This is a genomic window from Allofustis seminis DSM 15817 (assembly GCF_000374325.1).
GTDB classification, from domain to species: Bacteria; Bacillota; Bacilli; order Lactobacillales; family Carnobacteriaceae_A; genus Allofustis; species Allofustis seminis.
Genome location: NZ_KB894079.1, coordinates 342,493 through 400,163, shown reverse-complemented (window position 1 = coordinate 400,163; position 57,671 = coordinate 342,493). Strand labels below are relative to the sequence as shown.

Below are 57,671 nucleotides of genomic sequence, written 5' to 3'. Positions count from 1 at the left end.
TATAGCTTTAAAATATAGCATCAACTTGCTATAATACCCTGTAGAATAATTTGCGAAAAGAAAGTTAAAGGGGGATATTTATGACAAATAAAAAAGTACCACGTGCAACTGCTAGACGTCTGCCCATTTACCATCGTTACCTAACTTTTTTGCATGATGAGGGAGTTCATCGTATTTCAAGTGCTGAATTTAGTGAGTTAGTAAAGATTGATAGCGCTACAATTCGCCGCGATTTTTCATTTTTTGGAACGCTTGGGCGACGTGGCTACGGCTATGATGTTGAAAAATTAATGAATTTTTTTGCAAAACAATTACGTCAAGATCGCTTAACACGTGTTATTTTAATTGGTGTAGGTTCACTTGGTAGTGCATTGTTAAATTATAATTTTCAAGGGAAAAATAATATCAGCATTAGCGAAGCATTTGATGTAAATGAGGACATTATCGGAACTAAGCATAATGGTGTAATGATTTATTCCGTTGATGCACTTGAAGATCGACTTGCTGTGGGGAATTATGAAATTGCTATTTTGGCAGTTCCTGGCAACCAAGCACAAAAATTAGCCGACCGTCTTGTTAAGCAAGGAATTAAAGGGATCATGAATTTCACGTCAAATCGTCTCAATGTACCGCATGATGTACTTGTTCAAACCGTTGATTTATCCAATGAATTACAGTCGCTGGTCTATTTTATTGAGTTTCATGATGACTTACAATAAAAACAAAAAAAGCAACACTTTAAGCTGCGATTTAAAAAGGATACGGCCTTTTTAAATTTCACTAAAAGGGTTACTTTTTTTAATGCTTATTATTTTTTAGTCGTTGTATGTCATAATAAAGTTTTCCCATTTGTATAGTACTGACAAAATTGCGTGTAGCAAAAGCTGCAAGAAGTATTGTATAAAATGTCCAACCGCTTATTGCCAGCGATTGTACGAGAAAATAAAACATTAATAAAAACATAATGAAGCTCATAATTGCAGAGTATAAAATTGCTTTATCTGTCATTTATTCCACAAGCCTTTCTTTAATAGACTATAGATTATCATAAAATTATCATTCCTGCCAATTAATAAAAATTTAATATTTAAAAACTTGCAACTCTCACTCAGATCTCTTATACTAATCATGTGAGTTAGCACTCGACACATCAGAGTGCTAATGGCTAAATTATTTATATGGAGGGAAAAATAAATATGTTAAAACCTTTAGGAAATCGCGTTATTCTTGAAATGATAGAAGAAGAAAGTAAAACAGCTAGCGGCATTGTATTGCCAAATGCAGCTAAAGAAAAAACGTACTTTGGAAAAGTCATTGCGGTAGGACAAGGCCAACGACTTGATGATGGCACACTTTTAAGTCCTGAAGTTAAAGTGGGGGATACTGTCGTATATGAAAAATTTGCAGGTAATCCAGTCACTTATGATGGTGCAGATTATTTAGTCATTGCAGCAGATGATTTGGTTGCTGTTGTGGAATAATATGATCATTGTGATGATGGATCATTTAAAATTTATTTGAGGTGATAAAAAGATGACAAAAGATATTAAATTCTCTGAAGATGCAAGACATGCAATGGTTGAAGGCGTTAATAAATTAGCAGATAGTGTAAAAGTAACCCTAGGACCTAAAGGCCGTAATGTAATTTTAGATAAATCATTCGGTGGACCACAAATTACAAATGATGGGGTAACTATTGCTCAAGAAATCGAATTAGAAGATGCTTTTGAGAATATGGGTGCACAATTAGTCGCAGAAGTTGCTAGCAAGACAAATGATATTGCAGGAGATGGTACAACAACTGCTACCGTATTAACTCAAGCAATTGTCAATGAAGGAATGCGTAACGTTGCAGCAGGAGCAAGTCCTGTAAGTTTACGTCGCGGAATTGAAAAAGCAACACAAAAAGCAGTAGCCAAACTTCAAGAAATTTCAACTGAAGTTCAATCACGCGATGCTATCAAACAGATTGCTGCTATTTCTAGTGGAGATGAAGAAGTTGGCAAATTCATTGCCGATGCAATGGAAAAAGTCGGCAGTGATGGGGTGATAACCATCGAAGAATCGCAAGGTATCGAAACCAGCTTAGATGTTGTAGAAGGTATGCAATTCGATCGCGGCTATCTCTCTCAATATATGGTCACAGATACAGAAAAAATGATTGCAGAATTGAAAGATCCATATATTTTAATTACTGACCAAAAAATTTCTAATGTTCAAGATATTTTGCCTGTTCTTGAAGGTGTTATGCAATCTGGTCGTCCAATGTTAATTATTGCTGACGATGTGGATGGCGAAGCGCTTCCTACACTAGTCTTGAACAAAATTCGTGGTACCTTAGATGTGACAGCAGTTAAAGCACCTGGCTTTGGTGACCGTCGTCAAGGTATGTTAGAAGACATCGCGATTTTAACAGGCGGAACACTTATTACAGAAAATCTCGGACTTGAATTAAAAGATGTAACGCTTGATCAATTAGGAACAGCAGGTCGTGTAGAAGTCTCCAAAGATGAAACGACAATTGTAGAAGGTGCTGGCCAAAAAGAAGCGATCGAAAAACGTGTTGAAATGTTACGTGCCCAAGCCAATGAAACAGATAGTTCATTTGAACGTAGCAAATTGCAAGAACGTGTTGCTAAGTTAGCAGGTGGTGTAGCTGTTATTCGTGTGGGTGCACCTACCGAAACAGAAATAAAAGAAAGAAAATTACGTATAGAAGATGCTTTGAATGCTTCACGTGCAGCAGTAGAAGAAGGTGTTGTTGCGGGTGGAGGAACAGCTTATCTTAATGTGAAAGCCGCGCTTGAAGATTTACATGAAGAGGGTGATGTTCAAACAGGTGTCGATATTGTAAAACGTGCATTGGAAGCACCAATCCGCCAAATTGCAGCAAATGCTGGTCTAGATGGTAGTGTAATTGTTGAACGTTTGCACAATGCTGAGATGGGTATCGGATTTAATGCTGAAAATGGTGAACTTGACAATATGGTTGATGCAGGAATTATCGACCCAACGAAAGTGTCGCGTTCAGCTTTACAAAATGCTGCAAGTGTTGCCTCTTTACTTCTTACGACAGAAGTAGCGATCGCAAACAAAAAAGAAGCAGAAGATGCGGCAGCAGGTATGCCAGGAATGGGCGGCGGAATGCCAGGCATGATGTAAGCAATTTAAAAAGAGACATGTATATAAAACAAAAAAAGCTTTGAAGCAAGTGCTTCAAAGCTTTTTTTAATGATTTAATGCTTTTCAACCCATACATGTTTAACACGCTGTCCTAAATGACATAAAAATTCATAATGGAAAGTGCCTGCTTGAGCTGCAAGTGTATGAACATTATTAACTGTAGGAAAAGTAGTATAATCGCCATAATAAATGAGAAAATCACCAACATTTAGATTTTCTTGATCACCTTGTAATTTTACCATGGTCTGATCCATGCATACGCGACCAACTGCTGGAAATTGTTGCTGATGTGTGGTGAAGTTGAAGTGATTTGAGAGTCTTCGTTCTACGCCATCTGCATAGCCGAGAGCAACCGTTGCAATGGTCTCATCTTTTGGTGTTTGATAGGTGCAGCCATAGCCAATGAATTGATGAGCGGGTGTAGTTTTTATATGTGTAATAGGTGCAGCCACTTCCATAACAGGATGCAGTGGAAATGGGGCATAAGCAGCCATTGACTCATCTGGTAAATAACCATGAAGTCCAATTCCTACACGAACCATATCTAAATGGTATTCAGGGAAATTCAGCGTTGCACTTGTATTACAGCAGTGTCTGATAGCAAAAGTGTGTCCATCTTGTTCGATAGCTTGAACACATTTCATATAAAAAGCAAATTGTTCTTTTGTGAATGCATTTGCAGGTTTTTCATCTGCATCGGTAAAATGTGTAAATATCCCTTCGAGATCCACCCATTTTGAATGATTTAAAATGCGAGCAATTTCCACAGCATCTGTGACACTTTTTACTCCGATGCGATTCATGCCGCTATCTACTTTCAAATGAACTTTTACTATTTTTTGCAACATTTCAGCTGTTTCTACGACAGCATGTGCTGCTTCTTTAGTAAAAATTGGGAGTGTAATATTTTCTTCTATGGCATATGCGATATGTTTTGGAGGTGCTGGATTAAAAATTAAAATGGGCAACGTAATATGTGCATCACGTAATTCCTTTGCCTCTTCCAGTTGGGCAACGCCTAGATAATCTGCGTAGCCTTCTTCTTGAATGAATGTCGCATACATGACGGCATCATGGCCATAAGCATTGGCTTTTAATACACATAAGAGTTTTGTTTCTGGTCCAATCCATTGCTTAAATTGTTGAATATTATAGCGCAAGTTTGCTTTTGATAATCGCGCTGTGCTCATATACATGGATGAGTTCACGTTCTTCGCTCTCCTTTTATAGCTTGAATTTCATCAGTAACTTTTCAAAAAAATAGGCTTTTCATTCGTTTTTTTGAAGAGTTTGTTATAATAATTGTAGCAAATGTTGCTTATTGAAAAAAGGGATTATCCCTTTTTTCTTTGCCAATTGTACTAGGGTGTCGGTGGCCAGGATATATTTTATAATCATCAGGAAGTGACAGTATTTTTTGGCGAAGCGCGGGAATTTGTTTGTCAGGTTCGCTTCCTGGAAAGTCCGTCCGCCCTACGCTCATTGCAAAGAGAGCATCACCTGTTATAACAAAACGCCCTTCTTCAAAAATAAAGCAGACGCCACCTGGCGAATGCCCTGGGGTGTGTACCACTTGAAATGTAAAAGGTCCAATATGATAGATTTCTTGATAGTTAAAAGTGTGCGCTTTTGCACAGATAGTGACAGGTGTGAGTGTTCGTGCTGATAAATTCTTCTGTGCATCAGTTAACCAATCACGCTCATCAGGAGCAACATAGACAGGAATCTGATATTCTTCAACCAGCGCATCGACGGCACCAATATGATCATAGTGTGTATGTGTGAGTAAGATTGCGAGCGGGGTAACGTTTTGCGCCTTGATTTTTTTTATGATAATTTCGGGTGAGAAACCAGGATCGACAATTAATGCATGTTGTTCTTTTGATAAGATATAGCAATTTGATTCAATATCACCAAGTACAATTTGCTGAATGTCTATCATAAAAAATAGCCTCCTTACCATTATGTTAGGATAAGTATAACGAAAAAATTCAAGAGAAAAAACTTTTACGACTAGAAAGAAGGTAGCGATATGCCAACTATTCATATTGAATCCTTAGATGAAACTGCGACACTTGCCCAAACACTTGCCCAGCTTTTAACTCCTTATTCAGTGATTTGTTTAGAAGGCACATTAGGTGCAGGAAAGACAACCTTCACTCAGAGTTTGGCAGCGGGGCTTGGTATTCGGCGTGCCGTAAAAAGCCCGTCCTATACATTAGTGCGGGAATATGAAGAGGGACGACTTCCACTCTATCATATCGATTTATATCGTTTGGAAGAAGCGGCCGTTGAAGATTTGTATTTGGAAGATTATTATGAAAGTCCAGGGGTAACAGTTATCGAATGGGGATCGAATGCTCCCGAAGAGCTACCTAAAGAGCATTTGCTAATTGAAATTAAGACATTTGCCGAGCAACCGACCGTACGTGAATTTATTTTTCAAGCAAAAGGCAATAAATATGAGAGGTTAATTCAACAATTAATAGATGAATATCTTAAGCATAAAAAAGGAGAATAATGATGGAAATTAAGATTGTACTGACAACATTTGGGCTCGATAAAAAAGGAATTATTGCAGAAGTATCGCGCGTATTACTAGCATATGATGCGAATATATTGGATATCTCCCAAACGATCGTGGACGGTTATTTTAATATGATGATGATCGCTCAAGTGGCTGTCGATCAATTTGAAAAGTTAAGCGATGAATTAGAGGTTGCAAGTCATGCTATGGGCGTGACGACTGTTACACAACGGGCCGATACATTTAAAGCAATGCATCATTTATAAGGAGAAATAGCATGAGACTACACATTGATGAAATTTCAGAAACAGTCCGCATGGTACAGGCCGAGAACTTAGATGTTCGTACAGTAACTTTAGGTATTGATTTACATAGTTGTGTGGATGCACAGATTGAGACGCTTTGCCAGAATATCACGGGAAAAATACGCTATTATGCAAAAGACTTAAAAAAAATTGCTGACCAAGTAGCTAAAGAATATGGGATACCAATCATTAATAAACGAATTGCAATTACACCAATTGCAGAAATTATTGGGAAAGCATCGCCAGAAGGCATTGTCAAAGTTGCCCGTGCAATTGATGCAGTAGCTAAGGAAGTGGATGTAGATTTTATTGGGGGCTTTTCGGCACTGATTCATAAAAATCTTACCCATGCCGATTACAACTGGCTGAAGGCGTTGCCGCAAGTATTATGTCAGACGGAGCGGATCTGTGCAAGTGCCTCAATCGGCTCTACACGTTCTGGAATATATATGGATGCAATTTATGATTTAAGTGAAGCAATTTTGCAGATGGCAGAGATGAGTAAAGACCAAGATAGTCTAGCCTGTGCAAAATTTGTCGTATTTTGTAATCCTGTTGAAGATAATCCATTCATGGCAGGTGCTTTTCATGGTGCAGGTGAAGGCGAAGTTTCTTTAAGTGTTGGTGTGAGTGGCCCTGGAGTTGTCTATAATGCGCTCAAGCGTCATCCTCATGCCGATCTAAATGAAATATATGACATTATAAAGAAAACTTCCTTCAAAATTACACGTGCTGGAGAAATGATAGGACGTGAAGTAGCTGCGCGGTTAGATGTTCCCTTTAACATTATCGATTTATCACTTGCACCGACCAATGCTCAAAATGATAGTGTCGCTGATATTTTAGAAGAAATTGGTCTGGAAAGTGTGGGCACACATGGTACAATTGCAGCTTTAGCGATGATGAATGATGCTGTCAAAAAAGGTGGTGCCATGGCAAGCAATGCTATTGGGGGTTTAAGTGGTGCCTTCATTCCTGTGAGCGAAGACAATGGGATGATTGCGGGAATTGAAGCAGGAGCTTTAACACTTGATAAATTAGAAGGAATGACGGCCGTTTGTTCTGTTGGTTTGGATATGATTGCAATTGAAGGGACAGCCACTGCTGATCAAATTGCTGGAATTATTGCAGATGAAGCAGCGATTGGCATGATTAATCGAAAAACAACAGCAGTGCGTGTTATTCCAGTTATCGGCAAAAAAGTAGGTGAGATGGCTGAATTTGGTGGATTATTAGGACGTGCACCAATTATTTCGGTGAAGCCTTTTTCAAGCAAGCGTTTATTTGAGCGTGGGGGAAGAATTCCAGCACCTTTTCAAGGCATGACGAATTAAAAAAGTCAAAAGATGACTAATTTTTGGAAATCTATTTTATTTTGCGTTATAATATTCAGTATATACTATATACATAGGGGAGTAACTAAAGGATCACCTTCAGGCAAGGAGTCCTTGTTTAATATCAACAACGATAAGCTGTTTTTTTAAGAAATAGCTGGTATTAAACTTAAATAGTGAGACTTATGCCACCATTAATAGGGAGTTGCATAAGTCTTTTTTTATGTGATAGTCCCAAATAAAAAAGAAAGAGGAGACATTTTTGAAATTTGAAGCAAAAAATGCATACTTAAAAACAAGTGAAGAGGTTCTAAATGCCTTAAATGTTGATAAAAACAAAGGACTTTCTTCGGCAGAAGCAAAAGCACGCTTAGAACAATATGGCGCAAATGAATTGCAAACGGAAGAAAAAATTTCTACTTTGCAAAAGTTCATCAATCAATTTAAAGATTTTATGATTATTGTACTCTTAGTTGCAGCCATTATTTCATGGACAATTAGCGGAGAATTTGCAGACGCCGTTGTGATTTTGATTGTTGTCATTTTAAATGCAGTGATGGGAGTATTTCAAGAGAATAAAGCTGAGGAAGCTATTAATGCATTGCGACAAATGGCCTCTCCTGAAGCACAAGTTGTTCGCGATGGTCAAATAAAAATCATCAAAAGCGGTGAGATTGTACCAGGCGATATTGTTCACTTCGAAGCTGGAGATGTGGTGTCTGCTGATATTCGTCTAGTTGAAGCGAATTCTTTAAAGATAGAAGAGGCAGCACTCACTGGTGAATCTGTTCCAGTTGAGAAAGATGTAGCAGTCATCAAAGAAGAGGTAGGAATTGGCGATCGGCGCAATATGGCTTATTCAAGTACAAATGTTACATATGGCCGAGCAGTGGGTGTTGTAACAGCTACGGCAATGGCTACTGAAGTTGGGCACATTGCACGTATGCTAGCGACTACGGAAGCACAAAAGACTCCATTGCAACGCGATCAAGATGAATTAGGCAAGAAATTAACATATGCGATTATTATAATTGCGATTGCTACCTTTTTAGTTGGTACTTTTGTTCAAGGTATCGCATGGACGAAGATGTTGTTGGTTGCTGTTTCATTAGCAGTAGCTGCTATTCCAGAAGGCTTACCAGCAATTTCAACGATTATTTTATCTATTGGAACCCAGAATATGTCGAAACGTAATGCACTAATTCGTTCACTTCCTGCAGTAGAAACTTTGGGAAGTACACAAGTTATTTGCTCTGACAAGACGGGAACACTCACTTTAAATCAAATGACTGTAGAGCAAAGCTATTATGATGGTCAGGTGCATTCTGCTGCTGATGGTGTGGCACAGGACAGTCATTTAATGCGTACGCTAACCTTTGCCAATGATACAAAAATAGATAAAGACGATGGTCTCGTGGGAGATCCTACTGAAACATCTCTCATTCAATTTGCACTTGATCATCACTATGACTTGCAGCAAGCACTTGACGAAATGCCACGAGTAGGCGAACTCCCTTTTGATTCTGAGCGAAAATTAATGTCAACCATCCATAAGATGGCAGACGGCCGCTATTTTGTGGCGGTAAAAGGTGCACCCGATCAACTGATTAATCGAGTAAGTCAAAAAGAAGAAAATGGACAGATCAGTGAGTTCACTGCGCAAGACCGTCAGCATGTGTCGCAAGTGAATACCGATTTTGCAAAACAAGCCTTGCGTGTGCTCGCAGCAGCTTATAAAATTATCGATCATCTCCCTGAATCACTGACAACTGAAACGATTGAGAATGATTTAGTCTTTGCTGGACTGGTGGCAATGATTGATCCAGAAAGACCAGAAGCGCGCGATTCCATTAATGAGGCACGTAAAGCAGGAATCCGTACGATTATGATTACAGGAGACCATGCCGTAACAGCTCAAGCAATTGCGGAACGTTTGACAATTCTTAATCCAACAGATGAACACAATGAAATGCATGTGATGACAGGAGCACAGCTTGACGAAATGAGCGATGAAGACTTGGCTCAAAATATTGCACAGTACTCCGTCTATGCTCGCGTATCACCTGAGCATAAAGTTAGAATTATTAAAGCATGGCAAGCCAATGGTAAAGTTGTCTCCATGACCGGTGATGGGGTCAATGATGCACCAAGCCTGAAACAAGCAGATATTGGTGTTGGAATGGGCATTACTGGAACAGAAGTATCAAAAGGTGCAAGTGATATGATTCTTGCTGATGATAATTTTGCAACGATTGTTCATGCTGTTGAAGAAGGACGTAAAGTATTCTCTAACATTCAAAAAGTAGTTCAATACTTATTATCTGCCAACTTAGGTGAGGTGCTTGTCTTATTTATTGCGACACTTTTAGGCTGGCAAATATTAGAACCTATTCATATTCTTTGGATTAACTTAGTAACAGATGTTTTCCCTGCGATTGCCTTAGGAATGGAAAATGGCGATAAAGATGCTATGGAATATGCGCCGCGCGATGTGGACGAATCATTCTTATCGAATGGGATTTTGCCAAGTATCATTTACCAAGGAATTTTTGAAGCTGCCTTGACATTATTTGTTTATTGGTTTGCACGTTATCAATTTGCACCGCAATATTATGCTGATCAAGCACACATTATCAACTTGGCAGAAACTATGGCCTTTATGACACTTGGTTTGATTCAACTTTTCCATGCCTTCAATATGAAGAGCGTCTTCCAATCATTATTTTCAATCAATCCATTTGCCAATCGACACTTAAATCTTGCCGCTGTTGGAAGTGGTGCATTACTTCTTGGCGTTGTTTTAACGCCGGGGGTCAACCAATTCTTTGATATTACCATGCCAGATATTAAAGGCTGGGCGATTATAGTTGTTTCAGCATTTAGTATTACTATTTTCACAGAAGTGGTAAAATGGTTACTAAGAGCGCTCAATATTGACAAAAAATATCAAAAACGTGCGGTGATTAAAAACTAATCAATTTATAAAAAGAGGAGAGAGTATTTCCATGGATCCCTCGGGGAATTCGTTATTTATACCATTGATCATCATTATCATATTAACGGCCATCAATGCCTTTTTTTCAGCAGCAGAGATTGCCTTTGTTTCGATTAATCCATTGAAGATGGAATGTTCAGCAGAAGAAGGTAACAAAAAAGCTAAGAGAGTTTTAGAACTTTTGAAAGATTCGGATAGCTTTTTAGCAACCCTTCAAGTGGCGATTACGCTAGCGAGCCTTTTATCGAGTGCATTAGCAGCACTTACTTTCAGTCATTATGTGGTAGAAATGTTGCCAGACTTTTCAGGAGTCAAGATAGTTGCTACAGTTATTGTGACTATTATATTGGCAAATATTTCGCTTGTTCTAGGAGAATGGTTTCCGAAGAAGATAGCACTACAAATGCCTGAAAAAGTAGCAATGGCTACTAGTGGAATTATTTATCTTTCACGTAAGTTTTTCCGCCCATTTGTGTGGTTACTTTCTGTAGCGACCGCCTTTTTGCAAAAAATCACACCTATTAATTTTTCTGAAACGAAAGAAAAATTTACGCGTGATGAGATGCAAGCTATTTTATCGGAAAGTCGCGAGACGGGCGGGATGGATGTAGAAGAGCTTTCCATGATGGAAGGCGTGCTCTCATTGGATTCAAAGATTGCACGTGAAGTCATGGTGCCACGTACAGATACTGAAATGTTAAATATTGAAGACCCATTTGAAGAGAATTTGCAAGAGATGATTGACAGTCCTTTTTCACGCTTACCACTTTATCAAGAAGAAAAAGATAATGTAATTGGCGTGATCCATGTAAAAAATCTTTTTAAAGCGATTAGTCAAAATGGCATAAATGATGTGAATTTGGAAGACATTGCCAATGAGCCACTATTTGTGCCCGCAACGATTTATATTGATGATTTGTTGATTGAATTCAAACGTCAGCAGCAACATATGGCCATCTTAATTGATGAATATGGTGGCGTGGAAGGTATAGTCACTATGGAGGACTTGCTAGAAGAAATTGTCGGCGAAATTGATGATGAAACAGACTTGCACGATATCTCAGAGATTCGCCATCTGGGAGGAGGCGTCTATTACTTAAATGGGACGCTTTCAATCGAAAAATATAATGAATTTTTTGGTCAACATTTATCTTCAGATGAATTCGATACCATTGCGGGATTAATCATTGAGAAGTTGGGCTATGTGCCACGAAGTACGGATAATGTCAAAATTCGTATCAATGATGCAGTGATTGAAATGGATCATATTGAAAATGGTCGCATTTATGGTTTGATTTCGCGCCCTGATCCTGAGCACCAAATCGAAGTGACTGCAGAACTTTGTGATGCGATTGAACCAGAAGAAGAAATAGAAGATTAATGAATAAGGAGCAACCACTGACCTGTGGTTGCTTTTTTAAAAGTTCATGCTAAAATTATCGTATACTTATTCATGAATAGAATGAGGGAGATGGAGAGATTTGCACTATATTAGAGAGAAATTTCCAAACTTACGAATTAAAAAGGACGAACATTTATCCCAATATACTTATACGCAAACGGGCGGACCAGCAGATTATGTCGTCTTCCCTGAAACAGTAGCTCAAGTTAAAGAAATTATCAACTGGGTGAATGAAAAGCAGCTACCGCTCACTATTTTAGGAAATGCAAGTAATTTAATCGTACGCGATGGCGGGATTCGTGGTGTCGTAATGATGCTAACGGCTTTGGATCAGATTGCAGTTGCCGATAACAAAGTGGTTGCACAAGCAGGAGCAGCTTTAATTGATGCAAGTGAACAAGCTTGTCAACATCATTTAACAGGGCTGGAATTTGCTTGTGGTATTCCTGGAAGTGTTGGTGGCGCACTTTATATGAACGCAGGAGCTTATGGTGGCGAAGTCAAAGATTGCATTGAAAAGGCAACCGTTATCACACGTGCGGGCGAAATAAAAACATATACTCATGCTGACTTAGATTTTTCCTACCGTCATAGTCTAGTTCAAAAAACTGGCGATATAGTGCTTGAAGTGACTTTCGCCTTAAGTCCAGGAAATGTTCAAGACATTCGCAGTAAGATGGACGAGCTAACAGAACTACGCACTTCTAAACAACCATTAGAATATCCTTCATGTGGGTCAGTGTTTAAGCGCCCAGAAGGACATTTTACTGGAAAATTAATTCAAGATGCAGGGCTTCAAGGACTTCAATGGGGTGGAGCACAAATCTCCACTAAACATGCAGGTTTTATTGTGAATATTGATCATGCTACCGCTACGGATTATGTGAAATTAATTGCACACATTCAAGCCGTCATAAAAGAAAAATATGATGTGATATTAGAAACAGAAGTTCACATTATTGGTGAAGAAGTTAGTGAATAACCAAACAAAGACACTTAGATGCTAATATTTTTGATAGCACTAAGTGTTTTTTTTTTTTTTTTTAAAATAAGCAGTTTCTTGTGAAAAAATAAGGAAAGACCTAAAAAAATAAAAAGATTGTGATATAATGAATTAATGATAGCGTTTTATTTTTGTGAAAGGGTGATTTTATTGAATCCAAAAAAGCGTGCAGGAATTGCTGCAGCACAATATATTACATCAGGAATGACGATCGGATTAGGAACAGGTTCGACTGTGTATTATATGGTGGAAGAAGTCGGGCGCCGTATTCGCGAAGAGAATCTAAACATCGAGTGTGTCACAACCTCTGAACGTACAAGCGAGCAAGCAAAACAATTAGGAATTGTCATTAAAGATCTAGATGATGTGGACCATATTGATTTGACAATTGACGGTGCCGATGAAATCTCAAAAGATTATCAAGGAATAAAAGGCGGCGGGGCAGCGTTACTATTTGAAAAAATTGTTGCTACTTATTCTAATAAAAATATTTGGATTATTGATGAAAGTAAACAAGTACAAGAATTGGGAGCTTTTCCACTTCCTATTGAAGTCGTCCCTTATGGTAGCGAGCATTTGTTCAAATATTTTCAAGAAAAGAATTATAAACCCACTTTTCGCTTAAATGACACAGGTGAGAAGCTAAAAACAGATGGCGGCCATTATATTATTGATTTGCATCTAGAAAAGATTGCCCATCCTAAAGAGCTAGCACATGAATTATCGACATTGGTCGGAGTCGTAGAGCATGGATTATTTATTGATATCGTAAATCAAATTATTATAGGCACAGATCAAGACATAAAAGTAATAGAAGTAAGACATTAAGCAACAAATGGAGGAACAAAACATGAGAATGATCGATTTAATTGCTAAAAAAAGAGACAACCACGTCTTAACTCCGGAAGAAATCAAATTTATGATTGAAGGATATACAGCAGGAGATATCCCAGACTATCAAATGAGCGCAATGTTAATGGCCATTTATTTTAATGGGATGGAGACTGAGGAGTTAAAAGAGCTAACGATGGCAATGGTCGAGTCTGGAGATCAAATTGACCTTTCAGCTATTGAGGGAGTAAAAGTTGACAAACACTCGACAGGTGGGGTTGGCGATACAACGACACTTGTTTTAGCACCACTCGTTGCTGCATTAGGAATACCTGTTGCTAAAATGAGCGGACGCGGCTTAGGTCATACAGGTGGCACCCTTGATAAATTGGAATCCATTGAAGGATTTCATATTGAAATTGAAGAAGATGAATTCGCTGAAATGGTTAATAAGAATAAAATCGCAGTAATTGGCCAGACGGGTAACTTAACGCCAGCCGATAAAGCAATTTATGCTTTACGTGATGTAACGGGAACTGTTCAATCAATTCCACTTATTGCAAGTTCTATCATGAGCAAGAAAATTGCTTCTGGAAGTGATGCTATCGTTCTTGATGTAAAAGTCGGCTCAGGAGCCTTTATGAAAGATATCAAACATGCAGAGACACTTGCCCAGACAATGGTAAATATTGGCAAATCAGTCGGTCGTCAAACAATGGCAGTCATCAGCGATATGAATCAACCACTAGGACGAATGATAGGAAATGCCCTCGAAGTAAAAGAAGCCATTGATACATTAAAAGGAGAAGGGCCAGAAGATCTAACAGAACTTTGCCTAACACTTGGTAGTCAAATGGTTTATTTAGGAAAAGGTGCAAATTCTTTAGAAGAAGCGCACGAAAAATTAATTGATGCCATTCAGTCAGGCGCTGCCCTTGAAAAGATGAAAGTATTTGTTGAAGCTCAAGGTGGCAATCCAGATGTCATTGACCATCCAGAACTACTTCCACAAGCACGCTATCAATTTGAAGTAAAAGCTGATCGTGAAGGTTACATTGAATCAATGAATGCTAACGAAATTGGAATTGCCGCAATGATTTTAGGTGCAGGTCGTGCAACAAAAGAATCTGAACTTGATTTGGCCGTTGGTCTAGAACTTCATAAAAAAATTGGAAATCCTGTAGCAAAAGGAGATGTTCTTGTTACTATCTATGCTGATCAAGAAGATGTAAGTGAGACAATTAATAAATTAATAGAAAATATTGTCATTGGCGACCATCCACAAGATATCACACTAATCCATGAAATTATTCAATAATTAAAAAAAGAAAGCTACTGCTGCCTTGTGCTTCTTAAAAGATTTAAGAAGAAATAGTAACAGCAGTAGCTTCTTTTTATATTTAGTCATTATAATTTGAACGAAAGCTATAATTTTTTGTTTGGATTGCACGATGATTGCACCAATTGAGTAAGTCTCCTTCAAAGATAAGATCTGTCTGGTGTAATGCTTTGGGTGCCTGAGCATTTAATAGTACCATCCATTTGATGAGTTCTTCATTCCATTCATGCAAAATATCAATTGCATGTTGTGGATCTTTAATGGCTAAGTGCAATATTTTACCAGAGATTCCAACAGCATCTGCTCCTAGTGCTAATGCTTTGATAATATCTAGCGGTGATTTAATGCCACCAGAAGCGATAATTTGAGCATGAGGCTGTACTTCATTTGCTTCTAATAACGCTTCAGGTGTTGTAAGACCCCATGTTTCAAAAGAAGAGAGATCTGCAAGCTGTTGTTTTTTTCGGCGATAATTTTCAATCTGTGCAAAATTCGTACCGCCACGCCCACTGATATCAATTGCAGCGACACCTGCCTTGTCCAACCATTCAATTGTTTGGCGACTCATACCAAAGCCGACCTCTTTTACAATAATTGGTCGATCAATGGCATCAATAATTTCTAAAATATTTTGTTTCCATTTTTTGAAATGACGATCCCCCTCAGGCATCACGAGTTCTTGTGCAACATTTAGATGAATTTGTAAAGCATCTGCTTGAATTAAATCGATCGCTTTTTGAGCAGACTCAGCTGTACATCCTGCACCAAGGTTGGCGAGTATCACTCCATCAGGGTATATTTGGCGAACAATGGTATAAGAATCAGCAACGCTTTCATCTTTCAAGGCTGCACTCAATGAACCAAGTGCCATAGGAATTTGAAGTGCCTTAGCGACTTGTGCAAGTTTTTGATTAACATGTTTTGTCCACTCACTTCCGCCTGTCATTGCATTAATAAAATAAGGAAGTGGCTGCTTCATTCCTAAAAAAGAAGTAGTTAAAGAGATGTCTAAAACATCGAAAGCAGGCAGCGATTGTGGCACGAAACGAATATTTGAAAAGGAAGATGTTTCAGCGTGCATCGGATAGAAATGTTCCGCAAGTGAAACATGTTCATTTTTACGATTATCTTTCATTGAAATCCTCCTTTTGTAAAGGTGGGGTAATAGTTAAATTGAGTGGCGTAATATTATTTTTACGCCATTCTTTGGTGATCGTTGCTTTTGTTGTAGTTTGACGTGCAAATCCAATACCACAGTCGCCACCACCAGCGCCTGATATTTTTGCGGGCACATGATAGCGAGTACAGATTGCAACAAGTTCTTTTAAAGCGGTTGTTTCAATTGTTTTTTTCGTGAAAGGTTCTAATTTCAACATTAATTGCTGATTACAACAAATAGCCTGCGAGAAAATATCAAATTGCTGATGTTCAATAGCTGAAGTTGCTAATTTAACCATTTCTTGAATATTATGCAATAGGATTTTGTATTCTTTTGATGACTTATCTTTAGGGTGTGCACGCCGAATTAAATGATGTGTAGAAGCAGGATGACCGGTCCACCCGATTAGCATTTGCCAATCATTTGTCAGATGCAACGGTTTAACATTAAATGAATTCCAATCATTATAAATTATTTGTTGAATTGTTGAATGGCGCAACAATTTTGTTATTTTTTCGCGATCAAAATTCGTATACTCAATTAAGCCACCATAAGCGGATGCTGCTAAGTCACCATAAGAACCAGTAGCATTGATGGATAGATGTGTAATGACTCCCAATTTAAAGAGTAACTCTGCATCATAAGGAACTTTGAATATCTCTAACACTATGCGAATTGTACCAATGGTAATAGCGGCACTTGATCCCAGACCGAATTTTTGTCCCGCTTCATTTTTTAATTGAGTGGTAGTATGCAATGAATAGTAAGGGAGACTTTTTATATTTTTGACTTCTTTTACGTAACGCTCCGCTATTTCGATTGCTTTGACAACATATTTAAAATGAAATTTACTCTTTAGAATAATCTCCCCTGAAGCTAGACGGCCCCAGCGAATAGGGCGCTTCATAAAGCCTTCCGAATAGATTGTTGCAGATTTGGCAGAAGTCAGCTGTGCTTCAAATGTTATATAACGATCAATGGCTGCAACAATTGCACAATGCCCTGGACTTAATATAGAATATTCTCCTGCAATATAAATTTTTCCGGGAACTTGAATAGGTTTAATCTTCAATGATCATCACCTGATCTTCATTTACTTTTTGGACACCAGGTCCTGGAAGGGCTTTTACGAGTTGGTCTGGGGAATAATTCGACAATAATTTGTCATATATGATATCCATTTCACTTGCTTTGCAAATAATTTTAACATTAGGTCCAGCATCCATTGTGAAATAGGCCACATATCCAGCTTTTCGTAAATCTTTGACGCAATTCATGACCTGAATACTTTCAGGCGACCAATAATTAAAAGGGGGTTGTGCACTAAAATTAAGTGAATGCATCTTCAGCGCACTATGCTCAGCAATTTGGCCGACACGTTCAAGGTTGCGTTGCTTAATTGCTTTTTTTATTTCATGTAAATCTTTTTCACAAGATGATTTCCATGCATTATAAAAAGGAGATGTCTCAACGGCTCTACGCATACCTTCAGTACTTGAGATATCTTTTTTACCATCATGAACAATGACAAAAATCATGCCAATATCCCAATTTGCTTCATCAATGGGAATAGCATATGAATCGCTATCATCTGTTCCTTGTTGCCACTCGACAAATCCGCCAAAAATACTGCGACAAGCAGAACCTGATCCGCGGCGTGCTAGACATGAAAGTTCTTGTTTTGATAAATGAAGGCCTAAGGCATCATCTACTGCAGCAGTAAGTGCAGCAAGCCCTGATGCCGAACTTGCCAAGCCGGCAGCAGTTGGTACAGCATTATAAGAAGAAACTTTAGCATATTCCGTAACTTGTCCTAACTCTCTTGCAATATCTAAAATTTGCTGAACTTTTTTTAAAGCATGTGCTTCTTGTTTTTGCCCATTAATCCATAGCTCGTCCGCCATTAAATCTTTTGAAAATTCGACTTTTGTATCAGTATAAAAAGCATCCAATGTTAAGGATAATGAATTGTTTTGCGGAAGGAGGAGTGCTTCATCTTTTTTCCCCCAATATTTGATGAAAGCAATATTAGCATAAGCTCGCATCCAATCTGAACTTTTTGTATTCATTTTGTCCTCCCTTTAACGATTTAATGAATGAATCCATGTGCTGACAGCGCCACTTTGTTCTAGCGTATGGGCAATTTCTTCGGCTTTTTCAAAGTTTGAAGCTAAAGCAATCATACAGCCACCACGACCGCTTCCAGTAAGTTTTGCTCCAATGGCTCCTGCTTTTAGAGCAGCAGATGTTAATTCATCTAACTTTTCATTGCTGACGGTCCAATTTCTTAAAATATCTTGGGTTTCATTCATCGCCATTCCTAATGCTTCTAAATCTTTCTCATTGATTGCGCTTAATGTATGTTCAATAAGTGCTAAAATTTCTTCAAATTCTTTTTCAAATTTCTGTATATTTTCTTTGCGATATTCTGCCACACCTGCTACAGCACCTCTTGTCTGACCAACTTGTCCTGTATCAGCAATAACCAAATAACCGGGCATATGTAATGTAATTTTTTTTGCATAAGTATTTTTTTTAAATAAAAAAGGCATGTCATTTTTTACGATAAGCGCATCGACCCCACTTGGATTGCCATGTGCAATTTTTTCAGCAATGTCAACATATTCATCCAATTCTTCTTCAGAAAGTGGTAGTGCAAAATAATCAAAAAGTGCACGCACCAACGCTGTCGCAACAGCAGCACTACTTCCCATTCCACGCTCTGATGGTAGCGTATTATCAATCGTTATACAAAGTGGCTTTGAAAATTCAGGATGATCATTCATGAAATGGTGCAGAATAGCTTTTAAATTATCCAAATCACTCGGTGCTTCATGTAATTTTCCATTAAAATATTTTGAATGAAGGGTTGTAAAATCCTTATCTGGCGTAATCTCAACCCGAATGGTTAAATCTTGTAAAGGTAACGCGAGAGCTGGAGCACCGTATACAACGGCATGCTCTCCAATGAGAATAATTTTCCCATGCGCAGTACCTATTCCATGCTGTATGTTCATGTTGCGTGTCCTTTCTTTTGTCATAATAGTCATAGCATAGCACAAGTTATTTAAAAAAACTTAAAACTCTTAACATTCTCCAAAAAATAAATGACCTTTGTGGTACTATAAAGGCAAATAAAAAATTGGAGAAAATTTATGCAACAATCAAATGCTTACTATATTATGGATCGCCAAGAATGGAAAAAATTGAATAAAACGCAAATGATTTCGATGACGAATGAAGAATTAGAGTCCGTTCGCGCTTTAAATGATAAAGTATCTTTGAAAGATGTTAAAGAAGTCTATCTGCCCATTTTATCAGTTTTGAATATTCGATATGAGAATTATTTAAAACGTCAGCGTGCCATGCGTAAATTGCTCAATCAATCACCACAGCATGAAACTTATGTCATAGGAATTGCTGGAAGTGTGGCCGTAGGAAAAAGTACGCTCGCTCGCGTATTGCAGATAATTTTGAATGAATATTATAAAGCACTCAAAATAGATTTGATTACAACGGACGGCTTTTTATTCCCGAATGAGATTTTAAAAGAGCGACATATCATGCACCGTAAAGGCTTTCCAGAAAGTTATGATATGGATCGCCTGATTAACTTTATGGGGCAAGTAAAAGCAGGCACGCCGAATATTAGAGTCCCTAAATATTCTCATGAATTTTATAATATTATTCCAGATGAATATCAAATCGTTAATCAACCTGACATTTTAATTGTGGAAGGCATTAATACATTGCAGCTTCCATCAAATGAGAAAATTTATGCCAGTGATTTTTTTGATTTTAATTTGTATGTTGATGCAAAACCCGAATATATCGAAAAATGGTACTTGGACCGTTTCCGCCTCTTAGTGAATACCTCTTTCAAAAATCCAGACAACTATTATACACGCTTTGCAGATGTTCCACTAACCGAGGCAATTGCATATGCTCAAGGGATATGGCAAGACGTGAATGAGGTGAATCTGGTAGAATATATCTTGCCGACGAGGTTTCGTGCAGATCTTATTTTGCACAAGACAGTCGACCATTATATTGACAAAATCTTACTTCGAAAACATTAACTTTTCGAAATTATAAAAATGGGGGATCGATAAAAGATGAAAATCAAAGGAATGAAGAATTTGGACAAAATTGCAGTCATTGACTTTGGTAGCCAAATGAATCAACGCATTACCCGTTTAGTTCGTGAAGCAGGCGTTTATGCGGAGCTTGTTTCGCGAAAAACGACAGTTCAAGAATTAAAACAAGCTAACGTAAAAGGACTGATTTTTACTAGTAGCCCATGTCACGTGGATGCGCCAGATGCATTTACCATTGATCCAGAAATTTATGAAGCAGGCCTGCCAATTTTAGCAATTGGGTATGGACTCGAGCTAATGATAAGCCAACTCGGCGGAGAAATGAAGAAATTAACAACGCATCATGACTCACTACCGACTAATTGGACAAAAGAAACACCCCTCCTATCCAATATGGACTCCTTTGAAGCAGATCTTGCAGCAAAAGAAATTATTACAAAAATACCAGAAGGCTTTGAAGTTATTGCCACAAGTGAAGATAGCGAATTGCTTTCCATTGCAAATGTCGGAAAAAATTTATATGGCTTGCATTTCCATCCTGAAAGTCCACGAACCGAAAATGGACTAGACATGCTCCATCATTTCTTATTTGATATTTGCCATCTAGATGCAGAATGGACAATGGAACAATTTATTGAACAAGAAGTCCAAAAAATTCGCGAAACAGTTGGCGATCAAAAAGTACTTTTAGGTTTGTCAGGTGGAGTAGATTCCTCTGTTACAGGCGTCCTAATTCAAAAAGCAATCGGCAACCAACTGACATGTATTTTTGTCGATCATGGACTTTTGAGAAAAAATGAAGTCCAAGAAGTAATGGACAGCCTCAGTGGCAAATTCGGTCTAAATATTATTCAAGTAGATGCAGCAGATCGCTTCTTGGACAAATTACAAGGCATAACTAACCCTGAAGAGAAACGAAAAATTATCGGAAAAGAATTTATTGAAGTTTTTGATGATGAAGCAAGAAAATTGGCAGGAACTAAATTCCTTGCACAAGGAACCATTTATACCGACATTATCGAAAGCGGAACAGACACTGCCGAGACCATTAAGAGCCACCATAACGTTGGCGGCCTCCCAGAAGACTTAGAATTCCAACTGATTGAACCGCTGAATACATTATTCAAAGATGAAGTGCGCGCCTTAGGAACAGAACTTGGCATGCCTGAACATCAAGTATGGCGCCAACCATTCCCAGGACCAGGACTAGGCGTTCGCGTTGTCGGAGAAGTTACACGCGAGAAATTAGCCATTGTACGTGAAAGTGATGCTATCTTACGTGAAGAAATCAAAAATGCCGGACTTGAACGCGATATTTGGCAATATTTCACAATCTTGCCAGGCTTCAAGAGTGTCGGAGTACGCGATGACAAGAGAACCTATGACTATACAGTAGCCATTCGCGCCATTCACTCCGTTGATGGCGTAACAGCTGAATGGGCACGTATCCCCCTTGACCTACTTGCAAAAATCTCAACACGTATCACCGATGAAGTACCACATGTTAACCGCGTCGTGTATGACATCACTGGAAAACCACCTGCCACGATCGAGTGGGAGTAGTCGCAAAAAACTAAAAAAACTTGTAAAATCAACTGTTACAGAAGATGAAAAACTGTAACTGGGATTAAAATGGGAACATTTATAAAAAAGAATAAACTAAATAATAGTTCCAAGTGGTTTACATTTGGACAAAAAATTAGACCGTAGTTTCATGCTGCGGTCTTTTTGAGTAAATATTACGAAAATTAATTTATATGGAAATCCAACTTTCTAATATATAATCAACAAGATATTTTAATTTAGTAAAATCATATTCTTTTTTATAGAATTGATGAAATGATTTGATAAGTAAATTTTTTGGCTCAATATTTCCTTGATATTGCATTAACTTGTCGTTAAATCCAGTCCATCTAACATAAATTTCATCGTCTATTGAACTATGATCTAAAAAACATTCTATAGAAACTGCTTTTCCATTTATATTTTCTGTAGAATCTCCCTGGGGCCCTTGCATTTAAAATTATCAAAATCTTTATAATTAGGCAGAGTTATAACCTTTAGGTTATTTGGCAAATCAATTCCTTTAATATCATTATAAACAGATTTACCAACTGTATCATTATCTAAAATAACTAAAATGTTATTTAAAATATTTATTTTGGATAATCCTTTAACAAAATTCTTTAAATTACCTGTTCCGGTAAAAGGATAATTTTTCTCCATATCTATAAAATCAAAGAAATCTGCGATATCACTATAAAGTAGTTTAATACATTTTTTTATAATATCTGTGTCAGAACTACCCTCTGTTACAATAAGTATTTTTTCTTGTATAGTTAGTTTTGGAATAATATCTTCTTCTAAAATCCATCCGTTTTCAACAACATCTGCATATTCCCAAATTATATCTAGGTTATGATTTTTTTTATTTTCACTTAGAATTCTTAATGTAATATATGGATGTAAATTTTGAAGGAATTCTCTAATGTCGTAATATTCATACTAAATGAAGGCACTATAGAAGCTGAAGGCACACATGAAGAACTTATCAAAAAAGAAGGCACTTACAAAAACTTTATTATGAACAGAGAAAAAGCAATGAATTGGAAGTTGTAATCTTTTACGATTCTATTGTTTTGGATTAAGTAGAAGGAATAATTCGCCAAGGTGCAATTATAAATAAATAGCGCTAAAACAATCATAGAAATATAGCGTTCGCTATATTTCTATGATTTTATTTATGATATAGTAGTGTCATAGAATTATGAGAGGTGTAATATGAGTGTTTCATATCAAAAACTTTGGCACTTGCTACGGGGTAGAGATATAAAAAAGAAAGACTTAGCTAAACTTTCTGGACTTAGTATCTATACTATCAATAAGCTAAATAGTGGGGGCAATGTTACTGTAGAAGTTATTGAAAAAATATGTCATGCTCTAGATTGTAAAGTCGATGATATTTTAGAGTTTGCGAAAGAATAGGAGAAAATTATGTTAAAAGATCATATGTTGGCTAATGAGAATATAAAGCCAAATAGTAATGAAATTGAGAAGTTAAAACAAAATTTCCCACAGTTTTTTGATAAGGACGGAGAATTTCTAATAGATAGATTTATGGAGATGCTAAAGACAAGTGATATCAATCTTAGCAAAGAAGGATATGAACTAAAGTTTTTAGGAAAATCTTATGCAAGATACCTTTCCTCTACAAAAACAGAAACTTTTGTATCCCCACATATAGAAGAAAATGCAAAAGATGAAAACAAAAATAGTGAAAATCTATATATCGTTGGAGATAATATTGATGCGCTAAAACATTTACTAGGTTCTTATGCAGGAAAGATTAAGTGCATTTACATTGATCCACCCTACAACACAGGTTCTGATGGATTTGTCTATCCAGACGACTTTTCTTTTGATGCCAAAAAACTATCAGAAATGATAGGAATTGAGGAAGAAGAAGCTGAAAGGATTATCAACCTAAAAGGTAAAAGCTCCCATTCTGCATGGCTTACCTTTATGTACCCAAGATTAATACTGGCAAGGGAACTTTTAAGCGATGATGGGGTAATATTTATATCGATTGATGATAATGAACAAGCTAATTTGAAGCTTATGTGTGATGAGATATTTGGGGAAGAGAATTTTATATCAATGTTTCTATGGAATAAGACCTCTACACCTCCTAGTTTGTCAAAAGATGTAAGAAAAAAATATGAATATATTATATGTTATAAGATTTCTAATAATCGAGAAAATGGATTATCAGCCGGTATTATTGATGGAGGTGATATGCCTTTATTAAATGAGTCAAATGCAGAAAGAAAATTAAATTTTAGAAAAAATTCTATAATTTTTAAGATAAACGGCTTTTATCCAAAAGGTAAATATGATAGGGTTGAGCTTTTAGAAGATATTGAAATTGTAAATGGAAAGTCTACATCTGATTTGAAATTAAAAGGTAAATTTAAATGGACACAAGAAACTTTAGATAATGAAATTGAAAAAGGTACGGTATTCTGGGTAAAGACTGAAAAATTTGCTATACGTTATGAAAGAAAAGAAAGCAGAATAAAAGTACCATCAAATATTATCAATAAACTAGAGTGTAATGTTGGAACAAATGAAGAGGCTAGCAAAATGATAGGAACTTTATTTAATAATAAAACAATATTTGATTTTCCTAAACCTGTAACCCTTGTAAAATATATTGCTAATATGATAAACGATAATAACTCCATCATACTAAACTTCTTTTCAGGCAGTGCTACAACAGCCCATGCAGTAATGCAATTAAATGCTGAAAACGCCCAAAATTCGGGGGGGGGGCTGGAGCTAATAGAAAATATATATTAGTTCAACTTCCTGAAGTAATTGATGAAAAGAAACCCGCTTATAAAGCAGGTTACAGAACCATTGATGAAATTGGTCGCGAAAGAATAAGACGTGCTGCCAAAAAGATAAAAGAAGAAACAGGTGCTGATATTGACTATGGCTTTAAGACTTACTTCTTAGAAACTGTTGATGAAAAAGTGCTTACTGACCTTGATTATTTCGATGATAATCCAAAATTAATTTCTAATGATATGATCTCTATTTTTGATACAAAAAATTCTAAGGGTCGTGACGCTATTCTTTCTACCTATCTTCTACTAGATGGATATGGATTAAGTGAAGGGGCAGAAAAATATAAGTTAGATAAGTATGTTGCTGATAAAAAAGATAATAGCCTTTATATCATTGATGAAGGGCTTGAATCAAGCGATGTAATGGAACTTATCAAAAGAATAGAAAGCTTAGAACTAGATATAAATAGGATTGTCATTTTTGCAAGTTCTATAAATTTCAATGTAATGCATGAACTTAAGAAAAATCTTTTTAATCTAAGAAATAATAAAAATGTAGAATTGATTGAGAGGTATTAATATGGGAATTCAGTTGAGCATTTTACCTCATCAAACAGAATGTTTAGATAGAGTAAGTAAAGTATTTGAAGGTGTAACAATAACCCACACAGATGATATATTTGCAAATCCTGTGTTTGATAAGAATGATATAAAGATAAAAGATAATATAAGAGAGATTCAGGAAAGTTTTGACGGTAAGGAAATACCAAGGGAATTTAGAGGAAGTCATGAAGAAAACTTTGGTATAGATATTCGAATGGAAACAGGCACTGGTAAGACTTATTGCTATACGAGGCTGATGTATGAGTTAAATAAAAGATATGGATTTCATAAATTTATTCTTTTAGTGCCTACAACTCCTATAAAAGAGGGGACAAGGTCTTTTATTGAATCAGAGTATGCCAAAAAACACTTTGCAGATCTTTATCCAGAAAAGAAATTGTCTTTGTCTATTCTCAATGCTCAAAAGAATAAAAGAGGTAAAAAGATGTTTCCTCAAGCAATTTCTGATTATGCAAGAGGTACAGCACTAGAAAAGAATAGGATAAGTGCACTTTTAATGTCGAGTGGTATGCTCATATCAAAAGCTACTATGGATAATGAATATGATCAAACATTATTTGGGACTTTTTCAAACCCATATGATACTTTAAAAGCGACTAGACCAATTGTAATCATTGATGAACCGCATAAGTTTAAAAGAGAAAATGTTGCATATAAAAGATTAATAGAAAGAATCAACCCTTTATGTGTGATTAGATTTGGAGCTACCTTTCCAAATTTAGCTAAGTCTGATAAAAAAGATTATAACAATCTCATCTTTAACTTAGGATCATTCGATGCTTTTAATAGAAATTTAGTTAAAGGTGTCGCAACTCAAATGATTGAACAAGAAAGTCTAAATGAAACTAGAGTAAAACTTATGGAAATTACATATCGTCCTAAGTCTTGTGTTATTAGAAATGAAAAGACAAATAAAAGCTATACATTGAGAGTAGGAGATAGCTTATCTGTAATTGATAGTGATTTTGGCGGAATTGCTATAAGTGCTATTGGAAAAACTGAAGATGACGATATTAAAAAAGGTATCACTTTATCCAATGGTCGAATTCTAGTAAAAGGTGATCAAATTTATGCTGGAATATATGGCGCTACTTATCAAGACTTAATGATGAAACAAGCGATAAAAAACCATATAGAACAAGAGAGGGAGAACTTTTTTAGAGAAAGAAAGATTAAAACTTTATCTTTATTTTTTATAGATTCTATTTATTCATATAGAGGAGAAGATAAAGATGGAAGTTTAAGGATTAGATTTGAGGAATTACTAAAGAAAGAATTAGAGATAGAAAAAGATAAATATGTAAATTCTAATTTGGATATTCACAAAGAATATGCTTCTTTTCTTGACTCATCTATAAAAGATATTTCATCTACAAATGGAGGTTATTTTGCAGAAGATAATTCAAATAAAGATGAAGACATACAAAAAGAAGTTGACCAAATTTTAAGAGACAAAGAGCGTCTACTTTCTTTTAAAGATGAAAAAGGTAATTGGAATACTAGAAGATTTATATTTTCGAAATGGACACTGAGAGAAGGTTGGGATAATCCCAATGTATTTCAAATATGTAAACTTAGATCAAGTGGATCAGAAATAAGCAAATTACAAGAAGTAGGACGAGGGCTTAGACTTCCTGTTGATGAATATGGAAATAGAATATCAGATGAACAATTTTACCTAACTTATCTTTATGATTATTCTGAAAAAAACTTTGCTGAAAGCTTGATAAGTGAAATTAATAAGGACAACCAAAATATATCGCTTAATATCAATCTAATGTTAAGTAAAGTTGCAGAAAATCGAGGAATGGAAGAAAATAAACTTTTTGCTTTTCTTCTATTGAATGATTATATAGATCGTGAAGGAAATATTATCCTTGATAAAAAAGATGAACTTATTGCAGCTTATCCAGAATTTAATGTAGGATTAGAACAAAATAAAATCATTGATAAGAACAAAAAAGAGCAAGGTGTAGTTCATATTAGAAAAGATAAGTTTAAAGAGATAAAAGAGCTATGGTCTAAAATTAATAAAAAATATTATTTAACTTTAGATGATATTTCAGAAGATGAATTATATAAAAGTGCCTTAGATATCCTAAATAAGGGGATAGAGGGAGATACCATTGCAAGAGCTATAGAAAAAAGAACAGCTACAGAAGAAAATAAATTTGTACTTAAAGAAGGTACTGCGAATTGTTATATCTTAGAAGAGATTTTGCCTTATGGAGAATTTTTGAGAAAAGTTCAAAGTGCAACGGGAATACAGGCTAAGATAATGCATAAAGCACTTCTCGAATATAATAAGTCCAATAAAATAGATAAAGGATTCTTTAATAAAAATACGCTAAATAACTTTATAAAAGAATTTCAAACTTGGTTTGAAGGTGCTTTTATAAAAAGATTTTCTTACAAGGCACTTGATGTTAATTCATTAGAAACTGCACTTACGGATATAGATGGAAATCCAAGAGAGAAGATAGTGCAAGGAGTTGTTGGTATTATTAAAGATGATAATATGAACGTTCCAGATAATTTCTTGTATGATAAATTTATTTTTGATAGTCCTAAAGAAAAAGATAGTATCAAAGATAGTAATATTGAAGAAGTAGTAGTATTTGGCAAAATACCAAGAAGAAGTGTGCAGGTACCACTATACTTTGGAGGAACAACAAGTCCTGATTTTATGTATGTCATAAGAAAAGATGGAAAAGAAGAGATAAACTTTATTATTGAAACTAAGGATGTAGATAAAGACTCCACTTTAAGAGGTGTAGAAAGTTTAAAAATAGAATCTGCTAAGAAGTTTTTTGAAGAATTAAAGAGAGATGGGTTAAATGTAAATTTTGAAAAACAACTTAAAGATGATGATATAGTTTCAATGATAAAAAAATTAATTAAATAGTTTGTGACATCTGTAATTTTCCCTGTACCTTCTACAGTTTCTACATACGCCTCAATGTTTATTCTAGGAATGAGTAGAAATGGTAGAATTGATTGGAAAAATAAAAATGGTCTATCATTAAAGGAATTAGAGGAAAAAGAAACATTAGAATAGGCACTTTCTAAAAGACGATATAAAATCGTCTTTTTTTATTTATGGAATGAGTATTTCAAGGTATACTAAAAGTAGATCAATTTGAATGTGAGAGGTTAATCATTTATGAAGTCATATCAAGATATAAATAAAGCAATCATTGATAGATGGGCTGAGCAAGGCTGGGCATGGGGAGAGTCTATTTCACATGAAGAATATATCAAGGCACGAAGTGGTGTATGGGATGTCTTACTTACGCCTACTGTACCTGTTCCACATGATTGGGTTGGGAATATAAAAGGGAAGAAGGTGTTGGGATTGGCATCAGGTGGTGGACAGCAAATGCCAATATTCAATGCTCTTGGTGCAACATGTAGTGTGATTGACTATTCTTCAAAACAGATTATGTCTGAGCTGAAGATTGCTGAAAGAGAAGGTTATAAGATAGATGCTATTGAGGGGGATATCACCCAGAGGCTCCCTTTTGCTGATGAAACATTTGATTTAATCTTCCATCCTGTGTCCAACTGCTATATTGAAGATGTCTATCCTGTGTTTCAAGAGGCATATCGCGTTTTGAAAAAGGGAGGAATTTTTCTAGCGGGATTAAATAACGAGATCAATTATTTTGTGGATAGTGAAGAAAAAGAAATCATTTGGAATATGCCCTTCAATCCTTTAAAAGATGAAAGAGCAAGAGCATTTTTAATGAAAGAGGATGCAGGAATGCAATTTTCACATAATATGACGGAACAAATCGGCGGGCAATTAAAGGCAGGTTTTACTTTGATTGATTTATATGAAGATACAAATGGAATAGGCAGACTTCATGATTTGAATATTAAAACATATATAGCCACTAAGTCAGTAAAATGATCGCACAGATAAATTTCAATTTTATATGACTATGATGGCGAGATTTGTGGACAATATTTCTCAGAAGAAATGATTAGGACTGCCAAGAAAAATGCTAAAAGTCATTTTGCCTTTGGTTTTAGAATGCATTTTATGAAATATTAACACTTAAATTTACTAATCTGAAATTTAATTTTGAATCATTATAGGCTGGAGATGCTTGTAATGAAAATTCTCCATAATATAGACAATGCTGTCTGATGAATAAAAGACCATAAGTTTAAAACTTGTGGTCTTTTTATAATGGGAACATTTACTTTAATAGAAATGTTGCTACTAAGCCTAAGCTCCTTCTTCATTGCAAAATTATGCAAAAACAATTTCTGTTATGATATAATTTCCATATAGAAATTATATCATAAAAAAAGAGGAGATAAGGATGGATTTAAAAGCTGCACTTATAAATTTGCAATGTGAAATGGTTGCGGAAAGAAACTTAGTTAATCCTAAGGCAATCAGTTGGCTACAATATGACATTTTATATCAACTGAAAAAAGAGGGTGAAATATTACCATCGCATTTAAGTGTGACCTTGGGAGTGTCACGAACTAAAATATCAAAAGCATTAAAAGGATTAAAAGTTAAGGGGTATATTCAGCAATCGCCAAATAAATTTGACGGAAGGGAACTTTATACATCGATTACGGAGCAAGGACGTACGTTGCTTGATAATATTTCATTCAAGCATGCAGTACTTTACCAAACGGCTTTACGAGTTTTTACTAAAGAAGAGCAAGAAACCTTTGCATATTTATCTAATAAATTGTCCAATCAGTTGCGCGAGTCGAGGAGAGAATAAGATGAATAATTTTATAATGATAAAAAATGCGAGAACAAATAACTTAAAAAATGTTTCTCTTAATATTCCCAAACATAAAATAATTGCGGTTACGGGTGTTTCGGGTTCGGGAAAATCATCACTTGTCTTTGATACTATCGCAAGTGAATCTCAAAGACTCTTAAATGAAACGTACTCTAGTTATATCCAAAATTTACTTCCTAAATATAAGAAACCCCTCGTTGATGCGATTGCTAATCTTCCAATTTCTTTAGTAATTAATCAAAAACGATTACAAAAAAATCAAAGGTCAACTGTAGGAACTGTCACAGGTATTTATTCTGATTTAAGATTGTTATATTCCCGAATGGCCAAACCTTTTATTGGTTATTCAATGAAATATTCCTTTAATAATCCGCAAGGGATGTGTAAGATGTGTCAAGGTTTAGAAACTGTTAAGACGTTAAATATAAAAAAATTAATTGATTTTGACAAATCACTGAATGAAAGTGCCATTCAATTTCCGATATTTCAAAAGGGAGGATGGCGGCTAACGCAATACACGGAATCTGGATTTTTTGACAATGATAAGAAAATATCGGATTATACGGCAGATGAACTTGAACTCCTATTATATTCACCGAAGATTGTGCCACAAAATCCGAGTAAAAATTGGCATAAGACGGCAAAATATTTTGGGGTTGTTCCGCGAATTATGGAAAGCTTTGTTAATATGGAGACGACCTCATATAAAAAAGATGTAGATCGAATTGTACTCACGAGTATATGCCCTGCATGTTACGGTATGCGACTCAATAAAGAAGTTCTAAGCGCAAAAATAAAGGGAAAGTCTATAGCAGATTGCACTCATATGATGTTAAGCGACTTGCTTGAGTTTGTTGAAAGCATTGATGATCAGAGCGTTACCATTATTATTGCTGAATTAAAAAGTAAATTAAAAGGTCTAGCAATGGTAGGTTTAGATTATCTGACATTGAATCAACCAACAGGTGCACTTTCTGGTGGTGAATCGCAAAGGATTAAGATGGTTAAGTATTTAAATAGTTCACTTTCTGACGTACTTTATATTTTTGATGAGCCAAGTGTTGGACTACATCCTCAAGATATTAAAGGAATTACTAATATTTTTGAAAAAATTAAAAATAAAGGAAATACTATTTTATTTGTAGACCATGACCCAGATATGATCAAAATTTGTGATGAAGTAATAAATTTTGGCGAAGGCGCAGGAATTCATGGAGGTAATGTGACCTTTCAAGGGACATTTGCCGATTTATTAAAGTCTGACACAGTGACAGCTAAAGCCTTTTTAAAACAACATGTGATTAATCCAGAAAAGGAAAAATTTGCGAGCTATTATCCATTGGAAAATGTCTCGAAATATAATTTGAAAAATATCAGTGTAAAAATTCCTAAAAATGCAATAACTGTGGTAACAGGTGTAGCAGGTTCGGGTAAAAGCACATTGATCCGCGATGTGTTTACAGATAAATATCCAAATGCAACCATTTTAGATCAAAGCTTACCGCATGCCTCCAGTCGTTCTAATATTGCGACCTATTTACAAATTTATGATGAAATTAAAAAAGTTTTTAGCAAAGCCAATCATGTTGCACCATCATGGTTTTCTGTAACAGGTAAAGGGGCATGTCCAATATGCAAAGGAAAGGGAATGGTAAAATATGACCTGGCATATCTTGGAGATGCAGAAGAAATTTGTGAAAGATGTCAGGGAAAAAGATTTAATGAACGAACGCTTTCATATTTATACAAAGGAAAAGATATCAGTGAAATCTTTGAAATGACCGCTGAAGAAGCAAAAGCTATATTTTGTGACAATGATCGAGTACGTCGCAATTTAGATTCTATTATAAAAGCGGGTCTTTCATATATACAAATCGGACAATCTCTTGATTCCTATTCTGGGGGAGAATTGCAGCGATTAAAAATCGCTCAACTGCTAGCGAAAAAAACATCAGACATTATCATCTTAGATGAACCGACAACAGGACTTCATGAATCGGATATTACTCATTTATTGCAACGCATACGAGAATTAGTGGCTAATGGCAGTACTGTAATTATCATTGAGCATAATTTATCGATAATCAGTCAAGCGGATTGGGTGATTGATCTTGGACTCGAAGGTGGAAGCAAAGGTGGACATCTGCTATTTCAAGGTTATCCTATTGATTTTATTAAATGCAGGAACTCGTATACTGCAAGTCATTTGAGACGATTTTTAGCGATAGATGATGAATAAGTATCGCTTTTATCTTGGAATGTTATTAGAGAAGGATTCAAAGTAATTCAAAAATGGAGAAGCCCGAAGTATAAGAATTTTTATGAATAATTTCAATGGAATTGAAGTATTTATAGATTAAATATTATAAAATAATGTGTAGAAAACTCTTGAAGTGGATATTGCTTCAAGAGTTTTTGAATGTGTATGATTAAAATGACAAAGTTAATAATTATCGGGTAGATAGCTCACTATTAAAAATAGATGACTATTTACTAAAATTTCTTCTATTTCTAAAGTGGGGAGCAAAATAAGCAAGGGACCTTTTGCTATTTTTAATATGGTTTTCTTCTTTAATCTATCTTATGGACATTTCGGATTCGTATGAGCCTCTCTTTTTTGATATACTAAACTAATAACTTTCAGCTTTAAAAGGAGAATGATTGAATGAGTAATAAAGTTGAACTGGAGATTTTAGATTTAATTAACGATTATTATGATAAATATTATAGACAAAACAGACTGTATGATAATTGGTGTGATAAATTTGGCATTACTGATCATGAATTATTTATACTAGAGAGAATATATTACAATGATGGCAAGTGTACTCAAAAAGATCTCGTTGAGTATTTAGATTTTACTAAACAAACTGTATCTTCTATATTAACTAGATTAGAAAAGCAAAAGTATATCTTAAGAAAGAGATCGTTAATTGATTGTCGTGAAAAGTTAATATTTTTAACTGATAAAGGTCGCAAATATGCTGGAAATATTGTGGGTGAAATGAGAGATCTTGAAGTAAAAGCTTTTAAAAATATGTCCGAAAACGAGAGAATAACTGTAAAAAAAGGTCTAAAAATATTAATTGAGAATTTAGAAAATAGCTTTAAAAACTAAAGAGGGATACCCCCCTCTTTTTTTTATTGCTTTTTTAAATTTTTAAAGTAATGTCTGTTGCAATTAGTACAAAATTAGACTAATATATAGATATAGTCCAAAAACAGACTAATATTTAAATAAATAACTAATTTAATGATCATTAATTATATAAAAGGGAGGAAAAATTATGGAAAAGGCAGACAATAATCAAGCCAATGAAGTACGTGATTATGCAATTGATGAATATGTTCCAATGAGTGCTAGATACTATGGTGCTAAAGAAATGACATCTACTTGGATATGTGCAAATGCTAATCCTACTACATGGTACATGGGTACAATAATGGGAGCATTAGGATTAAGCGGTGTAATTGTTACGTCTCTCATTGGTAATCCCATTGTTTATTTTATTTTAACTTTAGTCGGTTTAATGGGATTTAAAGTTGCTTCAACTAATATGGGACTTTGTAGAGTTCCATTTGGTATTAAAGGTAGTAAATTACCTTCATTTATTAATGCATTACAGTTTGTAGGTTGGTGTGGAGTTAATACTTATATTGCTGCTACAGCGTTATCTAGCTTAATTACTTCTTTTATTGGTGGCGATGCTTATAATCCTATTTTAATTACGATATCAGTTGCCGCTATAATGCTAGCTTCCACCATTACAGCGGTATACGGTGCTAAGTACATTTCTAAAGCACAAATAATTGCTGTAATATGTTTAGTTGTTTTAAGCATCTGGATTACAATTAAAATTCTTGGTTTAGTGTCATTTGACGATTTATTTTCATGGAGTTTATCAGATAATATTCAAAATGCAGGATGGACTTTATCATTTGGCGGTGGTTTAAATATCATATTGGCTAATGGTTTTGCATGGATAATGTGTGTTGCAGACTATACACGATATACAACAAGCAAAAAAGCAGCTACTGTTGCGCCAATGTTTGGTGCTGCATTTGGTATGTTATGGTTTATTACAATTGGTGCTGCGGGAGCTATAGCTGTTGCTGTAATGAATGGTGGATACTTTGATCCTTATTCTGCTGATTTAGCATATATTTGTAGTACTTTGGGAATGGGAATGATCGCTAACGTATTAATAGTGATTTCAACGATTGCGGTTAATATGATTAATATTTACTCTGGCGGTTTTTCTACAGCGAATATCAGTGAAAAGGTTCCAGCAAAAACTTCAATGATATCACTAGGTATGCTGGCGGCTATTATTGGCTTGTCGCCATTAGTATTAGGTTCTTTCTTAGATACTTTCCAGGTATTTTTAAATTATTTAGGTGCACTATTCCCACCATGTATTGCAATTATGGTGGTCGATTACTATCTCATTAGAAAAGGTAATTATGATATAAAACAATTTAATGTAGAAAATGGTATTTACTGGTATAAAAATGGAGTTAACTATTCAGCAATTTTTGCATGGATATTAGGAGCTGCATCATATTTTGTTATTGAAAATGTTAGTTTTGTAAATGATACATTGGGAAGTGTCTTATTCAGTTTTATAGCTACTTGTGTAATTTATTATGTAATTAGTATATTTAGAAAGGATAAGTAATATGTGCTTTTCTGTAATAGTTGGTAAACATGCCACAAAAAATAATGCTGTTATTTTAGGTGCAAACGATGACTGGCCAGGGTGCCCTGGACAAGTCCATATTAAGAAACGTCAAACATACGATGAAAGTGATAAATTCTTAACAGTTAAGGGAGTAGAAATTCCTCAAGTGAAAGAAACGTATGCATATACGTATACGGTATGCGATTATGAAACAGGAACAAGAAATTTATCTTGGGCAGATGGTATAAATGAAAACCAAGTAGCTGTCGGGATGATGGGAGTGTATACTTTCAAAAACTTTCAGACTGAAAAAGATATATTAGAATGTGATGATTTGTCCATATTAGCGTTGGAAAGAGGTAAGACCGCAAGACAAACAGTAGAAATGTTAGGAGCACTTATTGATGAATATGGTTTTTCTACATCTTCTATTGAAGGAAGCGAAGGGGTAGCAACCATTGCCATTGCAGACCCTAATGAAGGATTTTTCTTTGAGTGTGCTCCTGGAGGATATTGGATAGCTAAAAGAGTAAAGGATAATGAGGTTGAATGTAGACCCAATTGTTTTGGTACTTTAGAGGTTGACTTTGAAGATAAAGAAACATTTGTATACTCGGACAAGTTATTAGATTTTTTAAAAGAAAACAACTTATGGAGTGAGGGACTGAAATTTAATTTTGCTGAATATTTTGGAGAAGGTCCTTTAATTTCAGAAGCATTTGGCGGAGCAAATAGAAAAGTAAATGCAATGAGAAGATTTAACTGTGTGTATAGATTATGCGGTTTAGATCACGATCCTTCTTTAAAAGTATATAGTGGAATAGCTAAAGAAAAGGTATCTGTATTAGATATTATGAATATTCTAAGAGATACATTTGAAGGGACTGAATATGATCTATCGAAATGTGATGAAGCAGGGGAACACAATAATCCATTGTGGATGGAAACAAGCTATAGTATCGGTCAAGGCGGGACTGTTTTTTCTATGGTGTTTGAACTGAGTACTAAGCATGATAATGCTTGTATGTGGGTTGCTAGTGCATCAAGTAAATTGAGTTGCTTTATTCCATTTTTTGTGAATCAGGATTCTGTTCAAGAACATTATACAAAGGCTAAGATGGGTGACTTTGATTTAGACTCCGCTTGGTGGGCTTTCCAAGAAGTAGGACAAGTTTGTTTTAGAAATTATGAGTTAATAGCTAAAGACCTTGTTATGCCTACATTCTTAAATTACCAAAAAGAAATGATTAAAGAAAAAGATGAGTTGTTGGTCACTCTGGAAGGAAAAACAAAGGAAGAATCTAGAAAATATCTACAAGATTTTTCTGATACTTGTGCAACGAAAACGTATGAAGAAGCATTAAAATTAGGAAAATATATAAAAGGGAAATTTTTAAGTAATACAGTTTTAACTTGGTTATAAGTAGAAAGGGGTTTGGAATTTTATGAAATTGTTAAAAATTGAAAAAGTATGGTTGCTTTTAACTTTAACATTTTATGTTCTCTATAATATCCCGGGCTTTCCCCCTTACAATAATACCAAATTAGCATTTATACATGCTGCATTAACTGTAATTCCTTTATGGATAACGGTATATGTAGGTTTGGGTAAAGTTTTTAAAAAGTACAAGTTGAAAGAGTGATATTATGTTAAATTCAAGTGTTATATGGACCGCGTTTGCACTGTACATGGTATTTTTATTAAGTGTGGCAATATACGTGACCATGAAAGAGAAGAAAGAAAAAAATACAGGGAGTATGCTGAAAGCATCAATTCCTTGGTTTGTATTAGTCATGACATATATTTCCTCATTAATGAGTACTTGGGTGTTTTTTGCGGGACCGGGTGCTTATTACAGAAACGGGTTATTTTATTGGGTAAGTGAGTTAAGTTACATTGCTTTATTTCCAATAGTAACTCATTTTACCATGAACAAAGTTTGGGTATTAAATCAAGAATATAATGGTAAGTTTATTACACCTTCTGATTTTTATTTTGAGAGATTTAAAAGTCCATTGTTAAGAAGTATTTTAGGATTTGTTTTTTTAGGTGCATCTCTTCCATATGTAGCTTCCGTTTTAGTAGCTATCGCTCAATCTGCTTCTTACGCAACGGGTGGAGCTATTGATTACAAAATAGCAGTGATAGTTATCGGATTAATTATGACGATATTTGTCTGTATCGGTGGTGTTAAGTCAACAGCAATGGCCGATACGGTGCAAGGCGTTGTATTTATTAGTTTATTATGGGTAATAGCAATTAGCTGTTTAATTGTCGGCTTCAATGGCTCTTTGACAAATGTCGTAGAAAAAATTTGGAACAATAGCAACTCTTTCTTTTCATATCCAGGATCATCTAATGCTATAACGTATGCTACAAGACTTGGATATCCACTGTCTTGTGCTATAGGCTGGACAATAATGTTACCACATGTATTTGTTCGTTCAGGATATTACGGAGATAATTTAAAAGCACAAAGAAAGCTATCTAAAATTACTCCAATATTACAAGTGTTAATTTGGACAGGAACTATGATAATAGGGGCCATAGGTTTGGGCTTAAACTCTAATCTTGGCTCAAGTGAGACCGAATTAATTATTCCTTATATGATACAAAACTTTATAATCAGTTATAGTCCTTTGCTAGCTAAAGGGTTGATGGTTGGCTTCTTTGTGGGGTCTACAGCAGTTGGAATATCTACTGCATGTGCATTTTTATCTGTATCTTCAGGGATTGTATCTTCAGATATAATTAAAAACACATTAAATATAACGATTAAAGAACGTAATCAAAAAAATGTGGACAGAATTATAATTGCTGCAATAGGAATAATATCCATTATGTTAGCAATTAATCCACCTGATTTAATATTTACGTTAATTATGTTCTCAATAGCCATAGTCATGCCATTATTCCCTATTTTAATAATGGCAATCTATTGGAAAAAAGCTACTAAACAAGCTGCTATATTATCTTCTATATTAGGTGTTATTGTTGTTTTGTGTACATATTTTGTATGGGATTTAGGAAATACATGGTACGGTTCAATTGGTATGCTAGTATCAACAGTTGTAATGATTGTTGTAAGTAAAATGACAAAACAAAATGAAGAAGATAGTAAAGAATTCTATGACAAACTTGAGGCTGGAATGGCTAGATTTTATGATATTGCTGAATAAAGTTACTTGATTAAACTGCACTATTTATAGTGCAGTTTTTATTTTAATTCAAATGGTTCAATGGATCCCTTAACTAATTATTCTGCCAGCAAAAATAGTTATAAAAAAATGAGGTTGAACAAAGTCGGGTGGCTTAAAGTATAATAGCTATTTGTTCTTAATCTAAAGCATTTATACAACTGCAATACATAAAAGACTAGGTTAACTTTATCGATTTTCTCGCTATTGCGGACGAAATTTAGGAATAATTCTCTAAAAATTGCTTAAAATTATGCACAACTTTAAGACGATCGGTCATGTCAAGCGGGTATAAGAATAAGTATCGCTTTTGTCTTTTTGTCATTACATTATATTATAGTGCAATCAAACATATGCTTATGTACTATACAAAATTGAATTTGTAATATACAATTGGTGCTGTAGCATTAATGATTATGGGAGATGGAGAGATGATGAAAAGACTGAAGGCTGCTGCTTTTTTTGTGATTGCGACATTAATCTTCACGATGTTACCGGCTAATCTAGCAATTGCGGAAGAAACTGCGCAAACGCCAGCTGAAGAGGCTGCAACATTTACTTTTGTGAAGCAAGATGGAAGTGAGGAAACGGTACAATATGATGATCCGACCGTTTCGATTGGTTTAAATGGAACACCTGGACAGACAGGTTTTTGGATATTTAAGTCATATTTTGTTGGTTGGTCCGACAATAAAAATTATGCAACTGAAGGGACAGGGCATCTATTCTATGAGGATCAGCCAGTGAGTGATATTTTGAAAGCCAATATTAAAAGTGGAACAAAACTTTATGCGCTTTATGCGAATACTGGGACAGTTACACGTATGGGGGATTTAACCACAGTCCGTATTAATGACAATGTGTCAGGGGCTAATTTTGTTAGTCCAGGTTTACCGAAGAAAGTTGGCGATATGACGACGGTTACTTATGGAAAAGATGATGGCGATTATGCAATAAATGAATTACATGGTAATTTTTCAATCAATCCTTTTATTGCTTCTTCAATTTATAAAGATCCATGGGTGGGTGCTTTAGAGAATGGATCAGACTGGAGTGCACTTGGCAAGAACAAAGGAAATGTGACAGTAGTGGATCTGCATGTTGACCTTGATAAGAGAATTGTGTTGCCAGAAGAGTTTGAAATTACTTTCCATAGCTATACTTTTAGACCATATAGTGTCTATTCTGCAACAAAAGCTGATGGGACTCCTGTAGGCAATGATGAAGTTTATCCTTATTTGGGAGTGGATCTTCCTGGTGGAAAAGCAGAACATGGTGTCTTAGAGAAGATTGAAGATAATAATCCGAATACGACCTTTAAAGCGAGATCTTACATATTGGACGAGCATGGAGAAAAAGTGCCAGTTCATAATTTTGTTATACGCACGCGTATTCGTACGGGATATGATAATTATGGCAACAAAATAAAACCGTTGACCATGGAACAGATTCAGTCCGATATGGAGCTTTCTGTCGAAAATGCTAATTTCGTGGTGCCTCATGCAGTTGCCAAAGACATTGCGGATGGAAAAGCTGAGCCTATCAAGATAAATGGTGTCATAGATGGCCTTGTAAAAGGTGTATATTTTGGACCTATTAATTCTAAAGATGAAATTTTGACATTTGAAAGACAACTTGAAGTTAATTTTATAAATGAAGGCAACCCATATGCTACCGTTAAAGTAGAAAATGGCAAGACGATTAATGGTGATGCGCTTACGGACGAGTCTATGCCTAATGATCCTACTAAGGCAGGATATACATTCAAAGAATGGAATACACAAGCAGATGGTAAAGGTACATCATTTACTGGTGAGACCATTGTGAATGATGATATGACAGTCTATGCAATCTATAGCATGAAGCAGTTGCCACTCAATAGTGCACCAGTGTTAGAAGTTGAGGACAAAGTGATTACGGCAGGAGACGCTCTTGATTTAAGAACCTTGATTACTAAAGCTGAAGATAAAGAAGATGGTGCAAATCTTAAGACACAGGTTGTTATTGATGCAGGTAATTTCGATCATACAGTGGTTGGTCAATATGAGATTACATATACTTTGACAGATAGTGGCGGTGCATCGATTACGAAAAAAGCGACGGTTACTGTCAATCCTAAAGCGATGGTTATCAACCATGCCCCAATGCTTGTAGTTGAAGATAAAGCGATTATAGTTGGGGATGTGCTAGAGTTGTCCAGTCTTATTGTGAAAGCCGAAGATAAAGAAGATGGTGCAAATCTTAAGGCACAGGTTGTCATTGATGCGGGTGATTTTGATCATACGGCGGTTGGTCAATATGAGATTACATATACTTTGACAGATACTGGTGGCGCATCGGTTACGAAAAAAGCAACGGTTACCGTCAATCCTAAAGCGATGGTTATCAATCATGCTCCAACGCTTGTAGTTGAAGATAAGACCATTACGGCAGGAGAAGTGCTTGACTTAAGCACTCTAATTATTAAAGCTGAAGATAAAGAAGATGGTCCAGACTTGAAAGATCAGGTCACGATTGATCCCGGTGATTTTGATAATACTAAGTTTGGAACATATGAAGTAACATATACTTTGACAGATCATGATGGTGCAACAGTCACGAAGACGGCAACCATTACAGTTAATCCTAAAGTGGCAATTATCAATCATGCTCCAATACTTGAAGTGGAAGATAAAACGATTACAGTCGGAGATGCATTAGACTTAGAAGCGCTGATTGTGAAAGCGGCAGATGAAGAAGATGGCCAAGACTTAAGAGACCAGGTCGTCATCGATGAAGGTCATTTCAATAATAAAGTACCTGGTCAATATGAGATTATATATACTTTAACTGATCATGAAGGTGCAACAATTACTAAAAAAGCAGTGGTTACAGTAGTTGAAAAAGCCAAAGTACCATCAAAAACTAATGAAAATAAATCAACAAAAGAACCAGCGCATACTGAATTTGGTAAAACTTTACCAAAAACAGGAATTAACATCCCTTCATTACAATATGCTGGGCTATTAAGTATTATTGGGGTAGTGTTTGTTGTGGCAAGTCTTATCAAAAAAGAAGAACATTAAACGACCGTTTAGCCAAAGGAAATAACTTTAAATAAATCGGCTTTCGTACCTAGAGTCATCGGATTGCGAAAGCCGATTTTTATATGATAATATGCGCTAGATATTTATAGCGACTGCATAGCATGCTATAATATGAAAAAATAAAGAAAAAATTGAAAATTAATGCCAACTATTTAATGACGGTAGCAATATCGTCATTTTATTTTGCGGAGTAAAAGTGTTCGATTATAGAGTGCTTGCATCCAAGAAAAGATTACAAAATAGTGTGAACACTGTATAATGATGACATATAAAAGAGAACTTAGGTGAAAAGATGATTCAATTAATAACATATCCAAAATCTGTTGCCCATGCCAAGGATTTATTAAAATATTCTGATATCTTAGTGATTGGTGAGGATCAATTCGGCGTTGAACTTCCAGCTAATTTTACACGTAATGAGCAGCAGGCCATCATTGAATTGGCACATGAGGCACATAAAAAAGTAGTCGTTGCCGTAAATGGCATGATGCATAATGAAGATATTGAAGATTTTCATTCATATTTGCCTTTTTTATATGATGTGCAAATTGATGCTATTATGACTGGGGATCCGGGGATTGTTCAAGTAATGCGCGATGCTAAGATGGAGATTCCTATGATCTGGGATGCACAGACATTGAATACAAGTTCTGGGAATTTGAATTTTTGGGGTAAAAGAGGAGCCATCGGTGCTGTTTTAGCACGTGAGTTACCACAAGATGAATTACAAATCTTAATGAAAAAAATAGAGATTCCAGTAAGCATACAAGTTTATGGAGCAAGTGGCATTCATCAGTCGCTGAGAAATCTAGTTTTTAACTATTTGGATTATCTTGACGTGGAGGCGATTCAAGCAACCCGAGAAGAGCCACTATATATCACTCCATCACGCCAAAATGACAAGCGCTATACGATATATGAAGATCAACGAGGGACACATATCTTTGCGAGTGATGATTTGAATTTGTTACCTGTGTTGGATGAATTGGTGGAGATGAACTTGACCCATTGGAGTCTGAATAGCTTATTCGTAGAACCAGAGGCTTATACCGAAGTTGTGTCCATTTTTAAGAAAGCCGCCGATCTTTTGTCGGACAGAAAATGGTCAGCTCATCAAGTGGGCACCCTGTCGCAAATGATTGAAACGTTGCATCCTAAACAGCGCACACTTAATTTAGGATTTTATGAATTGTCTTCAAGTGATATTCGATAAAGGAGTCTGAATATGACGAAAATTTTAAAAAAACCAGAAATTCTATGCCCTGGAGGAACATTAGAAAAATTAAAAATTGCGATTCGCTACGGTGCCGATGCATGTTATATTGCAGGAACTGACTTTGGTCTACGTACGCGGGCGGGTAATTTCGATGAAGCAGATATGAAAGAGGCGGTTGCTTTTGCGCATGCCCACAATGCTAAAGTATATGTGGTGGCGAATATGGTAACGCATGAAGGAAATGAAGAAGGAGCGGCATCTTTTTTTAGACAGATTGAAGCCGTTGGCGTGGATGCGGTATTAATCTCTGATCCAGCACTAATGGCAATCTGTCATGAAACGACCCCTGAACTGCCGATCCATCTTTCGACACAAGCTTCAGCAGTGAATTATGAAACGCTCAACTTCTGGGCACATGAAGGACTGGAACGCGTGGTTTTGGGGCGAGAAGCATCGCTAGCGGAGATTAAAAGAATGAAAGAAAAAACAACGATTGAGATTGAATGTTTCATGCATGGCGCGATGTGTATCGGATATTCTGGTCGTTGTGCTCTTTCTAGTTATATGGCGCGGCGCGATGCGAACCGTGGGGGATGTGCACAACCTTGTCGTTGGCTTTATGATTTGATGGCGATGGATGAAGATGGCACAATGACAACTATCGGTCCCGATCAAGCATTAGAAACTGAAATCCCTTTTTCTATGAGTGCAGTGGATCTGACCATGATCGAACATATTCCAGATTTGGTGGAAGCAGGAGTCGATAGCTTAAAAATTGAAGGGCGCATGAAATCCATTCATTATGTGTCAACAGTTGCCAATGTTTACCGTATAGCCATTGATGCCTATTGTGAAGATCCTCAAAATTATGAATTAAAACAAGACTGGGTAGATGAATTATGGAAAGTGGCACAAAGAGAATTAGCCACAGGCTTTTTCTATCAAAAGCCAGGAGCTCACGAGCAACTTTATGACAGTGTCCGCCGACCCCCGAAAGATACATTTATCGGTCAAGTGTTAAATTATGATCATGCAACAGGCATTGCGACCATTCAGCAACGAAATAAATTTGCTGTAGGGGATGAGATTGAATTTTACGGGCCAGGGATGCGTCATGCTATTCAAACTGTTAAATGGATGGAAAATGAAATGGGCGAGAGAATTCAAGATTGCCCGCATGCATTGATGACAATCAAAATTCCAGTAGAATTTCCCGTTGAACGGTATGATTTGATTCGTCAAGCGCATGTTATAGAAAAGGTGAGAGCCTGATGATTTTAGGACATCTGAATCGATTTCAAAAGGTGATGACACTTTTAGCTTTTAGTTTTTTGCTTTTAGGCGGTATAAATAGGTGGCAAAATCTAGACTTGCTCGGTATGGGGCATTCAACCTTTCAGCTACTGATGTTATTTGTAGCTTCACTTTTGTTGTGGCTATTTGTTTCGATTGATTGGCCTAGCCTTTTATGTCTACTTGTATTGGGGGCACTTCCTGAAATTGATTTTGGAGCAGTGTTTGCACAGTCTTTTGGAAGTTCTACTTTTGTTTTTTTGACGCTGACTTTTGCTCTTACATATACTTTAGAACAAACATCTGCGCTCAAACGCATCACTGCTCGCACTTTACAGTCACATTGGGCTCAAGCAAGTGGCAAGCGTTTTATCTTGTGTTATTTAGGGACCTTGCTTTTAATGGCTTGTGTAATGTCCCCGACAATTCTATTTATGATTGCTTTTCCAATCTATGAATCAATGGTTCAAGCATTTGGTTGGCAAAAAGGCGATCGTCAAGCAGCAGCATTATTATTTGCAACATATACATCCATTGCGATAGGTACCGCTATGACACCTATTAATCATGTATTTGCAGTAACGGCGATGGGTCTTTATGAAGAGGCTTACCATGTATCAATTTCTTATCATCAATATATGATGATGGGGATTCCTGCAGGTTTGTTGCTATTTCTAACGCTTATTGCAAGCTTATATTGGATTTGGAAAATTGATTGGACAACGATTCAATCGACCGAAGTGCGCGTTGCACGCGACTTGCCAGTTGTTACGCGACAAGAATATGCAGCGGTTGCAATTTTTCTCTTTGTCATTGTACTTTGGCTTGTGCCAGAGTGGTTAGCATCTATTGTTCCAAATGTCAGTCAATTTTTTAAAGCTGCTGGGAATGCATTCCCACCCTTAGTGGGACTGATTCTAATGGCAATTATTTCAATTGATGGTGAGCCCGTAGCTAAAGTTTCTCAAGTGCTGAAAGATGGCGTATTTTGGCCGAGCTTGTTACTTGTTGGTGCTGCTCTTGCACTTGGCGGTGCGCTGACTCATCCTGAGATTGGTTTAATGACTATTTTTAATTCAAACATTGGGAATAACTTGCTCGGCTTATCTCCATGGATAGTGGTCATGTTATTTATGCTTTGGGCGGGGTTACAAACCAACTTATCTTCGAATTTAGTCACAGTAACGGTTGTTGGCAGTATGGCGGTTACGTTGCTTCAAAGCCAGCAAGATGTATTGAATATTGCAGGAATAGTATGCTTAATTGGCTTCATGTCATCGCTAGCTATGATGACACCGCCAGCAATGCCTTATGTAGGTATTGCCATTGGTTCCAACTGGCTGACAAGTCGGCAAGCTTTTAGTTATGGAATGTGGATACTCTTTTGGGCAATTTTAATAGCGTCTTTTGTTGCCTATCCTATAAGTCGTGCAATTTTTTAAAGGAGTGAGAAGATGTTTACTGAAGAACGTGCAATGATTGATCAGATTGATAAAGAAATGGTTGCATTATTTGAAGAGCGAATGAATGTGGTAACTTCAGTAGCTCATAAAAAAGAAGCTGCTGGACTCCCAATATTGGATAGTTCTCGAGAACAGCAAGTATTGGAAAAAGTTGTCTCTTATTTGCAAAATGAAGCATATAGCCCATACTTGCGTGAATTCTATACTGCTTTAATGGCAACTTCTCGTCAATATCAAGCAGATCATATAAAAAAATAATATAAGATGTTGGACTAATTGGACATTTATGGATAAATCGTAAGATAGATAATATTCGAATGAATTCAGTAAAAGACACTTTTTTAGAATTTAAGACGATCAATGTATCGTCTTTTTTTATGGAAAAGTGAAGTAATATTCTGCTGACTATTGTTAAAAGAATAGCATAATTCCTTTCTTGAGAATAAGAAGATAAAGTGTTTTGAAAATGATTGAAAAATAGAACGCTTACATTTTTCACAAAAAATAAATTTGTAAATTTTTTATCATTGAATGGATAAGGGTGCACATTCAAAATAGATGACAATTTTAATTTGTGAAATAATTCTCATGTTGAATTTTAAAGGCTGTGGGTATAGACTAAAGGTAGTTAACGACTCCTAAAAATTTTGACAATGTTTTGCCTAATTTTTTAGAAGCCATGTCAATACTTAAGGAGGTATTAAAAATGGAAAACAACACAGAACTAGAACCTAAACATGGTTTACAAAAAAGTCTGAAATTGATTTTTGTATATACTGTGGCAACGGGTTCTATTTTTACTTTTGTAAGCTATTGGGATTCGGTCTTTTACGGCTATTGTGGGCCAGGAACGTTCCTTGCATTTGCTTTGATGACGCTGGCTATTTTGCCAACGGCCTTAGTATATAGTGAACTCTCGTCACTCTTTCACACCTCAGGAGGGGAACTCATTTATAATACAGTGGGTCTTAATAAGCATTTTGGCTTTTTGTCATCATGGATGATTATGGCGGCATGGATTTCAGTTCCTCCTGCTGTTGTGATGGGAATTGCGACCTATTTGAATACGATGTTTCAATTGAATTTGTCTCCTATGCAAATTATGGCCATTGGCGTTGTCATGTTAATTTTAGTCTTTGCGATGAGCTTGCAAGAAGTTACTTTTTTAGTTAAAGCACAAGCTACCTTTTTGTTTTTAAATATTACAACGACTATTATTACGGGATTATTGCTTCTTTTTTCAGGGCATTGGCATATTGCGAACTTTGGCAATGTATTCCAAACAACATTGGATAGCATCGGAGGAATTCCAGGGTGGGTGATTGGGATGGCGCTTTTGATTACGCCATATTTTGGATTTGAAACTGTTCCACAAATGGTAGAAGAAGGAGATTTTCCAATTACCGATACTAAGAAAGCAATTTGCGGGTCAGTTTTAACATGTGGTGCCATTTATACCTTTTTCTTCTTCTGTTTAGGGGGCATAAATGATTTTTCAGGCTTCAAAGCACTACTTGATACGACTGCCGAAAATGGTTTTTTAAGTATTTTTACGTTACAAACAGAATTTGGCTGGACCCTTTGGCCACTCATTTGGGGACTCATTTCCATATTACTTGGCATGACAGCTTCCGTTTTAGGTTTTTGGATGTCTACAGTGCGCATGCTTTATTCAATGGGTGAAAAGAACTTCTTGCCTAAAGTCTTTACAAAAGTGAACAAACATCAACAACCTATTTTACCCAATGTCTTTTTGTTGGGAATTAGTTTAACTTTCATTATTTTGATGAATAGTGGAGATTTCTTCAAAGACTTCTTCAACTTAATGTCCTTTGGTTGTGCATGTGCTTATGCATTGACGATGATTTCTGCTGTTCGCATTCGCACACATCATGCTAAATGGTATCAAGGAAATCAGAACGTTGTAAAAGGTGGAAATGTCTTACGTATTTTGGCAATGTTTATTATGATCGCTATTGCATTCTTTTGTACCTTGGGACAAGGACGTGGCTCATGGATTTCATTTGGCATTTATCTAGGAATTGGTGTCATGATTTGGCTTTGGATGGTGGTTGTTCGTTGGAAAGATACGAAAGTCAGCATAGAAACGCCTGATGGCATGCAAGAATTTTAACTTATAAAGTATTTCCAGTATAATGAAAATGAAGAATATAAAAAGGAGGCCGAAAAATGGCGAATTTAAAAGATAAAGTTGCATTTATTACGGGTGCAGCAGCAGGTTTGGGTAAAGGAATTGCAGAAGTCTATGCGAAATATGGCGCAAAAATGATGCTTGTGGACCTATCAGAAGATGTAGAGGACGTGGCAGATGAATTAGAAGATGCATATGGTGTGGAAGTCATTACCTATGTTGGTAATGTGGCAGATAAAGATGAAATGATTGAAGCCGCTCAAAAAACTGCCGAAAAATTTGGCGAAATTAATATTGCCTGCCTTAATGCAGGAATATGCCGTCTTGCACCATTTGAAGAAATGTCTGATGAAATGCGCGACTTACACATTGATGTCAATATCAAAGGAACTTGGAATGGATGTCAAGCAGTTATTCCTTACATGTTAAAACAAGGAGGCGGAGCAATTGTAATTGCTTCATCTGTGACAGGAGATCTTGTAGCAGACCCTGGTGAAGCAGGCTATGCAATGTCTAAAGCAGCATTAGTAGGACTAACAAAATGTCTTGCAGTAGAGTATGCACAACGTAACATTCGCGTGAACTGCTCTCAACTTGGTTATGCTCGTACACCAATGGTAGAAAAAATGGCCCTTGAATCTGCACCAGAAGATCCAGAATCTGTTATTGCAGGTATTGCAGGAAATGTTCCAATGGGACGCCTTGCAACTCCTGAAGAAGTTGGAGAACTCTTTGCATTCTTAGGATCTGAAGAGTCCAGCTATATTACTGGTGCACAATTTGTAATTGACGGTGCTGCAACATTACCTGAAACTCCAGGAATGGGTACCAATTAATTCAGAAAACTATATAAAAAAATAGAGCGAACTATTTTAGGTCGCTCTATTTTTTATTTAAAATATAAGGTAGTCTTTAGAAAGACTTATTGCTTTATTGAATTTCGACTAAATCGTACCAAGATGTTGCATTCTCTTCAACGACTTGATTTAGTGATTGAATATTTTCTTTTCCAATTGTACGTAGCCAATGTCTGGCAGCTTCTTCGCCTTCTTCGATAAATACTTTGACGACACCTTTCCATGTAGCACGTCCGCAAAGTACACCATTAAATGTAGAGCCAGATTCTTTTGCGAAGATTAATGTTTTATTGAACAACTCAGCAGAAACTCCTGCACTTAAGAAGATAAATGGCAGATGTGTGGCCTCACTTTGTGCTTTGAATGCGGCAGCGGCTTCTGTTTGCGAGTAGACCACTTCATCTTTTGCGAACCCTTCAACGAAGTTCATATTCACAGGTGTCTCGACTTTTAATACATCGACGCCGTAGCAATCTTTTGAGAATTCGCGAATGGCTTGGTTGACTTTATGCGGTTTTACTTTTGCAAATGCTGCATCATTTGTATTGTCCATCTGCGCATCATAAGTCAGAATTTCTAAATAAAAAGGTGCATCTTCAGCAGCACATTCACTTCCAACACGTTCGACAAAAGCCTTTTTCTGATCATTAATGACTTCATCTTCATCAACATCATAGTATAAGAGCAATTTAATGCCATCAGCACTTTCTTTTACTAGACGTTTTACAGAAAGATTGGAAATCAGTCGCGGTAGACGCCCTGGAACATTTTTATCATAACCTGTTTGTTCGTATGCTAATAAAAGTCCTGCATTTTCTGCACGTGCTTTTGCGCCAGGCAAGCCATAAATCGTATCTAATAAGATAGAAGAAGCATAGGGTGTTAATTCTTCAGAAACGAGTTTCTTTAAATGTTCTATTTTTTCTTGTGTTGCTTCTGCACCTAATGCATCGAACATACGCACCATCGCTCCACGCTGATCAATAGCTAAAGCTTTAATAAAGCCGTCAGAGGCGGACAAATGGTCCATAGCTGCCTTTTTTTGTTGTGTCATTTTTAACATGATATTACTCCTCGTCCTTATAATAGCCTGCATCCCATTTTTTTAAATATTCATCAAAGAGATGTTCACTTTCTTCTTTTGTACGTGTTTTTCCATCCAGTGCATTAATTTTTTCGATTAATATTTTATTTTGAGGCGTTTCAATATAGTCCTCATGGATGAATGCATCTACGATATCTTTAATGAGGAATTCGCCAGTAATCTTGCCACCAAATCCAATAACATTGGCATCTAATTCACGCCGCGCATAAAGCGCCGTTGTCATATCGCGGACAAGTGCTGCGCGCACACCAGGAACTTTACTTGCGGCATTAGTAATACCAACTCCCGTTCCACAAATAACGACCCCAAAATCAACAGCGCCACTTGCGACTAATTCGCCAACTTTCTTTCCAAAGATAGGGTAGTGTGTGCGAACAAATCCATAGGTCCCAACATCAGTAACTTCATGGCCTTGCTCACGCAAAAAATCCGCCACCGCAATCTTGGTATCCGTTACGATATGGTCACAGCCAATTGCAATTTTCATATTTATCCCTCCTTAACACAAAGCATTTAGCATATCGACACGAACTTGGTGGCGACCGCCATCATAATCCGCTTCTAAAAATTCACGTGCAATTTGTTTTGCTAATTCACGTCCAACGATCTCGCTTCCGATAGCAATCACGCGCGCATTATTATGTTCACGTGTCATATATCCCGTCCGCTCATCGGAGAGCTCGGCAACAACGATTCCATGATGTTTTGTACCTGCCATAAAACTTCCAGCACCATATGCATCAATAAGAATTCCCAGAGCCTTTAAATCTTCATTTAATGACTGCACTAATTGTTCAGTAGATGCCACAAAATCTTCTGCTGGCTGCTCTGCTAAATCAGTGACATCATGTCCCAAATCTTTTAAATAAGAAAAGAGCTCCTGCTTTAAAACCATTCCGGCCTCATCAGCTGAAATATATACGGTCGACATAGTATTCCTCCTTTAAATCTTTCTTATTTAGTAAATAATCTTGACATAAGGTTCATATTGCTTTAATAAACTAGGTGAAATATCTTTGTTCGTCACAAGATAGTCAATTTTATCAAGGGTATAAAATTGATAAAAATCTAACTTATTGAATTTTGAAGTGTCTGCAATAATGTAACGAATTTTCGCATTTTCAAATGCTGTTCGCTGAACGACCCCTTCATCTTCATTTGCGTTAAAAATATTATTTTCATTAATAGCATTTACCCCGATGAAAGCTTTCTCTACATGCATAGAAGAGAGGATATCATTAGTAATGGATCCTGCAAAAGATCCTGTTTTTGTACGAAAACTTCCACCAATTAGAATAAGATCGAAACGCTCATCATCCTTAAACTTATTAAAAACATAAATAGAATTCGTAATGATTTTGGCATGATTTATATCAAGGTAGTCATACACTAGCTCAATTGTAGTGTCAGAACCTAGATAGACAATATCATGATCTTTAATATTTTCGGCGATCAATTTTGCAATTTCTTTTTTCTCTTTGGGATTGATATCGCGTTTGGTATTGTGGCTGAGCTCTAGAAACCCTTGATTTCCATTGGATACCTTGCGTGCTCCACCATGCACACGAATAAGAAGGTTCTCATCTTCCAATTCTTGCAAATCGCGGCGAATGGTCATATCCGTAACTTCTAATTCATCGACTAACTCCGACACTTTTACCGAATTTTTTTTATCAAGAGTTTCTAAAATAACATCCTGTCTCGCATTTTTCATAAGTTTCACCTCGCTTTAATTATAGCAATAAAAAGCAAAAACTAAAATGTTTAAAACGAACAATCAAACAAAAACAAACTAAAGGAGGCATGTGAATATGAAAGAATATATAAGCAAAGATGAAATTTATATTTCGAATGCGAAGCGTAAAGAAGATTTATTTAAAGAAATTTATGATCATCTTTTTAGTAAAAATCTTGTTACTGAAAAGTTTTTAATAGAAATTATTGAAAGAGAAAATCGGTCGCCAACGGGATTAAATTTAAGTCATATGTCTAAAAAATTACCTTCAATAGCAATTCCTCATACAGATTATAAGTTTTGTAATGTTGATCTTGTAGTTCCAGTATCATTAAATACTAAAATAGAGTTTAATAACATGATTAATCCTGATCAAAAAGAAGATGTAGGATTTATATTCATGATCTTGAATTCACATCCAGGAAGTCAAGTAGAAATGTTACCTAGTATAATGAATTTTTTAAAAAATCAAACAGTGGATAATCTAGCTTCTTTTTTTAAATTAACTAATGAAAGAGATATTTTTAATTATATAAATAGTAGAGACATAAAAGGAGAGTGGGAATGATGATAAAAATTTTAACAGCATGTGGTACAGGAATAAATTCAAGTACTCAAATTAAGAATGCGATCGTTAAAGAAATGAAAACTCGTGGCTATGAAGTAAAGGCTGACACCACGGTTTTAAGTAATATAACTAAAGAAATGATTGAAAAATATGATATTTTTTGCCCAATTTCCAAAATCGACTTATCTTTTAAAACTAATGTACCAATAGTAGTTTGTGGTCCGATTCTTTATAGAATTCCATCAATGGCAGAACCAATTTATGATGAAATAGAATCTATTATTAAAGCACTATAAATGATGAGGAGTGTATGAAAATGATTAATATGTTTATTGAATTTGCAAATAAAATACTTCAGCCACTCATTAATATAGGTGCTGCTCCATTAATGATTATTGTTTTAACATTAGCGGCGGTACTAGTTGGAGTTAAATTTTCCCAAGCGTTCGAAGGTGGAATAAAATTAGCAGTAGCTTTAATTGGTATTGGAGCAGTAATGAGTGTGTTAACTGGAGTCTTATCTGGTCCATTAAATGCTTTTATTGAAAATACTGGTATTGAGTTGAATGTTATTGATACTGGGTGGGCTCCACTTGGGACAATTACTTGGGGTCACCCTCTAACTTTATATTTTTTATTAACATTAATAATTCTAAATATCATTTTAATTTTAACTAAACAAACAAATACTTTCGATGCGGATATTTTTAATGTGTGGCATCTATCTTTCATTGGTTTATTTGCGATGTATGTTGGAGCGAATATGTTTACAGCGACAGCATTAGTTTTAGTTATTGGGTTTCTAAAATTTAAAAATGCAGATTTAATGAATCTTACGTTTAATGATTTATTAGATGCACCACTGGAAAGTCCAATGACCACAACACATATTAGCTATATGATGAACCCGTTTATCATGATATTCGATAAAATATTTGATAATTTTTTTGGTTGGATGGATAAATATGATTTTAATGCTACAGAACTTAATCAAAAAATTGGATTCTGGGGTAGCAGATTCATGATAGGAATTTATTTAGGTGTTTTCATTGGAGTTTTAGGTCGTATTCCTATTAAGGAAATAATTAATCTTTCGTTAACGGCAGGGGCAATGTTAGAATTATTTGCAATAATAGGTCAGTGGTTTATTGAAGCCGTTGAACCTTTATCACAAGGTATTAATGACTTTGCCAATAAGAGACTCGGTGGCCGTAAATTAAATATCAGTATTGATTGGCCATTTATTGCAGGAAGATCTGAAATTTGGGTAGTTGCTAACTTATTAGCACCATTATTATTGTTGGTATCATTGGTATTACCTGGGAACAGAATATTACCATCTGCAAGTATTGTAGCAGTAGGTTTAACCCCTGCGCTTTTGGTAGTTACAAGAGGAAAACTAATCAGAATGTTGGTAATTGGTATTTTAGAAATACCTCTTTTTCTATGGGCAGCTACGCTTATAGCTCCATTTGTAACTGACACCGCAGCTTCAATTGGAGCGTTGCCAGAAGGCTTGATGACAAGTCAACAAATTTCGTTTGCTACTATGGAAGGACCAGTTGAAAAATTTTTAGCTTATTTTCTTGGATTAGCACATAGTGGGGCTGCGAAAGATTTGTTTATTTTTGTAATATTCTTAGCGATTTATTTGGGATTGTTCCAATGGTATAAAAAAGAGATGGAAAAACGAAATGCCGAATACCTTAAAAAGATAGAAGGAGAATAAAAAATGTCAAATGTTAAACTGAATGATAAATTCATGTGGGGCGGAGCAATCGCCGCTTATCAGGCTGAAGGTGGTTGGAACGTGGATGACAAAGGATATTCTAATTGGGATCATTTTAGTAATAGTGATAATAATCCTTTCAATATAAATAATGTTTCTGGAAATGATGCTACAGATTTTTATCATCATTATAAAGAGGATATAAAATTGCTAGCTGAAGGTGGACATAACTCATTTAGATTCTCTCTATCATGGACTAGAATTATTCCAGAGGGTGTAGGGAAAAGAAGTGCAGCTGGAATTGCTTTTTATAATGATGTAATTAATACTTGTTTGAAATATGGATTAGAACCTAATGTTACCATCCATCACTATGATATCCCTCAAAAATTTGAAGATGAATTTGGCGGTTGGAAAGATAAAAGACTTATTGATTATTACTTTGATTATGCTAAAGTTTGTTTAGAAGAATTTGGAGACAGAGTAAAGCTATGGACAACTTTAAATGAGCCTAGATTTTATAGTTACTGTGGCTATGTAATGGGTAATTGGCCACCACATAAGCACAAAGACCTGCAGTCCTATTGGGAAACGGTATATAATCAACTGATTGCTAGCGCAAAAGTTGTTAAATATTTTAAAGAAAATAATTATGAAGGTTATATTGGAATTGTTCATGATCATGGCACTGTTGAAGTTTCACCAGAAACAAGAGATAAAGAATACGTATATAACCATGCAGAATTATTCTTTAATAGCTTGGTTTTAGATATGTGTGCGAAAGGGAAAATACCAACGAATCTAGAAAAATTTCTTAAGGAATCTGGATATGATACCTCATTTATAAATTACCAAGATGAAAATCTATTAAAAGAAGGTATTGTTGACTTCTTGGGAATAAATTCATATCAGCGATTTTATGTTACGGATAGCACTGGAGAAACAATTGTGACACATAATAATACGGGCAAAAAGTCTAATGAAAAAGAGTCAATAAAACTAAAAGACTGGTTTGATATCACAGAACCAGAACACGTTAGTAGAAATTTTTGGGGTCGAGAAGTCTATCCAGAAGCCATTTATAAAGGTATCAAAGATGTTTCAGAGAAATATCCTGGGTTCCCAATAGTAATTACAGAAAATGGTCATGCAGTTTATGATACCCCCGATGAAACTGGCTATGTTGAAGATGATGATAGAATTGAGGTTCTTCAACAGTTTGTGGACTATGTTTTAAAAGCTAGAGATGATGGTTATGATGTTCAAGGATATTTTGTATGGTCTGCTTTTGACGTATGGAGTTGGGTAAATGGCTATGTAAAAAGATATGGCCTTATTAGAGTAGATGAAAATGATAATTTTAAACGAATTCCTAAGAAAAGTTTTTATTGGTTCAAAGATATAATTAAAACCAATCAAATTACTCTTTAAAAACATGATTCTAACTTGATTTTCCATAAAAAAGTCATCGAAACAAATGGCGAGTGGCTATTCAATCAAGAATAATCAGATCACTGGTCATTATAATACATCTCGCGTTATTTTTGTGGGATGTATTTTTTATTGTGAAATATTTTAAGATATGTGGATACAGAAGTGTACATGTTATGCAAGGTTAAGTTTTTTCATATAATGCGCAGTCAATTTCTACTTTAAGGGTAGAAATGTATTTTTGCTATTTTTAATGGTACCATTTATAAGATAATAGTTGACAAGTTGGGGGGAACAAGGCTTATAGTAGGAGATGACATTTAATAATTTCTATTGCGATGATTTTAAAAATATTGAAGAAGTTGAGAGAAGGTTATGGGCATGAGCGAGATTGTAATTCCAAAAGATTATAAGCCTGTCTTGAATCAGTATGATATTCAAAGAGCGATCGATTTTATAAAGATTAGTTTTCAGCAAGAATTAGCGACAACATTAGGGTTGCAGCGTGTCTCAGCGCCACTTTTTGTGACAGCTATATCTGGTTTGAATGATAATTTATCTGGAGTAGAGCGCCCTGTTTCTTTTGATGTGCCTGCTTTAAATGAAGATGCGCAGGTGGTGCAGTCGCTAGCGAAATGGAAGCGTGTAGCGCTAGCGGAATATCATTTTAGAACATATGAGGGATTATTTACAGATATGAATGCGATTCGGCGCGATGAGGTACTGGACAATATTCATTCTATTTATGTCGATCAATGGGATTGGGAGAAAATTATCCAAGTAAAAGATCGTACAGAAACTTATTTAAAAGATGTAGTGCAGTCAATTGTGGACAGTATTTGTAATGTCAATCATCTACTTAAAGCACGCTTTCCGCAGTGTAATACTACTTTACGCCGAAAAGTTACTTTTACGACAGCACAAGCATTGGAAGATTTATATCCTCATTTGACACCAGAAGAAAGAGAGCGAGAATTTGCGCGTATCCACAAGACCATCTTTGTCGGGAAAATTGGTGCACCACTAATGTCAGGTCAGCGGCATGGGCATCGCGCGCCAGATTATGATGATTGGCAATTAAATGGTGATATTATTTTTTGGAATGATATTTTAGAACAAGAATTCGAGATTTCTTCGATGGGGATTCGTGTAACTGGAGAACGGCTGTTGGAGCAACTAGAAGATGCAGGTCGACTAGAGCGTCGTCATCATCCCTATCATCAAAAATTATTGGCAGGACAGCTTCCTTTGACAATTGGTGGAGGAATTGGTCAGTCGCGCCTGTGCATGCTACTTATTGGGACAGCGCATATTGGTGAAGTTCAAGCTTCATTATGGGATGAGAGCACAAGAAATATTTGCAAAAAAAATAATATTCCATTACTTTAATCGGCAAACTTAAATCTATTGCCTTGTTAAGATATCATGATAAGGAGCAATCGATGAAGCAAAAAATATTCACATTTCAATCTTATTCAAAATTAACGAATATTTCGGCAACGTCCTTTATTCCAAAAGATAGTCATCAAATAAAAGGTGTTGTCCAAATTATACATGGGATGGCTGAACATAAGGAACGCTATTTCCCATTTATGAAGAAATTAACTGAAGCTGGGTATGCAGCATATATTATGGATTTGCCTGGACATGGACAAAGTGTTAGCGATTCGGTGCCACTTGGTTATTTTGGACCAGAAGGTGTTACAACATTGCTTCAAGATGTGCGGCAATTGAATGAGATCATTCATCAACAGTTGCCTCATGTGCCACTATTTATTTTTGGACATTCGATGGGGTCATTTATTGCACGAATTTATGTAGCACAATTTAGAACAACCTATCAAGGCGCGATTTTTTGTGGAACATCAGGCAAAAATCATGCGCTTCCTTTTGCAATTTTATTGGCAAAAATCATGTGTCAATTGAAAGGGCCATACCATCCAAGTCATTTGTTAAATGATTTGGCATTTGCTTCTTACAATAAAAAAACAAAAAAATGCACTTCATTTGATTGGCTATCTCTAAATGAAGATAATGTTTCACAATATGTTGCTGATCCATTGTGTGGTTTTATCTTTACTAATAATGGTTTTTATACACTTTTTTCGCTTCTTAAATGTGCACAGTCCAAGCAATGTATGGCACAGTTGCCAAGTGGTATTCCATTTCTGTTGATAGCAGGAGCTGAAGATCCAGTAGGTCAGTATGGAAAAGGTGTTCGCCAAGTCTATAATCAGCTCAAACGTCACCAATTTGCAGTTGATTTAATCCTTTATCCAAAGTTACGTCATGAAATTTTGCTTGAACAGTCGGCACCAGAAGTATTTCAAGATGTCATCCATTGGCTCAATCGCCAAATTGATGCAATATCTTAATCTTAAAAAAGAGTTCTTTTACTATTAAAGTAGTAAGAGGACTCTTTTTATTCATTTATAACTCTAAAAAATTTATGACGAAGAGATATATAAGAAAGTAACTCATTTTATAAAAGGTGTTAGAAGTCGTTTGCTAACTTTATATAATGAATCATTAGTGGTACATTCGGTCAATACGTGAAATATATATGTGTGCATGTAACGCACAACATCACATTTTTAAAAATAATTGAAAAAAATTTCACAAAAAATAAAAAATCCATAGAATTCGTTTTCATTTCTTGTATAATAAAGATAATAGGACTGCATTGAAAGATGCATAAGACATAAGTCAAAAAATTGTAAGGAGGCTTAACAATGACTTTATGGCAAACAAATTATGAAAAATGGCACTCAAAAGCGAAGGGAGAAATCAAGCAAGCGCTTGAAGCGCTCAGTGACTCTGAGAAAAAAGATGCTTTTGAGACCGAACTTTCATTTGGAACAGCAGGTCTGCGTGGCATTATCGGTCTGGGCACGAATCGTATGAATAAATATATTGTGAGACAGACGACCCGTGGACTTGCAGAATGGATTTCTGCTCAAGGAGAAGAAGAAAAAGAGCGCGGGGTGGTTATTTCATATGATAACCGTCATTTTTCGCAAGATTTTGCCTTTGAAGCTGCAAAAGTATTAGGAAAATGTGGCATCCGCAGTTATGTATTTGAACATTTAACACCGACACCAGTGTTAGCTTTTTCGGTTCGTCACTGGAATGCGGTGGCTGGTATCATGATTACCGCTAGCCATAATCCACCAGCTTACAATGGATATAAAGTATATGGCGAAGATGGCGGTCAATTCCCACCAGATGCTGCT

At 35.8% G+C, this 57,671-nt stretch carries 52 protein-coding genes and 1 pseudogene (1 of these 53 running past the window's edge); 40 read left to right on the top strand and 13 right to left on the bottom strand.

Going from position 1 to position 57,671, the window contains the following annotated elements:
• The first annotated feature begins 80 nt into the window (after positions 1 to 80).
• A complete protein-coding gene (locus tag C231_RS0101835) occupies positions 81 to 719 on the top strand; it encodes a redox-sensing transcriptional repressor Rex (protein WP_018658959.1) in 639 nt (212 codons plus the stop codon).
• A 79-nt stretch (positions 720 to 798) separates the two neighbouring features.
• Here the strand turns inward: C231_RS0101835 and C231_RS08835 are convergent, their stop codons facing one another.
• Positions 799 to 951, bottom strand: coding sequence for a DUF4305 domain-containing protein (locus C231_RS08835; RefSeq protein ID WP_425386742.1), 153 nt, complete (start codon positions 949 to 951; stop codon positions 799 to 801).
• A gap of 245 nt (positions 952 to 1,196) precedes the next feature.
• Between C231_RS08835 and groES the strand changes: the two genes are divergently transcribed.
• Both groES and groL read left to right on the top strand, forming a co-directional pair.
• A complete protein-coding gene (groES, locus tag C231_RS0101830; protein ID WP_018658957.1) occupies positions 1,197 to 1,481 on the top strand; it encodes a co-chaperone GroES in 285 nt (94 codons plus the stop codon).
• 52 nt (positions 1,482 to 1,533) lie between these two features.
• The gene (groL, locus tag C231_RS0101825; RefSeq protein ID WP_018658956.1) at positions 1,534 to 3,162 is read left to right on the top strand and encodes a chaperonin GroEL; all 1,629 of its coding nucleotides are present in this window, start codon (positions 1,534 to 1,536) and stop codon (positions 3,160 to 3,162) included.
• Between the two features lie 74 nt (positions 3,163 to 3,236).
• On the opposite strand, the gene alr is transcribed toward groL, so the two are convergent.
• The gene (gene alr / locus C231_RS0101820; RefSeq protein ID WP_026314299.1) at positions 3,237 to 4,391 is read right to left on the bottom strand and encodes an alanine racemase; all 1,155 of its coding nucleotides are present in this window, start codon (positions 4,389 to 4,391) and stop codon (positions 3,237 to 3,239) included.
• A 110-nt stretch (positions 4,392 to 4,501) separates the two neighbouring features.
• On the bottom strand, positions 4,502 to 5,125 hold the full coding sequence (locus tag C231_RS0101815; RefSeq protein WP_018658954.1) for an MBL fold metallo-hydrolase: 624 nt from the start codon (positions 5,123 to 5,125) through the stop codon (positions 4,502 to 4,504).
• Positions 5,126 to 5,215: 90 nt separating this feature from the next.
• Here C231_RS0101815 and tsaE point away from each other — a divergent pair, with 90 nt between their 5' ends.
• The 8 genes from tsaE to C231_RS0101775 all read left to right on the top strand — a co-directional run bounded on the left by tsaE (position 5,216) and on the right by C231_RS0101775 (position 14,898).
• A complete protein-coding gene (gene tsaE, locus C231_RS0101810) occupies positions 5,216 to 5,704 on the top strand; it encodes a tRNA (adenosine(37)-N6)-threonylcarbamoyltransferase complex ATPase subunit type 1 TsaE (protein ID WP_018658953.1) in 489 nt (162 codons plus the stop codon).
• A 2-nt stretch (positions 5,705 to 5,706) separates the two neighbouring features.
• Positions 5,707 to 5,976 (top strand): ACT domain-containing protein, encoded by a 270-nt coding sequence (locus tag C231_RS0101805; RefSeq protein WP_018658952.1) that lies wholly within the window; start codon positions 5,707 to 5,709, stop codon positions 5,974 to 5,976.
• Between the two features lie 11 nt (positions 5,977 to 5,987).
• Complete coding sequence (locus C231_RS0101800) at positions 5,988 to 7,349, top strand: PFL family protein (protein ID WP_018658951.1); 1,362 nt, start codon at positions 5,988 to 5,990, stop codon at positions 7,347 to 7,349.
• A 262-nt stretch (positions 7,350 to 7,611) separates the two neighbouring features.
• The gene (locus C231_RS0101795; protein ID WP_018658950.1) at positions 7,612 to 10,323 is read left to right on the top strand and encodes a cation-translocating P-type ATPase; all 2,712 of its coding nucleotides are present in this window, start codon (positions 7,612 to 7,614) and stop codon (positions 10,321 to 10,323) included.
• Positions 10,324 to 10,354: 31 nt separating this feature from the next.
• Complete coding sequence (locus C231_RS0101790; RefSeq protein ID WP_018658949.1) at positions 10,355 to 11,725, top strand: hemolysin family protein; 1,371 nt, start codon at positions 10,355 to 10,357, stop codon at positions 11,723 to 11,725.
• 100 nt (positions 11,726 to 11,825) lie between these two features.
• Positions 11,826 to 12,728, top strand: a complete 903-nt coding sequence (gene murB, locus C231_RS0101785) for a UDP-N-acetylmuramate dehydrogenase (RefSeq protein WP_018658948.1) — start codon at positions 11,826 to 11,828, stop codon at positions 12,726 to 12,728.
• Between the two features lie 171 nt (positions 12,729 to 12,899).
• Positions 12,900 to 13,577, top strand: coding sequence for a ribose-5-phosphate isomerase RpiA (gene rpiA / locus C231_RS0101780; protein WP_018658947.1), 678 nt, complete (start codon positions 12,900 to 12,902; stop codon positions 13,575 to 13,577).
• Positions 13,578 to 13,599: 22 nt separating this feature from the next.
• The gene (locus C231_RS0101775; RefSeq protein WP_018658946.1) at positions 13,600 to 14,898 is read left to right on the top strand and encodes a pyrimidine-nucleoside phosphorylase; all 1,299 of its coding nucleotides are present in this window, start codon (positions 13,600 to 13,602) and stop codon (positions 14,896 to 14,898) included.
• 82 nt (positions 14,899 to 14,980) lie between these two features.
• On the opposite strand, the gene fni is transcribed toward C231_RS0101775, so the two are convergent.
• The 4 genes from fni to mvk are packed head-to-tail and all read right to left on the bottom strand — an operon-like array spanning position 14,981 to position 19,095.
• Entirely contained in the window at positions 14,981 to 16,054 is a 1,074-nt protein-coding gene (gene fni / locus C231_RS07575) for a type 2 isopentenyl-diphosphate Delta-isomerase (RefSeq protein ID WP_018658945.1), read from the bottom strand.
• Positions 16,044 to 17,150, bottom strand: a complete 1,107-nt coding sequence (locus tag C231_RS0101765; RefSeq protein ID WP_018658944.1) for a phosphomevalonate kinase — start codon at positions 17,148 to 17,150, stop codon at positions 16,044 to 16,046. The genes fni and C231_RS0101765 overlap by 11 nt, the downstream gene beginning before the upstream one ends.
• A complete protein-coding gene (gene mvaD, locus C231_RS0101760; protein WP_018658943.1) occupies positions 17,140 to 18,147 on the bottom strand; it encodes a diphosphomevalonate decarboxylase in 1,008 nt (335 codons plus the stop codon). Before mvaD ends, C231_RS0101765 begins: the two co-directional genes overlap by 11 nt.
• 12 nt (positions 18,148 to 18,159) lie before the next feature.
• On the bottom strand, positions 18,160 to 19,095 hold the full coding sequence (gene mvk, locus C231_RS0101755) for a mevalonate kinase (RefSeq protein WP_018658942.1): 936 nt from the start codon (positions 19,093 to 19,095) through the stop codon (positions 18,160 to 18,162).
• 138 nt (positions 19,096 to 19,233) lie between these two features.
• Here mvk and coaA point away from each other — a divergent pair, with 138 nt between their 5' ends.
• Both coaA and guaA read left to right on the top strand, forming a co-directional pair.
• Complete coding sequence (gene coaA, locus C231_RS0101750; RefSeq protein WP_018658941.1) at positions 19,234 to 20,157, top strand: type I pantothenate kinase; 924 nt, start codon at positions 19,234 to 19,236, stop codon at positions 20,155 to 20,157.
• A gap of 36 nt (positions 20,158 to 20,193) precedes the next feature.
• Positions 20,194 to 21,738 (top strand): glutamine-hydrolyzing GMP synthase, encoded by a 1,545-nt coding sequence (guaA, locus tag C231_RS0101745; RefSeq protein ID WP_018658940.1) that lies wholly within the window; start codon positions 20,194 to 20,196, stop codon positions 21,736 to 21,738.
• A gap of 190 nt (positions 21,739 to 21,928) precedes the next feature.
• On the opposite strand, the gene C231_RS08165 is transcribed toward guaA, so the two are convergent.
• Both C231_RS08165 and C231_RS08830 read right to left on the bottom strand, forming a co-directional pair.
• A complete protein-coding gene (locus tag C231_RS08165; protein WP_018658939.1) occupies positions 21,929 to 22,192 on the bottom strand; it encodes a hypothetical protein in 264 nt (87 codons plus the stop codon).
• Positions 22,156 to 22,620 (bottom strand): HEPN/Toprim-associated domain-containing protein, encoded by a 465-nt coding sequence (locus tag C231_RS08830; RefSeq protein ID WP_425386741.1) that lies wholly within the window; start codon positions 22,618 to 22,620, stop codon positions 22,156 to 22,158. Before C231_RS08830 ends, C231_RS08165 begins: the two co-directional genes overlap by 37 nt.
• Positions 22,621 to 22,647: 27 nt before the next feature.
• Between C231_RS08830 and C231_RS08530 the strand changes: the two genes are divergently transcribed.
• The 20 genes and pseudogenes from C231_RS08530 (at position 22,648) to ucpA (ending at position 47,849) form a co-directional block, all read left to right on the top strand.
• Entirely contained in the window at positions 22,648 to 22,794 is a 147-nt protein-coding gene (locus C231_RS08530) for a hypothetical protein (protein ID WP_018658938.1), read from the top strand.
• A 162-nt stretch (positions 22,795 to 22,956) separates the two neighbouring features.
• Positions 22,957 to 23,160 (top strand): helix-turn-helix domain-containing protein, encoded by a 204-nt coding sequence (locus C231_RS0101730; RefSeq protein WP_018658937.1) that lies wholly within the window; start codon positions 22,957 to 22,959, stop codon positions 23,158 to 23,160.
• 9 nt (positions 23,161 to 23,169) lie between these two features.
• Positions 23,170 to 24,534: a site-specific DNA-methyltransferase gene (locus C231_RS07565; RefSeq protein ID WP_051079232.1), complete on the top strand. Its 1,365-nt coding sequence runs from the start codon at positions 23,170 to 23,172 to the stop codon at positions 24,532 to 24,534.
• Positions 24,535 to 24,710: 176 nt separating this feature from the next.
• Positions 24,711 to 25,103, top strand: a complete 393-nt coding sequence (locus tag C231_RS08675; protein WP_026314294.1) for a hypothetical protein — start codon at positions 24,711 to 24,713, stop codon at positions 25,101 to 25,103.
• 1 nt (position 25,104) lies between these two features.
• Positions 25,105 to 28,053, top strand: a complete 2,949-nt coding sequence (locus tag C231_RS0101715) for a type III restriction-modification system endonuclease (protein ID WP_018658936.1) — start codon at positions 25,105 to 25,107, stop codon at positions 28,051 to 28,053.
• A 42-nt stretch (positions 28,054 to 28,095) separates the two neighbouring features.
• Positions 28,096 to 28,206: pseudogene (locus C231_RS08825) on the top strand (DUF4357 domain-containing protein); the annotation flags it as partial.
• Positions 28,207 to 28,311: 105 nt separating this feature from the next.
• Positions 28,312 to 29,061, top strand: a complete 750-nt coding sequence (locus C231_RS0101710; RefSeq protein ID WP_018658935.1) for a class I SAM-dependent methyltransferase — start codon at positions 28,312 to 28,314, stop codon at positions 29,059 to 29,061.
• 418 nt (positions 29,062 to 29,479) lie between these two features.
• The gene (locus C231_RS0101705; RefSeq protein WP_018658934.1) at positions 29,480 to 29,899 is read left to right on the top strand and encodes a MarR family winged helix-turn-helix transcriptional regulator; all 420 of its coding nucleotides are present in this window, start codon (positions 29,480 to 29,482) and stop codon (positions 29,897 to 29,899) included.
• 1 nt (position 29,900) lies between these two features.
• On the top strand, positions 29,901 to 32,162 hold the full coding sequence (locus C231_RS0101700) for an ATP-binding cassette domain-containing protein (protein WP_018658933.1): 2,262 nt from the start codon (positions 29,901 to 29,903) through the stop codon (positions 32,160 to 32,162).
• A gap of 426 nt (positions 32,163 to 32,588) precedes the next feature.
• Entirely contained in the window at positions 32,589 to 33,041 is a 453-nt protein-coding gene (locus C231_RS0101695) for a MarR family winged helix-turn-helix transcriptional regulator (RefSeq protein ID WP_018658932.1), read from the top strand.
• 169 nt (positions 33,042 to 33,210) lie between these two features.
• The gene (locus C231_RS0101690) at positions 33,211 to 34,602 is read left to right on the top strand and encodes a purine-cytosine permease family protein (RefSeq protein ID WP_018658931.1); all 1,392 of its coding nucleotides are present in this window, start codon (positions 33,211 to 33,213) and stop codon (positions 34,600 to 34,602) included.
• A gap of 1 nt (position 34,603) precedes the next feature.
• Positions 34,604 to 36,028, top strand: a complete 1,425-nt coding sequence (locus tag C231_RS0101685; protein WP_018658930.1) for a C69 family dipeptidase — start codon at positions 34,604 to 34,606, stop codon at positions 36,026 to 36,028.
• Positions 36,029 to 36,252: 224 nt separating this feature from the next.
• The gene (locus tag C231_RS0101675; protein ID WP_018658928.1) at positions 36,253 to 37,785 is read left to right on the top strand and encodes a sodium:solute symporter family protein; all 1,533 of its coding nucleotides are present in this window, start codon (positions 36,253 to 36,255) and stop codon (positions 37,783 to 37,785) included.
• A 449-nt stretch (positions 37,786 to 38,234) separates the two neighbouring features.
• Positions 38,235 to 40,868: an immunoglobulin-like domain-containing protein gene (locus C231_RS08155; RefSeq protein ID WP_018658927.1), complete on the top strand. Its 2,634-nt coding sequence runs from the start codon at positions 38,235 to 38,237 to the stop codon at positions 40,866 to 40,868.
• A 313-nt stretch (positions 40,869 to 41,181) separates the two neighbouring features.
• Complete coding sequence (locus C231_RS0101665; RefSeq protein ID WP_018658926.1) at positions 41,182 to 42,102, top strand: peptidase U32 family protein; 921 nt, start codon at positions 41,182 to 41,184, stop codon at positions 42,100 to 42,102.
• Between the two features lie 12 nt (positions 42,103 to 42,114).
• Entirely contained in the window at positions 42,115 to 43,377 is a 1,263-nt protein-coding gene (locus C231_RS0101660; protein ID WP_018658925.1) for a peptidase U32 family protein, read from the top strand.
• Positions 43,377 to 44,840, top strand: coding sequence for an SLC13 family permease (locus C231_RS0101655; RefSeq protein WP_018658924.1), 1,464 nt, complete (start codon positions 43,377 to 43,379; stop codon positions 44,838 to 44,840). The genes C231_RS0101660 and C231_RS0101655 overlap by 1 nt, the downstream gene beginning before the upstream one ends.
• Positions 44,841 to 44,852: 12 nt before the next feature.
• On the top strand, positions 44,853 to 45,119 hold the full coding sequence (locus C231_RS0101650) for a chorismate mutase (protein WP_018658923.1): 267 nt from the start codon (positions 44,853 to 44,855) through the stop codon (positions 45,117 to 45,119).
• 448 nt (positions 45,120 to 45,567) lie between these two features.
• Entirely contained in the window at positions 45,568 to 46,995 is a 1,428-nt protein-coding gene (locus C231_RS0101645) for an APC family permease (protein ID WP_018658922.1), read from the top strand.
• A 56-nt stretch (positions 46,996 to 47,051) separates the two neighbouring features.
• Positions 47,052 to 47,849: an SDR family oxidoreductase UcpA gene (gene ucpA, locus C231_RS0101640; RefSeq protein WP_018658921.1), complete on the top strand. Its 798-nt coding sequence runs from the start codon at positions 47,052 to 47,054 to the stop codon at positions 47,847 to 47,849.
• Between the two features lie 94 nt (positions 47,850 to 47,943).
• Here ucpA and lacD read toward each other — a convergent pair whose 3' ends face one another.
• From lacD to C231_RS0101620, 4 genes are read right to left on the bottom strand one after another with little or no spacing between them, the layout of a single operon-like run.
• Positions 47,944 to 48,933: a tagatose-bisphosphate aldolase gene (gene lacD / locus C231_RS0101635; protein ID WP_018658920.1), complete on the bottom strand. Its 990-nt coding sequence runs from the start codon at positions 48,931 to 48,933 to the stop codon at positions 47,944 to 47,946.
• A gap of 4 nt (positions 48,934 to 48,937) precedes the next feature.
• Entirely contained in the window at positions 48,938 to 49,462 is a 525-nt protein-coding gene (gene lacB / locus C231_RS0101630; RefSeq protein WP_018658919.1) for a galactose-6-phosphate isomerase subunit LacB, read from the bottom strand.
• A gap of 12 nt (positions 49,463 to 49,474) precedes the next feature.
• Positions 49,475 to 49,906: a galactose-6-phosphate isomerase subunit LacA gene (gene lacA, locus C231_RS0101625; RefSeq protein WP_018658918.1), complete on the bottom strand. Its 432-nt coding sequence runs from the start codon at positions 49,904 to 49,906 to the stop codon at positions 49,475 to 49,477.
• Positions 49,907 to 49,933: 27 nt separating this feature from the next.
• Positions 49,934 to 50,689 (bottom strand): DeoR/GlpR family DNA-binding transcription regulator, encoded by a 756-nt coding sequence (locus C231_RS0101620; RefSeq protein ID WP_018658917.1) that lies wholly within the window; start codon positions 50,687 to 50,689, stop codon positions 49,934 to 49,936.
• Positions 50,690 to 50,786: 97 nt separating this feature from the next.
• Here C231_RS0101620 and C231_RS0101615 point away from each other — a divergent pair, with 97 nt between their 5' ends.
• The 7 genes from C231_RS0101615 to C231_RS0101585 all read left to right on the top strand — a co-directional run.
• Positions 50,787 to 51,278, top strand: a complete 492-nt coding sequence (locus tag C231_RS0101615; protein WP_018658916.1) for a PTS sugar transporter subunit IIA — start codon at positions 50,787 to 50,789, stop codon at positions 51,276 to 51,278.
• Complete coding sequence (locus C231_RS0101610) at positions 51,275 to 51,574, top strand: hypothetical protein (protein ID WP_018658915.1); 300 nt, start codon at positions 51,275 to 51,277, stop codon at positions 51,572 to 51,574. Before C231_RS0101615 ends, C231_RS0101610 begins: the two co-directional genes overlap by 4 nt.
• 23 nt (positions 51,575 to 51,597) lie before the next feature.
• Positions 51,598 to 53,007 (top strand): PTS transporter subunit IIC, encoded by a 1,410-nt coding sequence (locus C231_RS0101605; protein ID WP_026314291.1) that lies wholly within the window; start codon positions 51,598 to 51,600, stop codon positions 53,005 to 53,007.
• A 3-nt stretch (positions 53,008 to 53,010) separates the two neighbouring features.
• Positions 53,011 to 54,438: a glycoside hydrolase family 1 protein gene (locus C231_RS0101600; RefSeq protein WP_018658913.1), complete on the top strand. Its 1,428-nt coding sequence runs from the start codon at positions 53,011 to 53,013 to the stop codon at positions 54,436 to 54,438.
• A gap of 381 nt (positions 54,439 to 54,819) precedes the next feature.
• Entirely contained in the window at positions 54,820 to 55,827 is a 1,008-nt protein-coding gene (gene asnA / locus C231_RS0101595; protein ID WP_018658912.1) for an aspartate--ammonia ligase, read from the top strand.
• 53 nt (positions 55,828 to 55,880) lie between these two features.
• On the top strand, positions 55,881 to 56,813 hold the full coding sequence (locus C231_RS0101590; protein WP_018658911.1) for an alpha/beta fold hydrolase: 933 nt from the start codon (positions 55,881 to 55,883) through the stop codon (positions 56,811 to 56,813).
• A gap of 357 nt (positions 56,814 to 57,170) precedes the next feature.
• Positions 57,171 to 57,671: the 5' portion of a phospho-sugar mutase gene (locus C231_RS0101585; RefSeq protein WP_018658910.1), read on the top strand. It continues 1,200 nt past the right edge of the window; 501 of the gene's 1,701 nt are visible here — the first part of the coding sequence; its start codon is at positions 57,171 to 57,173; its stop codon lies off the right edge, out of view.

What these genes read in the sequence shown, in the direction of transcription:
- C231_RS0101835 (WP_018658959.1), top strand. Translation starts at nt 81, where the DNA reads ATGACAAATAAAAAAGTACCACGTGCAACTGCTAGACGTCTGCCCATT.
- C231_RS08835 (WP_425386742.1), bottom strand. Translation starts at nt 951, where the DNA reads ATGTTTTATTTTCTCGTACAATCGCTGGCAATAAGCGGTTGGACATTT.
- groES (WP_018658957.1), top strand. Translation starts at nt 1,197, where the DNA reads ATGTTAAAACCTTTAGGAAATCGCGTTATTCTTGAAATGATAGAAGAA.
- groL (WP_018658956.1), top strand. Translation starts at nt 1,534, where the DNA reads ATGACAAAAGATATTAAATTCTCTGAAGATGCAAGACATGCAATGGTT.
- C231_RS0101815 (WP_018658954.1), bottom strand. Translation starts at nt 5,125, where the DNA reads ATGATAGACATTCAGCAAATTGTACTTGGTGATATTGAATCAAATTGC.
- tsaE (WP_018658953.1), top strand. Translation starts at nt 5,216, where the DNA reads ATGCCAACTATTCATATTGAATCCTTAGATGAAACTGCGACACTTGCC.
- C231_RS0101805 (WP_018658952.1), top strand. Translation starts at nt 5,707, where the DNA reads ATGGAAATTAAGATTGTACTGACAACATTTGGGCTCGATAAAAAAGGA.
- C231_RS0101800 (WP_018658951.1), top strand. Translation starts at nt 5,988, where the DNA reads ATGAGACTACACATTGATGAAATTTCAGAAACAGTCCGCATGGTACAG.
- C231_RS0101790 (WP_018658949.1), top strand. Translation starts at nt 10,355, where the DNA reads ATGGATCCCTCGGGGAATTCGTTATTTATACCATTGATCATCATTATC.
- C231_RS0101775 (WP_018658946.1), top strand. Translation starts at nt 13,600, where the DNA reads ATGAGAATGATCGATTTAATTGCTAAAAAAAGAGACAACCACGTCTTA.
- fni (WP_018658945.1), bottom strand. Translation starts at nt 16,054, where the DNA reads ATGAAAGATAATCGTAAAAATGAACATGTTTCACTTGCGGAACATTTC.
- mvaD (WP_018658943.1), bottom strand. Translation starts at nt 18,147, where the DNA reads ATGAATACAAAAAGTTCAGATTGGATGCGAGCTTATGCTAATATTGCT.
- mvk (WP_018658942.1), bottom strand. Translation starts at nt 19,095, where the DNA reads ATGAACATACAGCATGGAATAGGTACTGCGCATGGGAAAATTATTCTC.
- coaA (WP_018658941.1), top strand. Translation starts at nt 19,234, where the DNA reads ATGCAACAATCAAATGCTTACTATATTATGGATCGCCAAGAATGGAAA.
- guaA (WP_018658940.1), top strand. Translation starts at nt 20,194, where the DNA reads ATGAAAATCAAAGGAATGAAGAATTTGGACAAAATTGCAGTCATTGAC.
- C231_RS08165 (WP_018658939.1), bottom strand. Translation starts at nt 22,192, where the DNA reads ATGCAAGGGCCCCAGGGAGATTCTACAGAAAATATAAATGGAAAAGCA.
- C231_RS0101730 (WP_018658937.1), top strand. Translation starts at nt 22,957, where the DNA reads ATGAGTGTTTCATATCAAAAACTTTGGCACTTGCTACGGGGTAGAGAT.
- C231_RS07565 (WP_051079232.1), top strand. Translation starts at nt 23,170, where the DNA reads ATGTTAAAAGATCATATGTTGGCTAATGAGAATATAAAGCCAAATAGT.
- C231_RS0101715 (WP_018658936.1), top strand. Translation starts at nt 25,105, where the DNA reads ATGGGAATTCAGTTGAGCATTTTACCTCATCAAACAGAATGTTTAGAT.
- C231_RS0101710 (WP_018658935.1), top strand. Translation starts at nt 28,312, where the DNA reads ATGAAGTCATATCAAGATATAAATAAAGCAATCATTGATAGATGGGCT.
- C231_RS0101705 (WP_018658934.1), top strand. Translation starts at nt 29,480, where the DNA reads ATGGATTTAAAAGCTGCACTTATAAATTTGCAATGTGAAATGGTTGCG.
- C231_RS0101700 (WP_018658933.1), top strand. Translation starts at nt 29,901, where the DNA reads ATGAATAATTTTATAATGATAAAAAATGCGAGAACAAATAACTTAAAA.
- C231_RS0101695 (WP_018658932.1), top strand. Translation starts at nt 32,589, where the DNA reads ATGAGTAATAAAGTTGAACTGGAGATTTTAGATTTAATTAACGATTAT.
- C231_RS0101690 (WP_018658931.1), top strand. Translation starts at nt 33,211, where the DNA reads ATGGAAAAGGCAGACAATAATCAAGCCAATGAAGTACGTGATTATGCA.
- C231_RS0101685 (WP_018658930.1), top strand. Translation starts at nt 34,604, where the DNA reads ATGTGCTTTTCTGTAATAGTTGGTAAACATGCCACAAAAAATAATGCT.
- C231_RS0101675 (WP_018658928.1), top strand. Translation starts at nt 36,253, where the DNA reads ATGTTAAATTCAAGTGTTATATGGACCGCGTTTGCACTGTACATGGTA.
- C231_RS08155 (WP_018658927.1), top strand. Translation starts at nt 38,235, where the DNA reads ATGATGAAAAGACTGAAGGCTGCTGCTTTTTTTGTGATTGCGACATTA.
- C231_RS0101665 (WP_018658926.1), top strand. Translation starts at nt 41,182, where the DNA reads ATGATTCAATTAATAACATATCCAAAATCTGTTGCCCATGCCAAGGAT.
- C231_RS0101660 (WP_018658925.1), top strand. Translation starts at nt 42,115, where the DNA reads ATGACGAAAATTTTAAAAAAACCAGAAATTCTATGCCCTGGAGGAACA.
- C231_RS0101655 (WP_018658924.1), top strand. Translation starts at nt 43,377, where the DNA reads ATGATTTTAGGACATCTGAATCGATTTCAAAAGGTGATGACACTTTTA.
- C231_RS0101650 (WP_018658923.1), top strand. Translation starts at nt 44,853, where the DNA reads ATGTTTACTGAAGAACGTGCAATGATTGATCAGATTGATAAAGAAATG.
- C231_RS0101645 (WP_018658922.1), top strand. Translation starts at nt 45,568, where the DNA reads ATGGAAAACAACACAGAACTAGAACCTAAACATGGTTTACAAAAAAGT.
- ucpA (WP_018658921.1), top strand. Translation starts at nt 47,052, where the DNA reads ATGGCGAATTTAAAAGATAAAGTTGCATTTATTACGGGTGCAGCAGCA.
- lacD (WP_018658920.1), bottom strand. Translation starts at nt 48,933, where the DNA reads ATGTTAAAAATGACACAACAAAAAAAGGCAGCTATGGACCATTTGTCC.
- lacB (WP_018658919.1), bottom strand. Translation starts at nt 49,462, where the DNA reads ATGAAAATTGCAATTGGCTGTGACCATATCGTAACGGATACCAAGATT.
- lacA (WP_018658918.1), bottom strand. Translation starts at nt 49,906, where the DNA reads ATGTCGACCGTATATATTTCAGCTGATGAGGCCGGAATGGTTTTAAAG.
- C231_RS0101620 (WP_018658917.1), bottom strand. Translation starts at nt 50,689, where the DNA reads ATGAAAAATGCGAGACAGGATGTTATTTTAGAAACTCTTGATAAAAAA.
- C231_RS0101615 (WP_018658916.1), top strand. Translation starts at nt 50,787, where the DNA reads ATGAAAGAATATATAAGCAAAGATGAAATTTATATTTCGAATGCGAAG.
- C231_RS0101610 (WP_018658915.1), top strand. Translation starts at nt 51,275, where the DNA reads ATGATGATAAAAATTTTAACAGCATGTGGTACAGGAATAAATTCAAGT.
- C231_RS0101600 (WP_018658913.1), top strand. Translation starts at nt 53,011, where the DNA reads ATGTCAAATGTTAAACTGAATGATAAATTCATGTGGGGCGGAGCAATC.
- asnA (WP_018658912.1), top strand. Translation starts at nt 54,820, where the DNA reads ATGAGCGAGATTGTAATTCCAAAAGATTATAAGCCTGTCTTGAATCAG.
- C231_RS0101590 (WP_018658911.1), top strand. Translation starts at nt 55,881, where the DNA reads ATGAAGCAAAAAATATTCACATTTCAATCTTATTCAAAATTAACGAAT.